This is a genomic window from Ruminococcus sp. AM43-6 (assembly GCF_003461785.1).
GTDB lineage: Bacteria > Bacillota > Clostridia > Oscillospirales > Ruminococcaceae > Hominimerdicola > Hominimerdicola aceti.
This window is the reverse complement of the sequence record NZ_QTXU01000001.1, coordinates 1-57,671: the sequence shown is the minus strand read 5'-3', so window position 1 is coordinate 57,671 and position 57,671 is coordinate 1. Positions and strand designations below refer to the sequence as shown.

Genomic DNA, 57,671 nt, shown 5'->3' with positions numbered 1-57,671 from the left:
TGATCTGCCTCTCCAGAAATTGCCGCCGCCTACAACGATACCTACCTCAACGCCGGCGTCAACACATTTTTTTATGCTCTTGCCGAATGAGGTGATAACGTCATAATCAAGGCCTATCTTCTTATCGCCTGCGAGAGCCTCACCGCTTAATTTGAGCAATATTCTCTTATATTTAGGTTCCATATTTCAAAGCACTCCTTAACACATATTTCGTTGGAATTATCCATATTAATTATACAATATTTTCAGCAGATTGTAAAGAGGAAAAACGCCAAAATCAGCCCTTTATTATCTTCACAAAAAAGTTTCTTGTTCTCGGTCCGTCGAACTCAGCGAAATAGATACCCTGCCAAGTGCCGAGAAGAAGCTCGTTATCGTCGATGATAACAGTTTCCGAAGCACCAACACAGCTTGACTTCATATGAGCGTCAGAGTTTCCTTCAGCGTGACGGAACTGTGGTCTGTTGGGAAATGTTTCCTCCAAAGCGTAAAGAAGATCAGTTTTTACGTCGGGGTCGGCATTCTCATTTATGGTTATCGCCGCCGTGGTGTGGAGACAAAATATAACTGCAATGCCGCTTTGCACTCCTGATTCTGTGACAGCCTGCCTTACATAGCTCGTGATGTTGTAAAGCCCTCTGCGTTCTGTCTTGATAGTGTATCTTTTAAGCATATGTATCCGTCCTTTCAGCGGTCGCTTTCCTAACTCAGAAAAGTTGACTCAGTTTCATTTCTGTTCGGTCTGCCCATAAGATTTTTGATAGCGTTAGCCGCAGGCTCACCCTCAAAAAGCACCTTTGCAAGCTGTTCTGTGATAGGCATTTCAATTCCCATTCTCTTTGAAAGCTCCCATGCGTTTTTGGTGCATACATAGCCCTCAACAGTGCCGACCTGTCTTACAGCCTCCTCAGGGGTAACTCCCTTGCCTATGAGGATACCCGCACGGCGGTTTCTGCTGTGCATTGAACAGCAGGTAACGATAAGGTCGCCTATGCCGCTAAGTCCGCCAAAGGTTTCAAGCTTTGCGCCCATTGCAACTCCAAGACGTGATATCTCTCTGATACCCCTTGTCATAAGTGCAGCCTTTGTGTTGTCACCAAGTCCAAGGCCGTCGCAAACGCCTGCCGCCAAAGCGATGACGTTTTTCAGCGAACCGCCTATCTCGCAGCCCATAACGTCATCATTAACATACACTCTGAACGTATCGTTAGAAAGAGTGTTCTGTATATAATATGAAACCTCCCTGTCGTCAGAAGCAGTAACAACAGTAGTGGGAACTTTTCTTGCCACTTCCTCTGCGTGTGACGGACCGGTAAGCACCGCAACATGATTGTTCGGAAAGCACTCTTTCGCCACACAGCACATAGTTTTAAGGCTTCCGCCCTCAAGACCCTTTGCCGTGTTCACAACTATTGTTCTGCTTTCAAGATAAGGCACAACGCTTTCGCAGACCTCTCTGAGAAAAGGTGAAGGTATGCCAAGTATCACCATGTCTTTATCCTTAACACAGCTTATATCCGTTGTAAGCTCGATAGTCTTGTTCACCTGAACGCCGGGGAGCTTTGCTTTAAGCTCGCCTGTTCTCTTGATAGCATCTATCTCGTCCTGAAACTTTGACCATACTGTTACTTTATGCCCTGCATTGTCGCACATTATTGCCAGTGCAAGACCAAATCCGCCTGAACCGAGTATAGTAATATCTGCCATAATAAAACCTCCCTTACGCCTTTTTCTTGCTTCCGAATTTGTTTTCGGTGCCGTTCATAAGGCGTTTGATATTAGGTCTGTGCATATAAATGATAAGCAGACCGATAGCCGAAGCCATAAGAGTGTTTGCAAGAACGCCGTCGCCCTTGATGATAAAAAGCTGAACGATAGGCGTAAAAACAGGATATGCGATAGCGGCGCATATAGAACCTACAGACACGTATTTTGTTGCCGCAAGCACGATAGCGAAAACAGCCACCGAGAAAGCACAGGTCAGAGGGTCGATAGCGATAAGGGTCGTTGCCGCAATAAGAACGCCCTTTCCACCGTGAAAGCCATAGAATACCGGGAAAATATGTCCAAGCATTACAAAAAAGCCCGCAAGATATCCGATAAACTTATCGTCATGAAAAAATGTCACGCCAAAACCGTTTGTCACCACAAGTCGGCAGATAACTACCGCAAGCACGCCCTTTGCAAGATCGCACAACAGCGTTGCCGCCGCAGGCCCTTTTCCGAATACTCTCAGAACATTGGTCAAACCTGCGTTGTTGCTTCCGTAATCACGGATATCCTTATGCTTTAAAACTCTGCACACGATTATGGCAGAATTAAGACTTCCGAAAAGATAGGAAAAAATTATAGTGAATGCCAGACTTAAAAATATGTCCACAAAATAACCTCCAGAATTTTATTTAACGTCGTCCTTGTCACGCTCTCTTATCTTGAAAACGATAGGCGTGCCTTCAAGTCCGAAGGTCTCTCTTATCTGATTTTCAATATAACGCTGATAGGAAAAATGATACAGATCGGCTCTGTTTACAAAAAACACGAATGTAGGCGGTTTGGTAGAAACCTGCGTCATGTAGTATATCTTCAGCCTTCTGCCCTTGTCAGACGGTGGCTGTACCCTTTGGGTAGCATATGCGAGAACATCGTTAAGTCTGCCTGTTGGTATTCTAATAGAGTTCTGCTCTGCAACGAACTTGATAGTATCAAAAAGCTTGTCCATTCTCAGACCTGTTTTTGCAGAGATGAACACAAAAGGCACATAGCTCATGAAGCTGAAATCGTCCTGAAGCTTTTTCTGGAAGTCGTTCATGGTGTTGGTTTCTTTCTCGATAGCGTCCCACTTGTTCACCGCAACAACGCAAGCCTTGCCCTTTTCATGTGCATAGCCTGCCACCTTTGAATCCTGCTCAGTAAAGCCCACAGTTGCGTCAATAACGATAACCGCAACATCGGCTCTGTCAACAGCCATATAAGCCCTCAGCACAGAGTATTTCTCAATAGTCTCCAGCACCTTTGACTTACGTCTGATGCCAGCCGTATCTATGAAAACGAACTTGCCCTTTTCATTTTCCACAACCGAATCAGTAGCGTCACGGGTAGTGCCTGCGATATTTGATACGATAACACGTTCCTCACCGCATATCTTGTTTATTATAGAGGACTTTCCAACGTTAGGCTTGCCGATAACAGCGACCTTTATCGAATCGTCGTCATCGCCCTCTTCATTTTCCTCCGGAAGATATTTCAGCACCTCGTCAAGGAGATCGCCCGTTCCATGACCATGAACAGAAGAAACAGGAAACGGTTCGCCCAAACCGAGATTATAGAACTCATACAGCTCCATAGGCGGTTCGCCCACATTATCCACCTTGTTCACGCAAAGCACGATAGGCTTGCCCGATTTCAAAAGCATCTGTGCCACCTCATAATCAGTGGCAGTAACGCCGCATTTAAGGTCTGTCACAAGAATGGTGACATCAGCTTTCAGTATAGCAAGCTCCGCCTGTCTGCGCATCTGAGCAAGGATAATATCGTCAGACTCAGGCTCGATTCCGCCAGTGTCAACCAGCATGAACTCGTGTCCGAGCCATTCGCACTTTGCATATATCCTATCTCTTGTGACGCCAGGAGTATCTTCAACTATAGAAAGTCTTTGACCGATAAGCTTATTAAAAAGAGTAGACTTACCAACATTAGGTCTGCCCACTATCGCAACGATCGGCAATGACATATATATCGACCTCATTTCATATAAATTTGCACATTGATACATCGTATAGTATAACACAATTTCTCACGTTTTGTCAACCATACGAGAAATACAGCACCCACATTCCATAGGTTTTTTACTACAAATATGTAGAAGCAAACAGCGTTTGCCCGCCTTTTTCACTGCTACAACAAAAAAGAGCAGAACAGCCTAAGCCATTCTGCTCTATGTGCTTATCAAAAATTATGCTTCCTTCTTGATAACCTCTACGCCCTTATAATAACCGCAATTCTTGCAAACCTTGTGTGGTGAAGTAAGCTCACCGCAGTTAGAACATTTACAAAGTGCAGGTGCGTCAAGCTTCCAAACTGCTGAACGTCTCTTGTCACGTCTAGCCTTGGATACTTTTCTCTTTGGTACTGCCATTCTGGCACCTCCTCGTCAGTAAAATCATTATAGTCTGTTCAACTATTTCCCGTCAAGAGCAGTTACATTTGCCCTCATTCAAATCCTGTCCGCAAACGTAACACAAACCCTTGCAGTCATCCCTGCAAAGAATTTTTGTAGGCAGCTGTAACAACAAATCTGAAATAGCTAATTCGTCCAGATCAAGAGTATTGTTCTCGCAGACCACATAATCGTCCCTGTCGCTTTGAACACTTCTCACCAGAGTGTGTTCAAAGTCATAAACATACTCCCTGCTGAACTCCTTTAGACATCTGTCACAGGTGTGATCCATAGTAAAAACAGTCTTGAACCTGAGCGTTACCACCCCTGCCCTGTTCTCTATCTCACCTGTTACCGCAACGGGCGATGCAAAAGAATATCCGCCATACTCCGACAGCTTGTCTGCTGTTATGGAATAATCGATCGTTTTTCGCTCTCCGATTATATCGAAAAGTTCCTTCAACTGTACATTCATACTTGCACCTCAAACATCACAAACTCCATTATAACCTGAGAAACGTGATTTGTCAATACTTTTTTTCAATTTTTTCGTTTTTGCTATCAAAATACCAATAAACGAAGCGCAAAGCCTTACTTGATGAAAGCCTTTACCTTTGCAGGCAGCTCGTCAACGTCAGCAGATACTGTGAAAGTAACGTTTACGTCCTTTGTGAGAACTGCTACCTTTTCAAGCATATTGCCAAGAGCGTCATAATCTCTGCCGCCGATCTTCAGGATACCGTCAACGAAAACTTCCTGAATGTCATAGTTGCCAGCCATCAGACCTGCAACAAAGCCATAGAAGCTGTCAAAGCTGTTGATACCGTATTCTTCAGCGTCAGCCAATCTTACATTATGAGGAAGGTCATAGGTAAGCTGCATACCTCTTTCGATGCAAACAACGTTGCCTGTAGCATTTTCAGCAGCCTTCTTGATAGAATCAACAAGTATCTTAGTCTTGCCTGTGCCCTTTTTACCTGGAATCAAATTAATCATATAAACTCTCCGTTCCGCTTATTAAAGCATTTATTTTAAGAGCAGACCCCCGAAGGGGAAACGCTCAAAATTTCCTTTTGTTCTGCCTTTAGGATATTAGCCCAGCTTAGCCTCGAGTTCAGCCTTCTGTGACTCATAACCCGGCTTGCCGAGAAGAGCGAACATATTCTTCTTGTAGCTCTCAACGCCCGGCTGATTGAATGGGTTTACGCCAAGCATATAACCTGAGATAGCACAAGCCTTCTCAAAGAAGTAGATCATCTCGCCAAGGTTTTCCTCATCGAGCTTGTCAACATCTATAACGATATTAGGAACGCCGCCCTCAGTGTGAGCAAGGATAGTACCCTGATATGCCTTTTCATTTACAACTGACATATTCTGATTTGTGAGGAAGTTAAGTCCGTCAAGATTATCCTTATCAGGCTCCAAGAACAGGTCGCTCTTTGGTGTCTTGATGTGCATAACTGTCTCAAACATAAGTTTTGAGCCGTCCTGAATGAACTGACCAAGTGAATGCAGGTCTGTAGAGAATGTAGCGGCAGATGGGAATATACCCTTATCGTCCTTGCCCTCGCTCTCGCCGAACAGCTGCTTGAACCACTCGCCCATCATTGTAAATGAAGGGTCATATGAAACGAGCATCTCAACGCTCTTGCCTTTTCTGTAGAGAATGTTTCTGAGTGCTGCATACTTATAGCAATCGTTGTTATCATCAGCAGAATACTTCTTCATACCCTCTCTTGCACCAGCCATGAGCTTGTCGATATCACAGCCTGCTGCTGCGATAGGGAGAAGACCAACTGCTGTAAGAACTGAAAATCTTCCGCCAACGTCATCAGGAACAACGAATGTCTCATAGCCCTCCTCGTCAGAAAGCTGCTTGAGAGTACCCTTAGCCTTGTCTGTTGTGGCAAAAATTCTTGTCTTAGCCTCTTCCTTGCCATACTTATCTTCAAGAAGCTTCTTGAAAATTCTGAAAGCAAGTGCAGGCTCAGTTGTTGTGCCCGACTTTGAAATTACGTTTACGCAGATATCTCTGCCCTCGCAAATTGAAAGCACCTCATTGAGGTAAGCCGAGCTGATATTGTTTCCGACAAAATAGATGTCAGGAGTATCCTTCTTAAGATTGTTGTAGAATGGCGACTTGAGCAGCTCGACAGCAGCTCTTGCACCAAGATAAGAACCGCCGATACCGATAACGATGAGAACATCGCACTTTTCCTTGATCCTTGCGGCAGCAGCCTTGATCCTTGCAAATTCTTCCTTATCATAATCCTCAGGGAGTGTTACCCAGCCGAGAAAATCATTTCCCAGACCGTTTCTGTTCACCAGAGTGTTATGAGCTGCAGTTACCTGCGCAGCCATACCCTCGTATTCATGTTCACTTACAAAACCCTCAAGATACTTTGTGTTAAGCTTTAATGACATTATCCTTCATTTCCTTTCCTTACCTGTCGGAGAGCGTGATACCATAAAACACGTTTCTCCGTTAATACTAGATAAATTATACTATATTTTTGTGAACATTTCAAGAGTTTTATAAAGCGAAATCATCTTTTGTGCATTTTAAACAAATCTCTCATTGCATACTCAGCAGATTGTACACAAGCTTTTTTATGCCGCAGATAAAATTCATTTTCTTCACCTCTTTGCAGGCGACTATCTTTCCCTCTAATATCACCTCGCCGCCCATGGTGTATCTTATTTCTCCCGCAGTTTCGCCATTTTTCACAGGTGCGTCAAGCTTCTCCTCTGCCGTAAAATCGCACTCCACCATACGATATGTTCCCCTCGGTATAACTATAGGATAAAGCCCCTCGGGAGCAAGCTCCACAGAAAGTTCCTCTCCTCCGCACACCACAGTTTCCTTTACCATATCATCAGGAAGTTCAGGGGTGTATATCTCATAAGTATCGAACGCCAAGTTCAGAAGTTTCTTCGCCTCAGCATTCATATTCTCCTGCGAATCGCAGCCGTTAAGCACTACGCATACTGACATATCCCCTTTTTCAGCCGTTGCCGCAATACAGCTCCCAGCCTTTTCACTTCCCCACGCTTTCATGCCTGTTACGCCCTTGTAAGTACGCACAAGCCTATTAAGGTTCACAAGCTCCGCCTTGCCGTCTCTCACAGTGTCAAGCCAGCAGGTAAGATAAGGAGTGAGATTTTTGTATTTTGCAAGTTCCGAACAAAGCAAAGCCGTGTCCTTTGCTGTTGTAACATTGCCCTCTCCCATGCCAGTACAATCAGTGTAAACAGTACCATCCATGCCAAGCATTTTCGCACGGCTGTTCATAAGCTCCACCGCCTTGTCTGCCGAGCCTGCCACCTTTTCCGCAAGCGCTGCACAGCCGTCGTTTGCATTGCCTGCAGACACTGATTTTATAAGCTCCTCCACAGATATCTTCTCTCCCTTGTCAAGCCATATCTGGCTTCCCTGCTGAGAGTTGGCATACTCCGACACCACTGACGTGTCGCTCATGGAAAGCTCACCGCTGTCTATCTTTTCTGCTGTGAGCAAAAGCACCATGAGCTTCGCATAGTGACCGCACTCACACTGCTCCTGCGGCTCTTTCTCAAAAAGCACCCTGCCTGTTGTCATCTCCATCACCACTGCAGACCTAGCCGTAAGCCCCTCTATAATATCGCTCACCGCCACTGTGTCCGCAGGCACAAAGTCCTCCGATGACAGCGCACCTGCTTTTTCTTTTCCCTCCGCCAGCGAACACACCATAAACACTGCCACCGCCGCACATAACACTGCCGAGCATATTTTCCTTAATATTTTCACATTTTCCACCTCTCACATATACTATTTTTATATTTATATTCACCCTGTCCCGAAATTAGCATTATGCCCCAAAATGTTTCCAGAAACTCATTTGTAAATAGTTGCAGGAATTTGTTAAATAACTGTTACAACTCTTGAAATAAATAGGGGAGTGTGCTATAATGTATCCTATAGAAATATGTATTTTATAAGCGAAATATTTATATGAGGTGATTTAACAATGACAGAAATGGAACTTTACAAGCTTTGGTGTGAAAAGGCTGTTGACGATCCTGATCTCCAGACAGAGCTTAAGTCTATCGAGGGCGACGAGGCTGCGATCCAGGACAGATTTTACAGAGATCTTGAATTTGGCACAGGCGGACTCAGAGGAGTTATCGGTGCAGGCGCATACAGACTTAATGTTTACACTATCAGACGTGCAACACAGGGTCTTGCGGACTATGTAAACGGCGCATTTGAAAACGGCAGCGTAGCTATCGCATATGACAGCCGTATCAAGTCTGACAAGTTCGCAAAGGAAGCTGCTGCGGTTCTGGCTGCAAACGGCATAAAGGTATACATCTATTCAGAGCTTATGCCGACTCCAATGCTTTCATGGGCTGTAAGAGAGCTTAAATGTCAGGCAGGTATCGTTATAACTGCATCACACAATCCTGCAAAGTACAATGGTTACAAGGTTTACGGCGAGGACGGCTGTCAGATCACACTCGATGTTGCAAACACAGTTATCGGCAAGATCAACGCAGTTGAGATGTTCGGCGGTGCAAAGGTAATGGACTTTGAGGACGGCATCAAGTCTGGCAAGATCGAATACATCAAGCAGGAAGTTATCGACAAGTATCTTGACAAGGTAGCACAGCAGGGCGTACATACTGACCTCGTAGCAGACAGCGGACTCAAGGTTGTATACACTCCTCTTAATGGTACAGGCAACAAGCCTGTAAGAGCTATCCTTAAGAAGATAGGCATAAAGGAAGTAACAGTAGTACCTGAGCAGGAAAATCCTGACGGAAACTTCCCTACCTGCCCGTTCCCTAACCCTGAGATAAAGGAAGCCCTTGCAAAGGGACTTGAGCTTTGCAAGACAGTAAAGCCTGATCTTCTTCTTGCAACAGACCCAGACTGTGACAGAGTTGGTATCGCAGTACCAGACCCAGATGGAAACTATGTACTGTTCAGCGGAAACGAAGTAGGCGCAATGCTTCTCAAATACATTTGCCAGGAAAGAACAGCCCTCGGCACAATGCCAAAGAACCCTGTAGCTGTTAAGACTATCGTAACAACAGACATATGCAAGAAGATAGCAGCAGAGTACAATGTAGAGCTTAGAGAAGTTCTCACAGGCTTCAAGTTTATCGGCGAGCAGATCGGTTTCCTTGAGAAAGAGGGACAGGACGACAGATATATCTTCGGATTTGAAGAGAGCTATGGTTATCTTGCAGGCTCATATGTAAGAGATAAGGACGCAGTTGTAGGCTCAATGCTCATTTGTGAAATGGCAGCATTCTACAGAACAAAGGGTATCTCACTGCTTCAGGCAAGAGAAGATATGTACAAGAAGTACGGCAACTATCTCCACAGCCAGAAGTCATTCCAGTGCGAGGGTGCAAGCGGAATGGAGAGAATGAAGGAGATCATGACTGATCTGAGAGCTAATCCACCTAAGGCTATTGGCGGACTCAAGGTAGTAGACATAGCAGATTATCTTGCATCTGAGGAAACAAACCTTGAAACAGGCGCAAAGACAGTTCTTACGCTTCCAAAGTCAGATGTTATCGCATTCAAGCTTGAGCAGGGCGCAAGTGTAATAATCAGACCTTCCGGCACAGAGCCAAAGATCAAGGCATACTACACAACTATCGGCGACACAAGAGCTGATGCAGAAGCACAGGAAGAAAAGCTTATTGAAGATTTCAAGGGCATTCTTGGTTTCTAATAATTACTGAATATAGCGAAAGCAGGCGAGTCAGTTTTTTGACTTGCCTGCTTTTTTTGCGATATCCACACAATGCTTTGCGTTTCACAAACCATGTAGGGGAGCAGCGCAATTTCTGCAAGCAGAAATGCGACGTCCCGCTTCTCGTTTGCCTGTCCAATTCTACGTTATCCGCACAACGTTCGGCATATTTTTTTCAAAACACTGTACGGCACAACATTTCCGCACACGGCACGTCTACACAAATTCATGAATAATCAAACCTTACCGCTTCGAGCGGGCTGTCGAGGGCGCCAGCCCATACAGAGTTTCAGGCAAATTCGCTGTGCCGCAAAATCGCTACGCTCTTTGCGGATTTTACGTTGTGCTATGGGATGGAAAAAGCGGTGCAGAGTTTTGTGCTCCGACACCGCTTTGTTTTAATCACTACTTTATATTTCTTCTTTACTTTTTCTGCACCGCTTGATAGGCTTACGCCTATTGAGGCTCTGCCTCAAGCTCCGCAAGGGACTCTGTCCCTTGACCCTGCAAGCCCTCTAACGCCGGGCTTGTGCCTGCGTTTTATCTCTCGCTACGCTCGGTGTTGACTTTTACTTTATGCTTGTGATTTGTTCGGTTGGCTATGCCATTCCTCACTCCTCACTCCTCACTTTAACCGAGAAGTTTATCCGCAATGGAATCCAGCCAGCCGCCCTCGACTTCTTCTATCTCACCGTTATCGCAAGCTTTCGCAAACTTCGGGTCTATAGGCATTTTCGCCACAGCGTCGATACCAAACTTCACTGCCGCTTCGTCCACATGGCTCTCACCATAGATATTATGCTTCTTACCACAATCAGGGCACTCAAAATATGACATATTCTCCACTATTCCAAGCACCGGTACTTTCATCATATCCGCCATATGCACCGCTTTCTCGACTATCATGGAAACCAATTCCTGTGGCGAAGTGACGATAACTATGCCGTCAACCTTAATGGATTGAAAAACTGTCAGTGGCACGTCGCCTGTTCCTGGTGGCATATCTATAAACATCACGTCAACGTCGTTCCATGCCACATCTGTCCAAAACTGCTTCACTGCACCTGCGATAACAGGGCCACGCCATACAACAGGGTCAGTTTCATTTTCAAGAAGCAGATTAAGGCTCATTATCTCGATACCGGTCTTGCTCACCGCAGGGATAATGCCATACATATTGGTATTAGCTCTCTCGTGGATATTAAACGCTGTCGGTATAGACGGGCCTGTTATGTCAGCGTCCAACACAGCGGTCTTAAAACCACGTCTTTGTGCCGTTACTGCAAGCATACTTGTCACCAAAGACTTGCCTACGCCACCCTTTCCGCTCATTACTGCATATACCTTTTTCACAGAGCTCGCAGCATTAAGCTCCTCTTTCAAGCTCTTTTTATCAGAGCATTTTGAAGCACAGTTTTCGCAATCATGTGTGCAGCCTTCGCTCATAGAATCATTCCTTTCAAGGCATTTACGCCTTTATTTACTATGTTAAGTATATCACTTTGACCGTGAAAAGTCAACCAATACTGACTTTTCACCCAAAGCACTGCTGCAGCATAAAATAAAACAGCCCTGCACCTTGTAACAAAATAGATACTTTTGTATAATACCCCGATAATAAGGCAATAATAGGAACAAGCAGGAGCAAAAGCCTGCAAATCAAGGCGAAAGCCCATAGAATAGGAGTGTTTACAAGTGACTGTACACAGGGGCGATATATATTATGCAGATCTCAGCCCAGTGGTAGGCTCAGAGCAAGGCGGTATGCGACCGGTGCTGATAGTACAAAATGACATAGGCAATAAGCATTCACCCACAGTGATAGCAGCGGCAATAACGAGCCGCCTTGATAAAGCGAAACTGCCGACACATATAGAAGTTGGCGGCGGCACCTGCGGACTAGCGAAAGATTCCGTGGTATTGTTGGAACAGATCCGTACATTGGACAAGAAAAGGCTAAAGGAGAAAATGGGAACACTTGACGTAAGCTCCATGTCCGCAGTAAATTCGGCATTATCAATAAGCTTTGGATTAAAGCTCTAGTTTAATGAGGAATGAGGAATGACAACGCCAAACCGAACAAATCACAAGCACTAAATAAATAACAAAACAAAGCGGTGTCGGAGTGAAAACTCTGCACCGCTTTTACTATCTCATTTTACAAACTCCCCCCGCAAAGAGCGCCAGCGATTTTGCAGCAATAGAACTTGCGAACAAAATGTAGGGGACGGCGCCCTCGACGTCCCGTTCGGAGAGTGTCAAGGTTTTGCTTTATCACAATTTTGTGTAGACGTACCGTGTTGCAAATGTTACGCCGTTAAGCATTTTGAAACAATACGTCGAATGTTGTGCGGATAACACAGGATTAAGCAGGCGACCAAATTGGGACATCTAGGACGCCAGCCCCTACAGAATTTCCACACAGAAAAAGGGCGGTCAAAAACCGCCCTTCTAATAGTCATATCAAACCTATCTGAGAATATCAGAGTGCGGCAATAATAATTCCTCACTCCTCACTCCTAGCTCCTCACTAACCATGACCCTGTGAAAAGGCAGATTGTAAGCCGCATAATCAGTTATGCCCTTGCCCTGATTAGGATTAGCCTTTGAGTAAACAGCGTCACAACAGAATAATACAACAAGTATCACACACGCCGCAAACCTTGCCTTGAATGGTATCTTCTTCAAAAGGTCATCAAAAAACGGTGCCATGATGTATATTCCTGCACAGCCTGCAAAGCCAAATATCAACGCTCCCTCAAGGCATATCCTGCCGTTGATGTTGCAGAAATATCCCGTGTAATCCCAATATTTCATGTGCTTGAACGTTTCAAGATACCAGCTCGTTGCGTATTCGACCACCGAGCATAACCCCACAACAAGGAAAAAAGTCGCCACATGGTGGTCTATGAACCGCTTCAGCAGTATGATACCGCACACACCGCCAAAACCATATATAGGAAGCCATGGACCAAACATGGTTCCTCGATTGACGAAAACTCCGTCCTCAACGATGTGTATGCCCACTTCCCATATCCAGCCTATAAATGCGAATATGAAAAACAGCAGTATATACGTCATGAGTGTATAGTTTCTGTGATAGTCACGGTGAACTATAGTCTTGTTGGCAAATCGGCTGAAATGCGCCTTTCTGTCTACCGCAAGACCGGGGTATTGCTCAAATTCCCGCAGATCGTCAAGCGTCAGCGTTCTCTCCATTATTCACCGCCCCCATTCTCATTATTTTCAGGCACTTTTATCGTGCATATCGGTATGCTTCTAACAATGTCCGGATTTTCACCCTTTTGTGCAGCTTCCTCAGCCATAAGCTCTTCCAGAAGGTCAAGGTCAAGCAGCTTATCATTAAGCTCCTCATAGCCTTCTATCTTGTTCTTGATAGCCTCACGCCTTAGCTGTAAATACACCTCTGCGTCTATCGCCGTTGTGTATGGGTTAGACCAGAACACTCCCACTGCACCGAACGATATGCTCGAAAGCAGTGTCCAGCCTATCATAGAAAGATCCACCTTGAAAAGCTGCCACTTGTATCCCCTAGTCATGGCGATAGAAAGCTTTATTGCCTTTCTCGTCTTGATGTTAGGGTTTTCCGCACATATGAACGGCACCATTGAATAGGCATAATGTTTTATAGGATATCCCACGATAGTAAACGCCCATAAGGTCTGATATATGCTGGTTACAAACATAGTCCTTGCGGGGTGAAGCGTTCTCTCACGGAAAAGAAAGCCTAGTCTGCCTATCTTCGTTTTCTTGTATGTGTGATTTTCAAGGAAAAATCTTCTCTCACATACCCAAAGCACATTCACTATGAATATGGTGAACATCAACTGGAAAATAAAATACACGAATGAAACTATAGTATCCCATGTGGATTTTTTTCCTAAAACATTCATTATCGCCGTAAGCAATGAAAACTGATAGGAATTAGAGCTTGTTGCACTGTCAAAATAAACCGAAGCAGAGGCTGTAAAATTATTGAGCCTGTCATTAAGATAGTTCTGTGCCTTTTCCTTTGCATTTCGGCTAAAAGAAAAAGCGTCTGCCAGTGCTTCCAGATTAGAAGTGTCGTTTGATGAACCAAAGAACGTGACTTCCTTTGAATTTAGCCCGTCAACTCCGTATTTTTTATAAGCGTCCAGCCACTTTTTTACAGCATCAGGATTATCTATCTGCCACTTGTCACTGACCTGCTCTGCCGTAAGTTCATTTTTAACCATATCCTCAATGATCTCTTCCTTATCTTCGGCGTCATATTTAAGATCAGCAACGTGAGAATTATCATAGCTTGACACATTCTGCGTGGTCGAGCCATATTCTCCTGCAATAAATACCATTATGAAGCACACTGCTATGCAGGCGATATAATTTCGCTTCACCCTGCCTTTAGCCGACTGCTTTATTTTTTTTCGGTCAAGCTTTATGACCACCGGCTTATCTTCATTTTTCTTCATCTAAAACTATGCCCCCGACGGGACATATCCTCCCTTCACACATACCACTTAACAAAACACTACATAATCAACAATAAATCGACTATTTAATTATATCTTTTTTTTGTGAATATGTCAACGATTTTGAGATCAAAACAAGTTTATTTTAAGATAGTTTTAAGTTTACGTTTAAAACGCCAAACTTTTTTGAATATTTTCATCTGCAATGTAGAAAATAACATCAAATGACGATATTCATTAATAGGAGTGATAAAATGAAAGCCACTAAGCTTATGAAAACCTCACCCTCTGTCATCTCTTTCGCAGCCATAGGCGGCAAGAAAGAAAACGAAGGACCTTTGGGCGACTATTTTGACAAAATAAACGATGATCCCTATTTCTCCACAGACAGCTTTGAAAAGGGCGAAAGTCAGCTTCAAAAGCAGGCAGTGCTTCACGCTTTGGATAAAGCCGCCCTCTCCCCCGAGGATATAGATGTGCTTTTCGGCGGTGACCTGCTAAATCAGTGTGTCGGCACTACCTATGGCGTGAGAGCCTTTGAAATGCCCTTTCTTGGCATTTACGGAGCCTGCTCCACCATGGCGGAGGGACTTCTCCTCGCCTCTCTTTTCGTTGACAACGACCTGGCAAAAAAAGCAATGGCGGTCACATCTTCCCACTTCTGCACCGCTGAAAGACAGTACCGCTTTCCCCTCAACTATGGTGGACAGCGTACTCCCACATCTCAGTGGACAGCCACAGCCTCAGGCTCATTGGTGGTTGCCCCCTCGGACAAGCCTCCCTACATCAGGGGCTGTACTATCGGAAAAATAGTTGACCTGGGCGTGAGCGACGCCAACAACATGGGTGCAGCCATGGCTCCTGCAGCCTTTTCCACAATTAGCACATTTTTCACCGACACAGGCATGACCCCCTCCGACTTCGATTATATCGTCACAGGCGACCTTGGCAAAGTTGGAAGCCGTATTCTCTGTGAGCTTTTCGAGCGTGAAAATATAAATATCCGTGACAATCATAAAGATTGCGGCATGATGCTCTATGACTTTGACGAGCAGGATATCCACGCAGGTGGAAGCGGCTGCGGGTGTGCAGGAAGCGTTCTCTGCGGCTATTTTCTCCCGAAGCTCCGTGCAGGTGAAATAAAAAATATCCTCTTTGCTGCCACGGGTGCGCTAATGTCACCAACAGTAAATCAGCAAGGGGAATCTATTCCATCTATATCACATCTCGTATGGCTGTCAGGGGAAAAAGATACGAAAGGAGCAAACTAATGGACTATCTATGGGCTTTTCTTATAGGAGGTCTTTTTTGTGCCATAGGACAGGTGCTTATGGACTTCACAAAACTGACCCCAGCGCGAATACTGGTGGCATACGTCACAGGCGGCGTGCTTCTGGGTGCGCTGGGACTTTATAAGCCACTTATAGACCTCGCAGACTGTGGCGCAACTGTCCCTCTCACGGGCTTCGGCTATCTTCTTTATAACGGTGTCCGTGAACAGATAGATAAAATAGGCTTCCTAGGCATTTTCACAGGGGGACTTACCGCCTCCGCCGCAGGCATAACTGCAGCCATGACATTCGCCTTTATCTTTTCGCTTTTCTTTAAAAGCTCAGCAAAAGAATAGTTTTATCTTGACAAACCCCAAACCCAGTGGTATTATAAAGATATGTAAATTGGGGGTGCAAAATAATGTACAAACAGATATATCCCGTCATAGGCGACGAAAAAAATCTGCCATTTTATGTGGTAGGCCTGGGACTTGAAAGCTGGCAGTTTCCAATAAAACGTGCAGATGGCTACGAGTACCCACAAATATTTTTGTCACGTTCAGGGGAGGGCGAGGTCATAATAAACGGGGAAACCACAAAAATACCGCCCGATACTGTTTTCTATATTCCCCCATTCTGTCCACATGAGTATCATGCGCTAAGCGATGCGTGGTATCTGGATTGGATAGCCTTTTCAGGCTCACAGGTCATTCCCCTCTTGGAGCAGTGGAAGCTAAATAAGTTCACCGCCATTCAGGGAGTGGATATGGACAGATTGCGCCGTATCATAACACGCATCTATTATACTTTGAAAAGTGATAAGCTTTATGGCAATCATTACGCTTCAGCACAGCTTTACGACTTTCTTATAGAATATCGTAAAATAGCTGATAACAGGCTCTCGTCATTTTATACCGCACAATCTGTTGCCTTGGCAGACGTATTGCAATATATTGAAGAGCATTATCCGGAGCAAATAAAGCTTAACGAGCTTGCAAAAATCGCAGGAGTATCCGAGCAGCACTTATGCAGACTTTTTAAGAAAAATTTTCAGCTCAGACCTATGGAGTATCTTGCGCAAGTAAGGGTACAGCACGCAAAGGATCTGCTTGTGTATTCCAACAAGACCATAGGCGAGATATCAGATGAAACTGGCTTTCAGGACGGATCTTATTTCTCCGTGGTATTCAAACGGTATGAAAATATGACTCCGGGAGAGTATCGAAGAATAAAGGTGTAGGCTAAGTGAGGAGTGAGGATTGGCATAGCCAAACCTAGCAAAGAGCCACTACCAAGTAGAAGAAACACAAACTAAAGCAAATAACAAAGCGGTGTCGGAGTAAAAAATCTGCACCGCTTTTACTATCTCATTTTACAACCCCACCACGCAAAGAGCGAAGCGATTTTACGACGGTAGAATTTGCGAACAAAAAAAAGAGCGGTCAAAACCGCCCTTTTAAAATCATATAAAACCTATCCGAGAATATCAGAGTAAAAGCAAGAATAATTCCTCACTCCTCACTCCTAACTCCTCACTACTTAGTCAGCAGCTTCTTTATTCTCTCCATAGCCTCAACAGTTCTGTCCTTATCACCAAAAGCAGTAAGTCTGAACCAGCCTTCGCCATTCTTGCCAAAACCTGCGCCAGGTGTGCCAACAACATTTGCATTCTCAAGAAGATAATCAAAGAACTCCCATGAACCCATGTTGTTAGGGCACTTGAGCCAAATGTATGGCGAGTTCTTGCCGCCTGTGTACTTGATACCAAGCTCGTCAAGTGTGGAAGCCATTACCTTTGCGTTGTTCTGATAGTATTCAATGTTTGCTCTTGTCTGTTTCTGACCCTCCTCAGTGAATACAGCCGCAGCAGCACACTGAACAGGATATGATACACCATTGAACTTTGAGCCTTCACGTCTGCCCCAAAGCTGAGCGATAGAAACTTCACTGCCGTCAGATGCCTTAACAACAAGCTCGTGTGGGATAACTGTATATCCGCATCTCATACCTGTGAAGCCTGCTGTCTTTGAAAGTGAGCACATCTCGATAGCACATTCCTTTGCACCCTCAACAGCAAAAATACTTCTTGGAACGTCCTTTTCTGTAATGAATGCCTCGTATGCAGAATCGTAAATGATGATAGCGTTGTTCTTCTTTGCATAGTCTATCCAAACTTTAAGCTGCTCCTTAGTGTAAACAGAACCCGTTGGATTGTTAGGTGAGCAAAGATAAATAATGTCGCACTTTACGCTCTCGTCAGGCATAGCCGCAAAGTTGTTCTCCTCGTTTGAATCAGCATAAATTACCTTTCTGCCGTTCATAAGGTTCGTGTCAACATAAACAGGATATGCAGGGTCTGTGATAAGCACTACATTGTCGTCACCGAAAATGTCAACAATGTTTCCGCAGTCAGACTTTGCACCGTCGTTTATCCTGATGTCGTCAGCAGGAATGTCAACACCGAAGCTCTTGTAGTAGCCTGCAACAGCCTCTTTCAGGAAGTCATATCCTGCACCGCTGTCCTCATAGCCCTTGAATGTTTCCTTGACGCCCATTTCGTCAGCACCCTTTTTCATTGCATCAACAACGCACTTTGCGATAGGCTGAGTAACGTCGCCGATACCCATTCTGATGATGTCAGCCTCAGGGTGTGCCTCAGTGAAAGCCTTTACCTTCTTGGCAATGTTTATAAAAAGATAATTCTTTTCCAGCTTGAGAAAATTTTCGTTTATACTTGGCATAATTCCAACTCCTTTTCATTTTTGCGACCCGAAGTTTCACGGGTCAAACTTATAAAACGCACACAGCCGCAAAGCACATTCAAAACGCTCTGCGGCTGCCGCTTTTTTAACGCAGTGTCCGCTGCGAAATTTACATTACGATGTGACCTGAGAATACTGTTACAGCGTCGCCTGTAAGATATACAGCCTCGTCTGTGTATCTTATCTTAAGAGTGCCTCCCTTAAGTATAACAGATATTTCCTCGTCCTTTTTGCAGAATCCGTTAAGAACAGCCGCAACTGCTGCCGCACAAGCACCGGTGCCGCAAGCCCAAGTCTCGCCGGAGCCTCTCTCCCATACTCTCATCTTGAGTGTGTGGTCATCGATCACCTTGATGAACTCAGCGTTCACTCTCTCAGGGAATATCTTGTCATGCTCGAACTCAGGACCTACCTTGTCAATGTCAAGGCTGTCAACATTGTTCATGAATACAACGGCGTGTGGGTTGCCCATTGAAACGCAGGTGATGTTGTAGTCATTTCCTGCAATGTTCACCTTTCTGTCAACTACCCTGCCGTTCTCGTCAGGCTCAAGTTCAACAGGAACAAGGTGAGGAGCAAGAATAGCCTTGCCCATGTTTACAGTAGCACCGCTTACCTCACCGTAGTGACGGATAAGTGAAACTGTCATGATACCCGAAAGTGTTTCGATAGTCATTTCGTCCTTGTCAACAATACCGTTATCTCTCATGAACTTAGCAACGCATCTGATACCGTTTCCGCACATCTTGCCCTCAGAACCGTCAAGATTGAACATTCTCATCTTAGCGTCTGCGACCTTTGAACGGCAGATAAGGATAACGCCGTCGCCGCCGATACCGAAGTGTCTGTCAGACAGATTAAGTGCCAGACCCTCAGGATTGTCTATTCTCTGGTCAAAGCAGTTGAAGTAGATGTAGTCATTGCCGCAGCCCTGCATCTTTGTGAACTCAAATGTCTGCTTTTCAGTTCTCATGTTGTTGATATCAACTATCTCAGTAGTTGACTCAGTGTATTTACTTCTGATAGATGCCGCAATAGCGTTTGCAGTGTCGATAGAAGTCAGACAAGGAATGTTCCACTCAACTGTCTTTCTTCTTATCTTAACAGAATCTCTTGTAGGTATTCTGCCCTTTGAAGAAGTGGAGATAACATAAGCTATCTTACCGCTCTCGATAAGTGTAAGAGTGTTGTTGTCCTCGTTCTCGTGTATCTTAGCCACTACCTCAGCGTCAATGCCGTGCTCGTGAAGCACCTTAGCAGTGCCGTTTGTAGCGTATATCTTAAATCCAAGGTCAGCGAACATCTTAGCCGTCTGTGGTATCTCGCCCTTGTCAGAATCTCTGACAGTGATGAATACTCCGCCTTTCTTGCCAAGCTTGTAGCCAGCAGCAGTAAGGCCCTTATACAGTGACTCTTCAAGAGAATTAGAAACTGCAAGCACCTCACCTGTTGACTTCATCTCAGGTCCAAGGTGGTTGTCAACGCCGATAAGCTTCTCGAATGAGAATACAGGAACTTTAACGGCAACATATGGTGAATTTCTGTAAAGGCCAGTGCCGTAGCCCATATCCTTGAGCTTCTCGCCAAGCATACACTTAGTAGCAAGGTCTACCATAGGAACGCCCGTTACCTTAGAGATATAAGGGATAGTTCTTGAAGAACGTGGGTTTACCTCGATAACATATATCTCGTCATGGTATGCAATATACTGAATGTTTACAAGACCCTTTGTGTTAAGTGCGATAGCAAGCTTCTTTGAGCACTCGATAATTCTGTTTATCAGGCTGTCAGAAACGTTCCATGCAGGATAAACCGCAATAGAGTCGCCTGAGTGGATACCTGTTCTCTCGATATGCTCCATGATACCAGGGATAAGAATATCCTCGCCGTCACAGATAGCGTCTATCTCAAGCTCAGTACCCATAAGATACTTGTCTATAAGTACAGGGTTCTCGATTCCCTGGTCGAGAATGATAGCCATGTATTCCTTGATATCGTCATCGTTGAATGCGATTATCATGTTCTGTCCGCCGAGAACGTAAGAAGGTCTCATAAGAACAGGATAGTGTATCTTGTTTGCAACTTCAAGAGCCTCGTCACAAGTCATAACAGTGAAGCCCTGCGGTCTTTTTATCTTAAGCTGTTCAAGCAGCTCGTCAAATCTCTCTCTGTCCTCAGCAGCGTCGATAGCGTCAGGAGGAGTACCAAGAATGTTTACACCATGCTCAGCCATATGCTTTGTAAGCTTGATAGCAGTCTGTCCGCCGAATGCCACAACAACTCCAACAGGCTTCTCAACTCTGATAATGTTCATAACGTCCTCGTCAGTAAGAGGCTCGAAATAAAGTCTGTCAGCAGTGTCAAAGTCAGTTGAAACTGTTTCAGGGTTGTTGTTTACGATAACAACGTCATAGCCCTTTTCTTTCAAAGCCCATACGCAGTGAACTGACGCATAGTCGAACTCGATACCCTGACCTATTCTGATAGGACCTGAACCGAATACTATAACAGTCTTTCTGTCATGACCCCTGTTTGCAATGAACTCGCTTGCCTCGTCCTCATTGTCATATGTTGAGTAGAAGTAAGGTGTCATAGCCGCAAACTCAGCCGCACAGGTATCTACCATTTTAAATACAGCATGAACAGGCTTTTCTATCTTCTTGCCTGTTATCTTCTCGATGACCTTATCAGTATAGCCTATCTTCTTAGCTTCAAGATAAGTGTCCTCGTTGAAGTTATTCTTGAGTGTCTTTTCCATGTCAATAAGCTTGCAAAGCTTATTGAGGAACCACTCGTCTATCTTAGTGATGCTGTGTATCTCATCAACAGAAACTCCACGTCTGAGAGCCTCGTATACAACGAAAAGTCTTTCGTCTGTGCAGTCAGAAAGTCTGTCATGGATAGTCTTGTCATCAAGGTCAAGCATCTTAGGTGAGATAAGGCAGTCATGACCTATCTCAGCACCTCTTACAGCCTTCATTATAGCCTGCTCAAAAGTTGAGCCAATTGCCATAACTTCACCTGTAGCCTTCATCTGTGTACCAAGCTCACGCTTAGCATAAACGAACTTGTCGAAAGGCCACTTAGGGAGCTTAACAACAACATAGTCAAGGGCAGGCTCAAAGCAAGCATAAGTCTTGCCTGTTACAGCATTCTTTATCTCGTCAAGAGTATATCCGATAGCTATCTGAGCTGCGACCTTAGCGATAGGATAACCTGTCGCCTTAGAAGCAAGTGCGGAAGAACGTGAAACTCTAGGGTTTACCTCGATAACAGCATACTCGAAGCTATCAGGGTTAAGAGCGAACTGACAGTTACAGCCACCCTCTACTTTAAGAGTATCGATTATCTTCAAAGCCGCAGAACGGAGCATCTGATATTCCTTATCAGCCAGCGTAACAGCAGGAGCGATAACGATAGAGTCGCCTGTGTGGACACCAACAGGGTCAAAGTTCTCCATTGAGCAAACAGTGATAACGTTGCCCTTAGCGTCTCTCATTACCTCGAACTCTATCTCTTTCCAGCCTGCGATACATTTCTCAACAAGCACCTGAGTGATAGGTGAAAGATAAAGACCATTTCTTGTGATCTCTTTCAGTTCTTCTTCATCATTAACTATACCGCCGCCTGTACCGCCAAGTGTAAAGGCTGGTCTGATAATAAGAGGATAACCGATACCGGGCTGATTAGCGAAGTCTACAGCGTCCTCAACAGTATTAACGACCTTTGAAGGGATACATGGCTGACCGATAGACTCCATAGTGTCCTTGAACATCTGTCTGTCCTCAGCCTTGTCGATAGTTTCAGGGTTAGCACCAAGAAGCTTAACATTATACTTGTCAAGGAATCCCTCCTTAGCAAGCTGCATAGAAAGCGTAAGACCCGTCTGACCGCCAAGGGTAGAAAGCAGGCTGTCAGGGCGTTCTTTTTTGATAACTCTCTTAACAGTTTCAAGAGTAAGCGGCTCAATGTATATCTTGTCAGCCATAGCATTGTCCGTCATGATAGTAGCAGGGTTAGAGTTTATAAGAATAACCTCCAGACCCTCCTGCTTGAGCGCACGGCAAGCCTGTGTACCTGCATAGTCAAACTCAGCAGCCTGACCTATAACGATAGGACCCGAGCCGATAACGAGAACTCGCTTTATATCTTTATTTAAAGGCACTTAAATTCAATCCTTTCTGAAAAGTTTAGGGAAACGCTGAAAGTGAGGAGTGAGGAGTGAGGAGTTATCCCTTCTCACACTCTCGAAAACCGCACCCAGCAACCCTCTGTGTTAAAGCTTAACGACCTCAGTAAAACATAATGTAGGGGCGAACAGCGTTCGCCCGTTCACTATCACGACCGCCCCATATAAAAGCCGCTCGAATAATGAACACTACAATAGTCATATCAAACACATTCCGTCAGCCACGGGCGAACACTGTTCGCCCCTACTGTTGCAGAAACTGAGATCAATAATTTCTATACTTCAAAAAATCAGAGCTTATTTCTTGTTAGTGTCAATGAGCTCAATAAACTCATCAAACAAGAAGTCAGTATCATGCGGACCACCACAAGCCTCCGGGTGGAACTGTACAGAAAATGCAGGCTCGTTGAGATATCTGATACCCTCACAAGTGCCGTCATTGGCATTTACATAAAGCACCTTTGCTTCACCCTCAGGGAGCGAATCGTTCTCTACTGCATATCCATGGTTCTGTGATGTTATGTAAACTCTGCCTGTTTCAGTGTTCTCAGCAGGCTGGTTTGCACCTCTGTGACCATACTTCAGCTTGTGTGTCATCGCACCATGTGCAAGCGCCAAAAGCTGATGGCCCAAACAAATTCCGAATGTAGGTATCTTCATCTCAGAAAGCTTTTTAAGCTCCTCGATTATCTCCACATTCTCCGCAGGATCTCCAGGGCCGTTTGAAAGCATTATGCCGTCAGGTGCAAGCTCCTTTATCCTCTCTGCCTTTGTGTATGCAGGAACAACAGTTACCTCGCAGCCTCTCTTAACAAGCTCTCTTCCAATGTTGTGCTTTGCACCGAAATCGTAAAGCACTACCTTTCTCTTGACCTCGCCCTCAGGCTCGAATGTTTTCTCCTCCGAGCAGGTCGTGTTCTTTACAGCCTCAACTATCGTGTAGTTCTTCAGATCTGTCAGTCCGAAACTTGATCCCTCAGGAACGATCTTTCCGTTCATAACACCCGACTCACGAACTATTTTTGTGAGCTGACGAGTGTCGATACCGTAAAGACCTACGATGTTATGCTGCTTTAAAAAAGTGTCAAGATCACCCTCACAACGGAAGTTGCTAGGCTCTTGACACCAATCTCTAACAATATAAGCTTTAACATGAGGACATTCACTTTCAAAATCCTCAGGAATAACGCCATAGTTACCAATTAACGGAAATGTCTGAACAACTATCTGTCCGTAGTAACTAGGGTCAGTAAGTGTTTCGAGATAGCCTGTCATAGCCGTAGTAAAAACAATTTCGCCAATAGCTTCGCCAGCTGCGCCGAAACTTTTACCCTCGAAAATAGTACCGTTCTCCAAAATCAGATACGCCTTCTGCACTATAAGCTCCTCCTTTTTCACGCAAATTTTTACGATTACTATTATAACACAACCGCCTGCCTTTGTAAAGGCTTTTAACACTTTTTTTAGTTTTTATTTTTCAGTGTAAAATAAAAAACGAGCAGACTGAAGTCCACTCGTAAAAACCTTATTCCGCAGCCGCAGAAACAGCCCCGCTTTTCTGTTCACGTTCTCTGAAAATAAGTCCGAAAACAAACCTCACCATAGGACCTGCAAAGAAAAGCTGCCAGCAAAGAGCCATAGGAAAGTTCATAGCCGTTGTTTCTAACCATACCGCAATAACTTCCTTGCCTGCGTCCTTAAAAAGCAGCGTAGCCGCAAGGCTCATGAGTGGGCACATAAAAATAACAGAGATAGCAGATATGGCAAGCACAAGATGAAAAGGATTATCCTTTCTCACATCAACAATGCTGAAAGCCTTTTTCTTTGCTATCTTTCCCACAGCAAAAAAGTCAAGAACAAAAGCTATCGGAGCCATTATCACAAGCTCATGAAAAGCCTTGAGAAATACGGCATTTGACATTCCGCCCATGTTGAGTGCAATGTTGTAGCATATCATGGCGTACACCATCACAAACACCATCAGCACCGTAAAAACTATCTCCTGAAACAAATTCTTTGGCATAAAAAAATCCTCCTTATGATATCAAACCTACAGCCCTTTCGCAGACGCTGTGTTGTTCGTTATCATTCAGAGAATGTGCGTTTCCAATATAAACCTGTCTTAACAATATTCTATTGCTGTATTCCTTACTCGTTCATTTTACCATATTTTAAGCCTGCCGTCAATTATCCAAATATGCAGAATATTTTCAAAAACTTGTCGAGAAAAATATATACTTTTACACAAAAAAACGAGCAGACCGAAGCCCACTCGTCTAAAATACTATTTTCTCTTTTTCAACGCCGCTTTAAGCCCTCTCATGATAACATCTCTCGCCTTAACAGCGTCCTCCTTGTCAAGAGGCGGCGTGTCACCAAGAGGATAATCTATACCGAGCTGCTCATACTTTACCTTGCCCATGGTGTGATAAGGCAAAACGTCAAGCGCTTTCAAAGTCTTGAGCTGTGAGATAAACTCACCCAGCCTGAAAAGATATTCTTCCTTGTCCGTGATACCCGGCACAACAACATGACGTATCCATATAGGCACACCATGCTCCGACAAAAACTTCGCAAACGCAAGAATGTTGTCATTGTAGTGTCCCGTAAGCTTTTTGTGCTCCTCACGGTCAATGTGCTTGATGTCCAGCATAACAAGGTCAGTGCATTTGCAAAGTCTTTCAAACTTTTCCGTGCTGTCAGGCGTAAAAGTGATGCCCGAGCTGTCAAGACAAGTGTGTATCCCCTTTTCCTTAGCCTTTTCAAAAAGTTCCGTCACAAAGTCTATCTGTACTAAAGGCTCACCGCCCGTGCAGGTAATTCCGCCGTTTTTCATGAACTCTTTTACCGAGTCATATTCCGCCAGCAGACTTTCAACCGTCCTCTTTGTACCCGTGCCTATCTTCCAAGTATCAGGATTGTGGCAGTAAAGACACCGCATAGGACAGCCCTGAAAGAAAATAACAAACCTTATCCCCGGTCCATCCACCGTACCAAAGCTTTCCGTAGAATGTATAAATCCCTCCATGGGATATCCCTCCTTTTTTATTTCGCATGAACGCACGCCCGTTCAGCCTGCACAAACCATTCTGTGGGGGACGGCGCCCTCGACGTCCCGTTTCTGCTCGCTCACAAATTTATATCACCGCACACCTATCCGCAAAAAGCAACAAACGAGCGGCAGCTCTCATCCACATAAAACAAGATGTTCCATGTAAGACGACGCCGACCGCCCGTGTGCATATTATCCGCAAAGAAACTCATTCTATGCGACAAAGCTCAAATTAAAGGCTCTTGTGGAACGTTCTTGAAATAACGTCGTCCTGCTGCTCCTTAGTAAGTTTTACGAAGTTTACAGCGTAGCCTGAAACTCTGATAGTGAGCTGTGGATACTTCTCAGGGTGAGCCTGAGCGTCCAGAAGAGTTTCTCTGTTAAGTACATTTACATTAAGGTGATGACCGCCTTTTTCAGCATATCCGTCAAGAAGTCCGATAAGGTTGTCTACCTGTGCCTCTGTTGGTTCAAAGTTTGCCATAGTATTACATTCCTTTCTTAGTATTTATGGAAAACAAGCGGAGAACGAATCTCCACCGTTTTCTAAAATAGGGAGTTAATCTTCATCTCTGTCAACAGCGTCCTCTTCTGTAGGCTGACAGCAAGCCGTCTTGCCGTCACCGCCACAATCGGAAGTGCTGTAAGTTTTAACGTTCAGACCTTCTTCAGTTTCGTCAACGTCTATCGTAAGATGACCTTGACCGCCCATCATAAGTCTGTCAATGACGTCAACAAGCTCGTTTACCTGAGCCTCGTCCTCGTCCTTTTTAACATTAAACCCCATCTTCGTTAAGCTCCTTAGCTATGCTTTCGATATCAAGGTCGCCCATGAATACCTTGTCGTCCTTGCCAAGAGCGTCAGGAATGATAGAGAATGTGTTTGAGATACCGTCCTGAGCGTGTCTGAATGGCAGCTTAGCAACTGAAGAAAGTGAAGCAGATGCGCCGTGAGTATCTCTGCCGTGCATTGGGTTAGCACCAGGAGCAAGAGGCACACCGATCTTTCTTCCGTCAGGTGTAGAACCGGTCTTCTTACCATAAACAACATTAGATGTGATAGTAAGGATAGACATTGTAGGAACACCATCTCTGTATGTGTGGTGCTTTCTGATCTTGTCCATGAATGTTCTAACGAGGTCAACTGCGATCTTGTCAACTCTCTCGTCGTTGTTACCATACTTAGGGAAATCGCCCTCAACTTCGTAATCTGTAACGATTCCGTCCTCATCTCTGATGCACTTTACCTTAGCGTATTTGATAGCAGAAAGTGAGTCAGCAACAACTGACAGACCTGCGATACCTGTAGCGAAGTATCTCTTAACATCTCTGTCATGAAGAGCCATCTGAACTCTCTCATAAGAATACTTATCGTGCATATAGTGGATAACGTTCAGTGTATTTACATACAGACCAGCCAGCCACTCCATCATATCGTCATACTTAGCCATTACATCATCATAATCGAGGTAATCGCCTGTAACCGGACGATACTTAGGACCTACCTGTATCTTAAGTCTTTCGTCAACACCGCCGTTGATAGCATAAAGCAAGCACTTAGCAAGGTTAGCTCTTGCACCGAAGAACTGCATTTCCTTACCGATCCTCATTGAAGATACACAGCAAGCGATAGCGTAGTCGTCGCCGTGTGTAACTCTCATAAGGTCGTCGTTCTCGTACTGGATAGCAGAAGTCTTGATAGAAGTCTTAGCGCAGAACTTCTTGAAGTTTGAAGGAAGCTTTGTGCTCCACAGAACTGTCATGTTTGGCTCTGGTGCAGGACCAAGGTTCTCAAGTGTGTGGAGATATCTGAATGAAGTCTTTGTTACCATTGGAACGCCGTCGATAGAAACGCCGCCGATAGACTCTGTTACCCAAGTTGGGTCGCCTGAGAACAGTGAGTTGTACTCAGGTGTTCTAGCGAACTTAACAAGTCTGAGCTTCATGATGAAGTGGTCAACAAGCTCCTGAGCCTCCTGCTCTGTGAGGATACCTCTGTCCATATCTCTCTTGATGTAGATATCGATAAATGTAGAAGTTCTGCCAAGTGACATTGCAGCACCGTTCTGCTCCTTAACGGCAGCAAGGTAGCCGAAGTACAGCCACTGGATAGCTTCCTTGGCGTTCTTAGCAGGACGTGAGATATCGTAGCCATAGATCTCGCCAAGCTTCTTGAGTTCGCCAAGGGCTCTGATCTGCTCAGAAAGCTCTTCTCTGAGTCTGATGTTCTTAGAAGTCATTCTTACCAGTGAAGTAGCAAGCTGATCCTTCTTGTCCTCAACAAGATAGTCTATACCGTAAAGAGCAACTCTTCTGTAGTCGCCTATGATCCTTCCTCTGCCGTAAGCGTCTGGAAGACCTGTGATGATAGCAGCGTGTCTGGCAAGCTTCATCTCAGGTGTGTAAGCGTCAAAAACACCCTGATTGTGAGTTTTTCTATATTCAGTAAAGATCTTTACAACTTCAGGATCAACTGTGTAGCCGTTCTGCTCGCAAGCATTCATAGCCATTCTGATACCGCCGAAAGGCTGAAGAGAACGCTTGAAAGGCTTGTCAGTCTGGAAACCAACGATCTTTTCAAGATCCTTGTTAAGGTAACCAGGGCCGTGTGAGGTGATAGTAGAAACGATCTTAGTGTCCATATCGAGAACACCGCCGGCTTCTCTCTCCTTCTTTGAAAGCTCCATTACCTGTTCCCAGAGCTTAGTAGTTGCTTCTGTAGGGCCTGTAAGGAAGCTGTCGTCACCGTCATATGGTGTGAAGTTCTTCTGGATAAAATCACGAAGATTGATAGAAGTGTTTGACCATCTGCCGGGCTTAAAGCCTTCCCATTCGTCATAAAACTGTCTTTCCATTTTATACTCTCCTGACATAAGATTTCGGGCAGCACATATTACCTCAATATTCAGTATTGCATACCTATTAATAATACTACCGCTCGTATGTTAAAATAATAACATACTTCAAAATCAAAGTCAAGTCACATTCAGAAATATTACTCTTACGCCATACTTCTTTCATATGTTAGAATCGGTTACCCAATTCACGGAAAATTATTTGAATAAAAAAAGTGATCGCCTCCAAAAAAGTCCAAACATTTTTTACAACAAAAGCGGTGCAGAGCATTCCGCTCTGACACCGCTTTGTAATTGATTTTTTTGCAATTATTCTATTGCTTTTCTGCACCGCTTAGTAGGCTTGCACCTATAGAGGCTCTGCCTCAAGCTCCGACAGGGCTTTGCCCTGTACCTTTTACTCGCTTCGCTCGTGTGTGCTTTTACTTTGTGTTGGTGATTTGCTCGGTATGGCGCTGCCATTCCTCACTCCTCACTTAAAAACTACGCTCTCTCGACTTTGAGCAGATTTGTCGTTCCGCTCATTCCAAGCGGTACTCCTGCTGTAATAACAACAAGGTCGCCCTTCTTCAGATAGCCAAGCTCCACAGAACGCTCCAGAGCGTGTCTGATGAGTTCGTCAGTGTTTGTTTTCTCTTCGATAACGCCTGCTCTGATACCCCATGAAAGGCTGAGCTGATGATATGTTGTATCGTCAGTTGTAAGTGCGATTATAGGACAGTTCGGACGGAATTTTGAAAGCGTTCTTGCTGTTGTTCCGCCCTTTGTTACTGTCAGGATCGCTACAGCATTAAGGTCATGGGCAGTTGTAACAGTAGCGTGTGAGATAGCGTCAGTGATAGATGAATTTCTCTCGTCTGCTCTTTTCTTGAAACGTGAGATATAGTCGATATCCTTTTCGGTCGTTTCTGCAATAAGGCTCATGGTCTTGACAGCCTCAACAGGATATTTACCTGCGGCAGTTTCCCCTGAAAGCATTATAGCAGACGAGCCGTCATAAATAGCGTTTGCAACGTCGGTTATCTCGGCTCTTGTAGGACGTGCGTTTGTTATCATAGACTCCAGCATCTGAGTTGCTGTGATAACGTTCTTGCCTGCGTTGTAGGCTTTTCTGATAAGCTCTTTCTGGATAGCAGGTATCTGCTCGAAAGGTATCTCAACGCCCATATCTCCTCTTGCTACCATTATTCCGTCAGCAGCGTCAAGGATCTCGTCAATATTAGCAACACCCTGAGCGTTTTCTATCTTAGCGATGATTCTAGGATTGAACCAGCCAAGGCTCTGGGTAAATTTTCTAAGATAAATAACGTCAGCGCCTGTTCTTACGAATGAAGCAGCGATATAGTCAAATCCCATTTTTGCGCCAAATTCAAGGTCAGCCATATCAGCGTCAGAAATGTAAGGCATAGAAAGGTTCACATCAGGAACGTTGATACCCTTGTGGTCGGAAACAACTCCGCCGTGGATAACTTCGCAGACGATGTCAGTGCTGTCAACTCTGGTAGCTTTCAGCTCGATATTTCCGTCATTGATAAGTATTCTAGTGCCTACAGAAACGTCCTTTGGAAGCTGTGGGAATGTGACAGAGCAGATAGTTTCGTCGCCCTCCACTTCTCTTGTGGTAAGTGTGAATGTATCGCCGTCCTTGATAGTAACAGGCTTGTGATCCTTAAAGTTTTTAAGTCTTACCTCAGGTCCTTTTGTATCAAGAAGAGTTGCAATATTAACGCCAAGTTCTTCCCTTAGCTTGCATACAGTTTCAAAACGAGCCTTATGAACACTGTGGTCAGAGTGTGAGAAATTGAATCTCGCAACGTCCATGCCGTTTTTCATAAGCTCACGCATAATGTTTTCGTCATCTGTGGAAGGTCCGATAGTGCATACGATCTTAGTTTTTTTCATTTTTACTCTCCTAACATACATTACTATTTCAACGCATTAGCGTTTTAATCCAAAAAACAAAGCTTTTTCATTTATTATAACCGATTTTAACTTAATCGTCAATAGCGCAATGTATAATTTGTGTAAAATCGAAAGACAAAATCATACATTTTTTTAAAACAAAAAACGGACGGTCTAAATAACCGCCCGTTCAACATCTTATCTTCCGAAGCAATCCTCGCAAAGCTCACGAAGATCCTTTGCCGCCTTTTCAATATCAGGCTGAGATACCACCGCAGAAACTACCGCAGCGCCGTCAATACCCATACCCTTAAAGTTCGGCACAGTTTTTTGATTAACTCCGCCTATTATCACGATAGGGATATCCACAGCGGCTCTTATTTCTACAAGTTGTTCCTTTGTGACAGCTCTTGCGTCTGTCTTTGTGTTGGTGGCATACATTGCACCAACGCCAAGGTAATCTGCACCGTCTGCCTGTGCTTTTTTAGCTTCTTCAAGAGTTGCCGCAGAAATACCTATTATCTTGTCCTCACCGAGGATTTTTCTTGCAACTGCACATGGCATATCGCTCTGTCCCAGATGAACGCCCGCACAGTCAACAGCCTGTGCAATATCAAGTCTGTCGTTGATGATAAGCGGCACATTGTATTTGTCCGTTATCTTTTTTACTCTGACTGCAAGCTCATAGAACTCTCTTGAAGTGCAGTCCTTTTCTCTTAGCTGGATAACTGTACAGCCGCCTTTTACGCCCTCCTCTACCGACTGCTCGATAGTTTCGCAGGACATAAGTCCACGGTCAGTGCAGAGATAAAGCGTGTAGTCAATTTTCGATTTGTCCATTTTTTTACCCTCTTATCTTTTATCATAAAATAACTTCCATACCTGTCTTGTATGGCTTCAACCCTGCTTTTTCGTAAAATTTTCTTGCCGATGGATTACACTCCCACACGTTGAGAGTAACATTATAACAGCCCTGCTCCTTAGCGAATTTCTTCACCGCCTCGTAAAGCACCGAGCCGATATGCAGACCTCTGCAATTTTCATCAACGCACAGATCGTCGATATACAAAGTCTTTATATCCGTGAGAACATTGTCGCCCTTATGCTCCTGAAACACACAAAAAGCGTAGCCCTTCATCACATCATTTTCATCAACTGCGGCAAATATAGGCTTAGTTTTATCCTTGAGCATATCTTTAAGCTCGTTATCAGTATACTTTTTCGCACCCTCTTTAAAAAGGTCAGGTCTGCCCTGCTGATGAACTCTCTCTACCTGATAGAGCAAGCTGTTCATTTGCGGTATATCCTTTTCACAAGCAAATCTTACGGTCATTTTTCATTCTCCTTTGTATGAAAAGTATAATATGCAGTGCAAACGGACGAACACTGTTCGCCCCCGCAAGCAACATAACCACATAAAATTTAGTGGCATCACATTGATATGATACCACTAGATCTGAAATATTGCAATACTAAACTTCTTCTATCTTAGCCTTAGCCGCAAACACCTGACTATTCATTTTGCTGATTGCGTCAATGATAGAAATATGGAAACTTCCTGAGCCTATCTCTCCAGCATTTTCATATGCGAATTCGCCTGCTACGCCCATGCTTGCAATGCCTGTTACAGCGGCGGTATACATATCGTCGCAAGCACCTGCGAATGAGCCTACAAGTCCTGTTGTCATACAGCCTGTGCCTGTTACCTTTGAAAGATATGGGTGACCGTTAGAGATCCTTGCTACTCTTTTTCCGTCTGTTATTGTATCCACCGCACCTGTGATAGCTGCAACGCAGTTATACTTTGCGGCTGTTTTTTTCGCAACGGAAACAGGGTCGTTTTTCTCGTCAGCTTCCGAGGTGTCAACACCCTTTGTGGAAACTTCTAGTCCTGCAAGATATGACATTTCAGAAAGATTTCCTCTGAGTATGCTTACCTTCACATTTTCAAGTATACGCTTTGCAGTTTCATTTCTGAAATTTGATGCGCCAGCTCCAACCGGGTCAAAAACCACAGGAACGCCAAGCTCGTTGGCTTTCTTTCCAGCAGCTACCATTGACTCGACCGTTCTTGCATTGAGAGTACCCATGTTTATAACGAGAGCCTTTGAGATAGAAGTTATATCTGCGGCTTCTGCGATATCGTCTGCCATGATAGGTGAAGCGCCAATGGCGAGAATGCAGTTTGCAACGTCATTTACAGTAACATAATTTGTGATACAGTGCACCAAAGGGCATATATCTCTTACCTTGTCTGCTGCTTTCGCACAGCTTTCAATTATAGTGCCCATTATGCTCTTGCCTCCTTTGAGAAGCCAAGGAAATTATCAAATACTTTTGCCTTTTTAAGAGCTGTAACGATAACGATAGCAAGAACTGTACCGCCTGCACAGCTTACAAAGAAAGGCAGGATATAAACTGTTATTGCTGCGGCTGGTGCGCCAACGAGAAATCTTGCAACAGGGTATGCAAGAAGTCCACCGAGGACTGATGTGCCGAAAAGTTCGCCGACATAAGCGGCAGGGAGCTTCTTTATGTACTTATAGAGCATACCTGCAACGAATGCGCCAACCATTGAGCCCGGGAACGCAAGGAGAGAGCCAAGTTCCAGAAGATTTCTGAGAAGTGCGGCTGTGAAGCCAACGCCCACTGCCCATGCAGGTCCAAGGAAAACTGCACCGATTATGTTTACAAGGTGCTGAACAGGTGCGCACTTTGAAGCGCCGATAGGGAACGAGATGAGCGAGCCTACCACTGCAAGGGCTACCAATACTGCTGCGAATACCAATTTGTGAATGTTTGTCTTTTTCATTTTTATTCCTCCATATCGTATCGCACCGCCGAACGAAAAAGAGCAAGTTATCCAGCGGCGCACAGACCGTGGCTATGCTATCCGCTCACGATCTGACGTAAATTATTTTCGGTCGGTGCTCCATTGCACCCTCTCACCCCGAAACACGGGTTCCCTCGCTGAATACTTTTTATGAAAAAGTTCGCAAGACGCTCCTCTTGCACATTACATTCTTTTTATATCTGCTCTCATGTAATTGTCCGATTTTTCGTACAATTGTCGAGCTGACATTCAATTTTTATATCATGCGGGCGAACGCTGTTCGCCCCTGCATCCAGTTTTCTACTTCTCTGAGCAGAATTTCACCTCTTTGCCCTCGAGTATCATGTTTGTTGTTCTAACGGCACACATCTTGCCGCACATTGAGCAGGTGTGTCTGTCAGCAGGTGGGGTCTGCTCAAAGAATCTTCTTGCCTTTTCACCGTCAAGTGCTATCTCGAACATTTCGTCCCAATCCATTTTGTGACGTGCCGCTGCCATTTTATCGTCCATATCTCTTGCACCCTTTACGCCCTTTGCGATATCTGCGGCATGGGCTGCTATCTTGCTGGCGATAATGCCCTCCTTAACGTCGTCAACGTCAGGAAGTCTGAGATGCTCGGCAGGGGTAACATAGCAGAGGAAGTCTGCACCGCTTGCTGCGGCTATTGCTCCGCCGATGGCTGATGTGATATGGTCATAACCCGGTGCGATATCTGTTACCAGAGGTCCAAGTACATAGAAAGGCGCGCCGTGGCATATCTTCTTTTCCATTATCATATTTGCGGCGATCTCGTTCATTGCCATATGACCCGGACCCTCTACCATTACCTGAACGTCCTTTTCCCACGCTCTCTTTGTGAGGTTGCCAAGCTCGATAAGCTCGGAGATCTGAGCGGCGTCGGAAGCGTCTGCAAGACATCCCGGACGGAGTGCGTCGCCAAGTGAGATAGTAACGTCATACTCTCTGAGTATTTCAAGCACCTCGTCATAATACTCAAAAAATGGGTTTTCATTGCCTGTCATCATCATCCATGCGAAGAGCAGTGAACCGCCACGGGAAACGATATTCATTTTTCTTCCCTCACGTCTGAAAGCTTCGATTGCACGTCTGTTGATACCTGCGTGGATAGTCATAAAGTCAACGCCCTCTTCTGCATGGGCTTTTACTACCTTAAGAAAGTCCTGAGCGGATATCTCAAGGAGGTCTTTATCGAGGTAGCCGATAGCGTCATACATAGGAACAGTGCCTATCATGGCAGGCGACTTTGCTACTAGCTCTTTTCTGAAAGTATTGGTCTTGCCGTAGTTTGACAGATCCATGATAGCTTCAGCGCCGAACTTGATAGCCATATCCACTTTCTGCATCTCAATGTCATAATTCTTAGCGTCCCCTGAGATACCGAGATTTACGTTTATCTTAGTTTTAAGACCTTTACCGATACCCTCGGCAGAGAGAGCAGTATGGTTCACGTTGGCAGGGATCGCCACCTGACCTGCTGCAACAAGAGCCATAAGCTCGTTTACGTCCATATTTTCTTTCTTAGCCACTGTTTCCATTTCAGGGGTAACGATACCCTTTTTAGCGGCTTCCATTTGAGTTTTATAATTTCTCATAGAACAGTTCCTTTCAAATCGTAATAGTCATAAAAGTGATTAACGGGGCTATGTCCTTTGCCCACTGTGAATGATTTTTCTATTGCCGCGGTGATATAGTTTTTCGCCTTTGTTACAGCGGAGAGCATATCCATACCGTGGGCAAGGTTTGCAGTTATGGCAGATGACAGAGTACAGCCTGTGCCATGGGTATTAGGCGAATCAACACGCTTGCAGGCAAGCTTATGAACGCCCTCTGGGGTACAGAGATAATCCACAGCGTCGCCGGTGAGATGACCGCCTTTGACGAGGACGTTTTTTACGCCCATATCCATTATTATCCTTGCGGCTTTTTCCATATGGTTTTCATTCTTTATCTCCAAGCCTGAGATAGCTTCGGCTTCGGGGATATTCGGTGTAAGGAGCGTAACTATAGGAAAGAGCTTTTCCCTCATGGCGGAAACAGTTCCGCCCTCAGAGAGAGCGTCGCCGCTTGTAGCGACCATGACGGGATCGCAGACGATAATACTTGGTCTATACTCATTAAGCTTATCTGCAACCGCTGAAATAATTTCGGCAGTTGGGAGCATACCGAGTTTTACGGCATCGACGTGGATATCCTCAAACACAGCGTCTATCTGTTTTTGTATCTCCTCAACGGGTACGTTGAAAACAGACAGCACACGGGTAGTATTTTCAGCGACGACAGAGGTAATAACGCTCATGCCGAAAGTTTCATTAGCGCTGAAAGCTTTAAGGTCGGCTTGTATACCTGCGCCACCGGAGCAATCCGAGCCTGCCACTGACAAACATTTTAACATACTTTATTCCTTTCTTATGGAAAAGGGGAAACAAAAAAACCTCCTGACCATGCAGGAGGTAAATTTACACAAAACTTGCTTCCTACACTGGTCTTGACCAACAGGTTCAAAGGGTCAGGTTTTACCTTCTCAACCCAGCGTTTTCGCTTGGGTCCCCCTGCAAACTTTATTCGATTTTTCGCAGTTTTTCTGCTTTTTTATTATAACACTGGTCAGCGAGATTGTCAAGGAAAAATTGTGCAGATATCGCAAGTATTATCGAGCAAACAAAATCGGGCTGTCGAGGGCGCCAGCCCCTACAGTTATTCGACAGTTTGTTATGCCGCAAGATTGCTCTGCATTACAGTATTCTCCTGATAGTGTTTATCTTTCCGCAATACTTGATATTTGCAAGTGGCTGTATTCTGATCCCATAATATGTACTCATGGCATGGACTATTTTCCCACCGCCTATATACATTGCTACATGGCCATAGTTATTACAGATTATCAGGTCGCCTGCTTCTATATTCTTCAAAGACACTGCTTTTCCCATTTTCGCCTGCGAATATACGCTGTTATACATATTCACACCGGCTTTTCTATAGGCTTGCATTGTCAATCCACAGCAGTCCGTTGCCTTATACTTTGTTCCGCCCCAGACATATCTTCCGCCGTTCATGCTTGCGGCATAATCAACGGCTGTTTTTATTCTTGCTTTTCTCTCAGGTGTACGCCTCACACCTTTTCCTACCTTGACGTACTTACCCTTATGATCGCCTTCATTGATAAGGACATAATTTGCTCCGCCGATATTCTTGTTCTTACCTGCCACACGCTTATTTTTATCGGTAGTGAGAATACCCGACACAGCCACAGAGGCTTTTGTTTTTGAGGATTTCTTGAACTTACCGTTTTTAAAGCTATAAAGCTGAACGTTTTTATCTATATGATAGTATGTTTTTGCTGCTGTCTTTACGTTGAGGACCGATGACTCTGACTTGGCACTGCCGTTTACCGCTTTGACAGTGACTTTATATTTTGTGGAAGCTTTAAGATAAAGCTTGCCGTCATCGGTTATATTTATATAGTTATCCTTTTTAAGTGCCTGCCATGTATATTTTCTTACATAGCGTCCGTTTACATAGACCTCAAATGTAGTCTTTGATGAAAAGCTGGTGAGATTTTTTACTCCTGCTTCTATTTTGTTTGAATACGCTTGTCTTTTTATCAAAACAGGTTTTGTCATCGAGTCAGCAGCAGAAGCTGTTATAACATTCACATAAGTCTTAGCGGATCCCTGCGGTGCAAATGCCACAAAGCTTATCATTATAACTGATGAAATTATTACTGCTGTTATTTTTCTTATTATGTTGATAACGGATCAGTCCTTTCCAGTTTTTGTATTCATGTACTTATACGATTTTATTTATACTATTATACACCGTAAATTATTACAATCTGTAATAATTAAGTTTCTATTTTGTAAACCTTTATGATAGTATTATACATTTTTGTTTATTGCTAGTATATTAATCTCCTATTTTAATGCAGTTGTTGGTGTTTTCTTTCATTATCATGAACGACATATCATTCTTTATTAATATTATATAAATATAATTTATGATAATCTTACAAACACATGAAAAACATCGTCTTATGATTTGGTCGATTTAATCAAGCAAATTCTATAAATTGGTATTAGTCTTTTGCATCACTTGCGAAAACGTTTGCTGCTATAAAATTACAGCATTCTCAAAGATTGAGAACGATATGTGAAAACTAAAATTATTTTGCGTAAATTAATTGTGAAAAGTGACAAAAAAGCCGTTCACAATCAGTGAAAAAGTTCTGAAAATTAATTTTTTATAAATAAAATATTGCGAATACCATTGACAAACATAGTTTACTGTAGTATAATTTCATTAGAAAATACAGAAAACGTTTAAGTTCAGTTACGAGATATATATTTATAGTGGGTATAATGGAGGTCACGCTGATGAAAAGCATTAATTTTATGGGCGACAATGGTTTCAAAAAAGCACTTGAGAGCGTTGGTGTAACTGCAAGCAGCAGTATCAGCAGCGAGAAGATCTCGGGCTGTTTTAAATATGTTACGGCTGACGATATGTGTATTATCACTGGATACTGCGGTGACAGCCATATCGAAGTGCTGGAGCTTCCTTTTGAGCTTCGTGGCAAAAAGGTCATAGCTGTTGCAGGCGGTGCTTTCGCACATCTTTACGACCTTAAATGTGCTGTTATCTCAAAGGACGTTGTTATCATCGGAAGAAAAGCATTTTACAAATGCTGTTCACTGGTGAATGTGACTATACCTGAGAGCGTAAGGTTTATTGGTGAGATGGCATTCTGCGGTTGTGAATCTCTGAGATTTGCGACTATACCTGATGGTGTGGAAAGGATACTGCCATTCACATTCTACAATTGCGACAGTTTGGAGAGAGCTGACCTACCCGAGAGCGTAAGAGAGATCGGTGAGTCTGCATTTGGTTTCTGCTCTTCAATGAAAGAAATTTGTCTTAATGAAAATATAGTTTCCATAGGAAACGGAGCTTTCCAGAACTGCATTTCTCTGAGAGAGCTTGAGATACCGTCAGCTATGATCGAGATCGCAGAGAATGCTTTCACATTCTGCTCAGGTCTGGAAGCGATCTCTATACCATTTGGAATCGAGGCTGTTGGCGACTACGCATTCTTCGGCTGCTCTGCTCTGAAAAAGGTTGAGTTCGCAGGATCTGTAAGAAAGATAGGCGAGTGTGCATTTGCACTTTGTGAGAAGCTCGAGAGCGTTTATCTTCCTGATTCCGTTAGCAGGATAGGCAAGAGAGCGTTTGCTCAGAATACTGTAGTTAAGACGGTGAGGATATCAGGCAAGATCGCTTATGTTGGAAGCGAGGCTTTCCGTGGCTGTAAGACTTTGAGAGAAGTTGTTATCCCATCATCCGTGAAGAAGCTTGGTGCAAAGGCTTTCGTGGATTGCTCTGAGTTAAGAAGCGTTGTTATTCAGCATGGTGCCGATGGCATTGCGGAGGACGCTTTTGAGAGAGGTGCCGCCTTGATCACTGCTGACGCTGTTCCTGCACTTGATGACGAAACATTCAGGATAGCCGAGGCTGTTTACAACAAAAATTTCGCTTTATAAAATATATAACCTCTGGATCGGGGCGGCAGCTTTTAAGTTGCCGCCCTTTTTCTGTCTATTTGCAGGCGGGATATAATGATCCAAGTCGGTAGGATATAGGTCATTGTCAGTGGTACATAAAAAACGAGCGACCAAAGGTCGCCCTGCGATATGTAAACAAAAAAATACGCTCTGCTTAACACAGAACGTATTCAGTGGGGTGGGTAGTGAGATTCGAACTCACGGTCTTCAGTGCCACAAACTGACGCGTTAGGCCAGCTACGCTATACCCACCATACATATTAGAAGAAAATACTCGCAGCAGATTTTCATCTGGAACGAGTTTAATGGTACGCCATACTGGATTCGAACCAGTGACCTACCGCTTAGAAGGCGGTTGCTCTATCCAACTGAGCTAATGACGCATACTGTACTCATTAATATCTCAAACTCGGATAAAAGTTTAAGATATATTGGAGCGGGTGATGGGAATCGAACCCACATGACCAGCTTGGAAGGCTGGAGTTCTACCACTGAACTACACCCGCATACTGCCTGACCAGGCGTTTTGGTGGTCTTTCAAGCTTACCGCTCAATCAACGATATTTATTATACCACTACAAGAGCCTTTTGTCAAGCACTTTTTTATATTTTTTTCATCTAATTTCAACTTTGTGCAACTTTACTTATTTGTTCTTCTTATGTTGTTTCATTTTATTCACTATAACATCTTTAAACAAAAAGCCAACGATACCTGCTACTAGAGCTACTCCAAGCACCACAAGAGCAACCGTGAAGTTACCGCTTTTTACATTGCTCCCCAAAATCGTGGAGAGCATTATTGCTGGAAGTCTGCAAGGCATGACATAATAGAAAAAATCCTTCTTGCTTATGGGAGTCAGGGGGACGATATATGAGATAACGTCCTTGGGTATTCCCGGTATGAGATAGAGGATTATAAGGATAACGGTTAGCTTTTTCTCATTTTGCAGGAATTTGAATTTTTTTAGCTGTTTCTCGTCAACAAAGGCTTCCACTATCGGTCTGCCAAATTTTTTCACAAGCACGAATATTGCCATTGTGCCAAGGAGCGTACCTAAGAATGATAGCAAACCGCCCCAGAACCAGCCGAACAGCACTCCACCAACCACTTGTATAGGCGGTATGACCGCTATGACCACTTGAAGAGCTTGTATGAAAGTAAAGATAAGCACTCCCACAATGCCACTGTAGTTATCTAGTTTACGCTCCAAGGCCGCAATACCTGCCTCGCTGTGAAGTGCTTTTATAAGAGGTATACACGCCACTGTAGCCATTACTATGACCGCTATTATTGCAACAAGGCTTATTATCTGTATTTTTTTCTTGTGCCTTGCAGTTTGTATTTTCGCCTCGTTTAATATTTCTTTCTCTTGTTCTTCGTTCATAAAAACGTCACCGTCATTTTCTTCTGAGTATTTTTTTCCTAAACCAATTTATGTACATATCTGTCAGCTGTGTGAGGGCATAGTCATAAATAAAGAAAAACAGGTTTGCCGCCGCCCACAGAACAAGCACGGCATACTTGCCAAACATCTCCATGCCCTCGAGCATATCCACCGAAGTAAAGATATACTGAAAAGCCAAAAAGAATATGACTATCGCCACATTGAACACTGCAAGCTTTATTGCCCACACCAACAGGCGGTTTTTCTTTTGGTCGAGATAATATTTAAGTATTGGATAATACCCCATGAACAATATGAAAAGCAGGGTTGCTTCGTAATTTGGAGTCACGAAAATGCTCAGCAGGCTCACTGCGCAATAGGTGGCTATCGCCCAGTTTTTATCCACCTCCACTATCATCACAACCATCATGAAGCCTGCGAAGGTAGGGATAGTATAATCGAGCATGGGCAAAAAGCTGCTTGAAAACATCAAAAGCAGGCAGACAGCAGAGCATATGCCGCCAAGCGCCACTCGAAAAGCTATTTTATTTCTCATGGGTCTTTAGCAGCACGGTATAAGGTCGCCGCCCATCATTTCACAGCAGCAGTCTGCACAGCAAAGTGAGGAACAGCAGTCAGGGCCGCTCATGCCGCCTGCTCGGTAGCCCTGAGTTGGGTTGCCGCTCATATAGCCGCTTCGCTGTCTGTTCATCTGGGCTAACACGCTTTGATACTCCATGTTATTTGGGTCGAGCTGGACGGCTCTTGTGAAGTTGTTATAAGCCTCATTGAGCCAGCCTCTGCGGTGGCAGATAGTGCCTTTGAGGAAATACCACTCGGCATTTCTTTCCGAGGAGGACACGTTATCAAGTATCTGGTCTGCCTGTGTGTAGCTTCCGCTTTGGATAAGGCTTCTGATATAGCCTGAGTCAAAGCCCTGCGAAGAGGCATAGCCGTCATAGCCGCTTTCTGCGGACTGGTATCCTCCCCCACGTCTTGAGGTCATGATCTGATCGTAGGCGGCGTTTATCTCGGACATTTTCTCCTCAGCTACGTCAGCTAGGGGGTTATCCTGATACTGGTCGGGGTGATATTTTTTCACAAGCTCTTTATAAGCTGATTTTATTTCAGCGTCTGAAGCTGTTGGGGATACGCCTAAAATTTTGTAAGGGTCTTTGGAGATCATTGATCGTTATTTCCTTTCCTGTTATTGCGGAATTTTCCGCTTCTTATTTGAGTATAGACATTTTTAAGTCCAAGATACACGATATTATCAAGTATATCACGATATCGCTCAAGGTCGAGCTTCACATAGATATCTGCCATTTCCCCCAGTGTGAAGTTTATGCTGTCATCACAAAAGGCGTGAACTTTTTTGAGATAGTCCGCATTTATGCCCTCGGTGGTTGGAAATTTTGCAAGGAGCGGATTGTAGCTTTCACTCTCGTGGTCGTCGGGCAGGTCGTCAAGAGCGTCGCAGATATAGATAAATCTGCCGAGGAGGTAGCCGAATCGTTCAAGGAGCGGTCGGCGTTGGTCATGCTTGCTTGTAAGTCCGCCTGCAACGGCTTGCATCATAAGTGCGGTAGGCTCGCAGGCAAGGTCGATGCCTGCTGTTTTTTCACGCTCTATTTTATTTTGCAATTCCATTGCGTTTTCAACGGCAGGGGCAAGATCCGGATAAAGGCGAGCCGCCTTCTTATAGGGCTTTTTGAAAAAAGGCAGAAGTGCAAATGCGGCAAGCTTGCCTTTTAGCCCTTTATCGGCTATATCGTCACGGAGCTTATGATATGTGAGTATCACGGCGGCTGAGGACGTATATTTAAGATTACAGGTACACTTTGCGCACATGGTCTTTTTAAGAGGGTGTGCGATACAGCGTTGCTTTTCTGCGTCAAGCTTCACTCCCCTCACAGAGAGATCCATAAGGGAGAGAAATGCGAAATCGTAGCTAAGGGTAAAGCGTGTCACAAAGCCATAGCGCCTGCCCATATCCTTACAGAGTCCGCAATAGACAGCTTTATAGATATCATATTCAAACATTCGCATATAGGGTTTGAAAGGGCGGACATATCCGAACATAGGCACTCCTTAGGTTTTCGTTACTATACATTATAAAACACGATTGTGTATATCCCGTGAAATATATAACATTATACAACAATTTTAAGATAAAAGTCAATAATTTTTATGATAAAAATAAGGGTGGGGTAATGGAGAAATCAAAAAAACGGACGGGATAAAAAAATAGGGCAAAATACAAAAGGGCGACCAAAGGCCGCCCCTACATCAGGTTTTTATAAACAAACGCTGGGATCAGGTCACAGCAAACTGTGAGTTATAGAGATCGGCATAGAAGCCGTTCTTTGCCATAAGCTCATCATGACTTCCCTGCTCTACTATGTGTCCCGAATCCATTACTATGATAGTATCTGCGTTCTTGATAGTAGAAAGTCTATGGGCGATTATAAAGCTCGTTCTGCCCTGCATCATTTTCTCAAAGGCACGCTGTACCAATATCTCCGTACGGGTATCTATAGACGATGTAGCTTCGTCCAGAATGAGCATTGGCGGCAGGGAGAGCATTACTCGTGCGATACAGAGAAGCTGTTTCTGTCCTGCGGAGATAGTGCTGTAGCTGTCTGAAATAACGGTATCATAGCCCTTTGGCAGACGCTTTATAAAGCCGTGACAATGGGCTGACTTGGCGGCGGCTATCATTTCTTCCTCGGTGGCGTCAGGCTTGCCGTAGCAGAGGTTCTCTCTTATGGTGCCCGTTTTCAGCCACGTTTCCTGCAAGACCATGCCGTACATACTTCTCATGGAATCACGGGTACAATCCTTTATAGGCTCGCCGCTTATGCGTATCTCGCCGCTGTCGGTGTCATAGAACCTCATAAGGAGGTTTATCATGGTGGTCTTGCCGCAGCCTGTTGGTCCTACGATAGCTGTACGCTGACCGCTCTTTACATGGAGGTTAAAATTTTCGATAAGCTTCACATCAGGCACATAGCTGAAGGACACGTTGTCAACGTCTAATGTGCCGTCAACGGAGGTAAGAACAGTAGCGTTAGGGCTGTCAGATATCTCCTCTGTTTCGTCTATGACCTCAAAGACACGCTTTGCAGAAGCGAATGCACTTTGAAGCTCGGTGATAACGCCTGATATTTCATTGAAAGGCTTTGTATACTGATTTGCATAGGTGAGGAAACAGCTAAGGTTACCAACTGTGAAGCCCACGCCTTTTATTACAGAGAGTGCTCCAACGATACCGACAGCCATGTAGACGAGGTTGTTTACAAAACGTGTGCATGGGTTGGTGAGTGAGGAGAAGAATGTGGCGTTAAGTCCCACCTTTTGAAGCTTGAGGTTTACTTCTTCAAACTGCTCCTCAGCTTCTTCCTGATAGCCGAATGCTGTTACTACCTTCTGATTGCCTGTCATTTCCTCAACAAGGCTGGTCATGTCGCCTCTTGCAACTGATTGCTGGTGGAAAAGCTTGAATGTGTTCTTGGCGATAAATCTTGCGACAAATAGGGAAAGCGGAGTTAGGATAACCACGATAAGGGTTATTTTCACGTTTATGGAGAGCATGAAGCCAAGTGTACCAAAAATTGTACATACGCCTGTAAAGAGCTGTGAAAAGCCCATGAGTAGTCCGTCTGACACCTGCTCCAAGTCGGAAATTATACGGCTGATTATATCACCGTGAGGGTGGGAGTCGATATAAGAAAGGGGTAGCTTTTGCAGTTTTGCAAAGGCGTCATTTCGTATATCTCTTACCACGCAATAGGTTATCTTATTTGTACAAAGTGACATGAGCCACTGGGCAATGCCTGTTACGGCGACTGTTACGCCAAGCTTTATTATTATATTAATGATGCCGTCAAAATCAACAAAGCCCATTTCTACGATAAGGTCAACGGCATTTCCCACGAGTATAGGTGCATAAAGTGTGGTGGCAACGGTTATGACCGCAAAGACCATGGACAGTATGAACAGCCACATATGCGGTTTTGCGTATTTGAGAAGCGGTCTGAGAGCTGAGGTATCAAGCTTGTTTTTTGTGCTTTGCTTAGCCATTTGCCTGCGCCTCCTTTTCTGAAAGCTGTGAAAGGCATATTTCTTTATATACCTCGCAGCCGTTATAAAGCTCTGAATGAGTGCCGATACCTGCTATTTTGCCATCGTCAAGGACGATTATCTTATCGGCGCTTTTTATAGATGAGATCCTCTGTGAAACTATGAAAACGGTCATGCCGCTTGTTTTTTCGTGGATAGCTTTTCTTAGTCTTGCATCTGTGGCAAGGTCAAGGGCGGAGGCTGAGTCGTCAAGAATGAGTATCTCAGGATCACCAACCAATGCTCTTGCAATGGTAAGTCTTTGACGCTGACCGCCTGAGAGGTTTTTGCCCTCCTGCAAGATCATTTCGTCAAGCTTATCAGGCTTTTTCTCAACAAAATCTTTCGCCTGAGCGATATCAAGAGCGTTCCAGATATCCTTGTCCGTGGCGTTTTTATCACGCCACTGCATATTGTGTCTTATAGTACCCTTAAAGAGGACGGCTTTCTGAGGAACAACGCCTATCATACCTCTGAGCTGTGAGAATGGGTACTCTTTTACGTCAACGCCGTCAACGAGGACTTCACCCTGACGGACGTCATAAAATCTTGGTATAAGGTTTATAAGAGAGGTCTTGCCTGAACCTGTACCGCCGATTATGCCGACAGTTTCGCCTTTCATGGCTTTGAAGCTTATATCCGAAAGGGAGTCGGCTTCGGCTGATGCGTACGAGAAGAAACAGTTCCTAAACTCTACGCATGGGGCATTACCGTCAGTTGCGACAGGCTTATTATCCTTATCGGATACACTTGGCTCCACAGCGAAAACGTCATTTATTCTGATAGCGGAAGCCTGCATTTTGGTGATATTTGTAACGAGTATCGCCATAGCAAGGAGTGCCAAAAGTATCTGGTTCATATAGTTTACAAGGGCTATCACTTCGCCCTGTGAGATAAAGCCTGTATAAACCGTTTTGCCGCCGAACCAAATGATAGCGATGATAGCGAAGTTTACGATAACATAGGTGGCAGGGTTCATAAGGGCGGAAATTCTTCCTGCAATTATCTGCTGACGTCTAAGCTCCTCGGTATTATCAGCAAACTCTTTCTCCTCGTCTTTCTGACGGGAAAATGCTCTGATAACTCTTGCGCCTGTGAGAGTTTCGCTTGTCATAAGGTTAGTTTTATCAAGCTTTTTCTGGATATTCTTATACTGCGGGATAGTGATGTGCATTATAAGATAGATAACATAGGCAAGGCAAGGTGCGATTATCAGGAAAATAAGGGTAAGCTTCACTGAGATAGAGAATGCCATTATGATTGAGCCTAAAACGATAAAAGGTGAACGAAGAAACAGACGAAGGAGGATATTCACGCCCTGCTGAGCGGTATTGATATCCGCTGTCATTCTTGTGACGAGGGTATGGCTTCCAACGCTGTCTATTTCCGCATAGGACAGTGAATTGATATGCTTGAAAAGGTCACGTCGGAGGGCTGTTCCAAAGCCCAGTGACGCTTTTGCGGCAAAATACTGTGCGGTCAGTGAACAAGCCAGACCACAGAAGGCAAGTAGAACAAGCACACCGCCCATTTTATAGATATAGGGTTTATCAGCATTTTTTATACCCACGTCAATGATATTAGCCATAACGAGTGGCACTGCAAGCTCGAAGCAGGCTTCGATAAGCTTAAACAGCGGACCGATTATGCTTTCTTTTTTATAGTTTTTCAGATACCTAAAAAGCTTCAGCATTTTTCTATCTCCCAACTAAATAAAATCATATAAATTTTATTATATCATATGTTTTTGTACATTTGTAGACGAATAAGTTAATTCTTTAAAAAAGTGGGGGATAATGCAGTGGCAAAAAGGTCGCCCGTCTTTATACGCCGGCATAGTTTGTGAAAATTCAAGCCTCGCACCTCCGAGCGGGACGCCGAAGGCGTCGTCCCCTACAATAATCATCGCCGCAGGCGATACCTTCATTCCTCATTCCTCACTCCTCACTCCTCACTTCCTAACAAAGGCTATTTCCACTTCCGTGTTGATAAATGTAAACTTTTTTAGAAAATATGATATAATATAGTATAGAATTAAATAAAAAATAGGGTGTAAAACTTGATCGATCTTGATGATTTTTGGTATATAGTCAGGTCGCAACATTATACCAAAAGAGAAATGGAAATAATATATGGCAATTTGGAATACGTTCCGCTAAAGCAAATAGATAAACTTTGGAATAAGGCTGTAGACAAATGGGACGATTGGCAAGCTGCACAGCATATAGCTAAGAAATATGATGATGACGGATATCTTCGCAAGAAGGAATAGCATAAACAAGAATAAGCTGCTACAGAAAAATCTGTGGCAGCTTATTCTATTTAGAATAGTCCTAATTTTAACCTATCAATATCGGCTCCTGATATCTGTTTGTGCGAATCCATAAGATTTTGAATCATATTTAATGACGAGCGGGTCGAAGGACCAGTTGCATAGTGTATTGTCGGCGAAAATTTATTATACGAAAAAATGGCTTTGGTTTTATAGGCTTGACCATAAAGAACCTTTCCTCTTAGAATTTCAAATGAATAACCTTTCCCGGCTCTTGCAATATGCTTAAATGGTTTTGTTAATGATAATTGCTGGATCTTACATCTAAGTCTGTTTGTCATTTTTGAGCAAAGATCTAGCGTATTGAATCTGTCAACAAAAATACTTCCACAGTCTTTACACAAATGTTTGTGGCCTCTTATCTTAAGAGCTGTATAATGTTCATTATTTAGTGCATATCTTTGTTTCAATTTTAGGCGAAACAACAAAAAGATAATCACACTCATCTGCATTTTCACGCAGTTCAAGTATATCAAATTCATCAAGACAAAGCATATTTTGGTTGTGGTTTATTAGCATATTATATCCTTTCATTACAAATTTTTTCGCAGAGGACAAAGCCTAATTGCTGAATTTAAAATGCAACACTCGTTCAGAGTTGACATCATTATCTGAATTATCTCCTCACTCAAACACTCCCCCGTCAAGCTGTCCGCAGAAATAAAGATCATTCATAGTCGGCTCGCTCATAACAGCGTTAGGGGTGGGCTTTGTCTTTGAGATAGTCTTCGACTTTGTATCCTCATAATAAATGTTCTCGATAGGCAGCAGACCAATGTCCGCTTTCGGAATATCCCAAACCATACCCCTTATGTGCTCAAAAAGCACATCGGGGCTGTCATTTGCAATAACTGAGCCTTTATTCAAGATGATAAGATCGTCTGTTATAGTGTCGATGTCGGAAACGATGTGTGTTGAGATTATTATAATGCTGTCCTTTTTAAGTCGCACCATTATCCGCTTGAACTGCTCACGCTCAAATGGGTCAAGACCTGCGGAGGGCTCGTCAAAAATCAGTATCTCGGGGGAGTTAAGGATAGTCTGTGCAATGGCAAGGCGCTGTTTCATTCCGCCAGAAAATGACTTTATCTTGTCATCAAGATTTTCAGACAGATTCACAAGCCCCAGCACACGTCTTATCTCGTCCTCAATAAGCGGCTCAGGCATTCCTTTTAACAGAGCCGAAAATCTGAGAAATTCATGGGCGGTGTAGCTTGGATAAAATGGCTGATATTGAAACTGAAAGCTCAGCTTTTCACGATATTTCTCGCCCATTTCAAAAACGTCCTGCCCGTCAAGGGTCACGCTGCCGCCCGACTTTTTTATCACGCCCGATATGCAGTTCATTATGGTGGTCTTGCCTGCGCCATTCGGTCCAAGCAAAGCGTTTATTCCCGTGCGAAATTCGCAGGTTATACCCTTTAGCGCTTGCTTTTTGCCGTATCTTTTGGATAAGTTTTCTACTCTTAAAACACTCATATCAGCAACGCTCCTTAGAATTTCCTTCATAATATCCGCTGTATCTCCAAGCCGATAGCCCGCCCAAAATCGTCGCAAGGTATATTAATACAGCTACCGCTTCCGAACAATCAAAAGTTCTAATATAGTCAAGGCTTTGCAACCTTCCATTTACGCTTGTGACAGCCGCAAACATATAAGGCGAAAGTGCTCCCACATAATGTGCGGCGGCGGACATGACCGCTATCAGCCCAGAGGTCAGCATAACATATTTTTTCACCGAGCACACTTGCTTTGCCACAAGCACGAAAATGCCGTAGGTTATAAAAAGCGACATAAGCCTTGTGACATATAGCCATATTATTGTGCCTCTAACAGTTAGCATTAAAGGCGCAAGGTCAAATTGCCACACGCTTTGTAAAGATGAGGTGCTGTACTTGCTCTGATGTAATGTTCCGCTTATAATAAGGTCTGCAAAAAAGCTCAGTGTGAACATTATAAATATCGCCACTGATAAAATTATCTCCCGTGACTTGAAAAACGCCGCCGAATTTTTTGATATCTTTATCTGCCGATCCATTCTCTTTTCATAACTATCTGCAACAAAAACACCCACAAGCAACAGCACAAATATCGGCATAATATCTACCGCCCGCAATTCGAGAAATTTCAAAAACGGCTCGTCATTTATCACCTGTGGAGTTGGAAATGCAGCGTAAAGTCGGCTGTTTTTCACAAGGTCGGTAGGTATATTAGCGTCTGTAAGACCCCTGCCTGTGCGAGCATAGCTTCTGATGCTTTCGACCATAAAACAACTGCGAAGCTCTGTTTTATATTTGTTCACGGCGGCTGTAATGTTATTATTATAACCGCTTGCGTAACTTCTCATCTCATATTCCGTTATGTATTCGTCACACTGTTCAAGGGTCTTATCTGCGGAATTTTCTATAAGTTCATTGTATATCTCCGCCGTTTCTTTGTTCATATAGGTAAGATTATTTGAAGAATCAAAGCTCCGATACACTGTGAATTTTGCGGAAGCTGAAAAAATTATCACTATGACAAAAAGCATCCAAAATTTCTTTAAAAGCCGTGAAGTCTGATAACTATACATACTTTTCATTATCCCACCTGCCTTTCAGCAAGGAGATATGTCCCTGCGACAAAAAATGCGGTCATGATGAATATGATAGCAAAATAAACAACGTATTCTCGTGCAGGTATTCCCCAGAAATTCATATAACCTGTGTCATTGAGCATATTGGTGTAATTGCCTGTTAAAATGTCAACGGCAGGGTTGGAAAAGCTTGTGGTTTTCAGATATAATGGTACAAATATTGGCACAAGACAGACAGCTCCTGCAAGTATGGTCTTTCTGCAAAGCATTGAAAGAAACATAACAATACTTGCGGTGAAAAGCGCATAAACAAGTTTTGCGGCAAATACTGCAACTAGATATCCGCCAAAGCTCATATTCGCCGAACTTAGTTCAAAACCGCTCAGATATTGCAATGGCATATCAAGTTTAAAGCCGTTTGTATCGTAAATAAAAAGAGTTATAATATCCACAGTGTAAATTATCAAAACAAGAATTATTACAGCAACAAAGCCGGTACAAAGCTTGAAAAGTGAGAATTTCCTCACGCCCGTTTTGGTTATTCCAAAGCTTTTTATCCTGCTGCTTTGTATCTCTGATGAAAATATGCTGAAAAGGAGCAGATAAACACCGAATGGTATCAAAATTTCAGATGACATATAGTTTTCAAAGCCGTCAGCGGCTCTGGTGTCAATGATCTTATCAGATTTTTCAAGCGCTGTTATAACGGAATCATAGTCTTCTATAAGTTTGTTTGACAGCTTTAAAGAATACTCATCAGTAACGCCACGCCTTGCATTTCGGCTGTAACCTCTCACACGCTCGGATATGAGCTTCAAAGAGTTTTGCTGAGCGTAAAGCTGCCCCTCAATAAGAGAAAACATACTGTCAAGACCCACACCAGCTTGAGAATTTTTCTGAGAAAAATCTATTATCTTTTCCTCAAGCTCCACAGGCAATTCAGCCTGTTTTACACCGCCCGTGTTGTGGTTATTTTGATAGTCGTTTATCTCGTTGTTAAGAGCGTTTTGCTCATCAGCAAGCTTTTGAGCGTCTTGGCTTACAGTTTCCGAGCCGCTTTTAAGATAGGTCATGTATTTTTCGCCATAAGCATAAGAGGGTCTTAGTACAGATATCAAAAAGGCACAGGAAAGCAAAGCCAGCAATAAGCTTATCAAAGCTGACTTCGCCATATCTTTTCTTATCATAAATCTGAGAAGTTTCATATCGTCACACCTCAAATATCAAGTTCCTACATTCCTGCCTGTATCTCCGCATATGTATCATAATCCCATTCGCCGTTTGAAATAAACTTGTGCAGTTTAAAATCTTTATCCACAAGATAAGCGGCTGTATCAGCGTCGGGATTATAGGTCGAAAGAAGGAAATAATCCTCACAGTTATTGAATATCGTCATATAGTCGATATACTCATAGCCGTAAAAATACTTTTCATTGAGCTTAGCATCATCAATTATCTTCTGCGGTTTATTATTGTTATCAAGATAATAAAGCACATACTGATACATTTTGCCATTATCATTTGGCTCACGAACAAGCACTATCATAGTGTTATTGAAATACTGAAAATATCTTACAAAAGATTTGTCTTTAAAAGTGCAAACTGTGTCACTTTTTTCATTATCCTCATTATACCTATACAGCTTGTTTTTGCCATTAGAGTAATACACATCTCCGTCGGCCGGATAATACATATACGGCGTATTTTCGCTTATCTGAGAGCCAACATCAATGCCTGTATCCTTGACGTTCTGAGGGTCTGAAAGTGGAGCTATAAATAGGCGGACTGTATCCGTTTTTGGACAAAGCCTTGTAAAATAAAGCTTGCCGTCGCTTATGTAATAGGTATTGGCTTTTGTTATCTCGCTTTTGTCAGAGTTTTTGAGAGCGTATTTATATAGCGAATAGCCTGTGCTGAATCCGTTATCGTCGGTCTCACCCTTTGTGTATTTGCCCTCAACAAAATAGATATCTCCGTCTTTGTCCATAGACATACAGCCTATTACACTGCCTTTGGGTGCGGAATACACTTCTGTAACATCGCCGCTGTTGTAATCCACTGTGACAATGCTGTAATCTTCTTTTTGCGTAGCAGAATTATACACTGACCTTACAGCGTATATAACGCCGTCATATATGGTATAGCAGGACAAGTTTGAATACTCTTGAAGCTTGACCTTTATCATTGCAAGGCTGTCGGATTCGATATCATATTCTGCAATGCCGTCATAGGTTTTGTAATACACAAAATTGTTTGCAAATGCAGTAGAAGAAGCTTCAGGACACAAAAGGTTTGTGGGAGAAGCAGAAAGTTCTTGTTGACCCTTTTCAGAAGAAACCGCCTTATCGGATTTTGTGCCAAGAGAAATGAAAAGTGTAACTGCAACTGCGGCAATTATAACTGCAGCTGTTGCGATAATAATTTTAGTTTTCATAATTCACACTCAAGTTCTATTATTGACTATCAACGGAAAGCGTTGTGCTGTAATTGCCATGTACCTTATCATTATAAATATGTACAGTTTTTACTAACTTTGAAGATGTACAACCTTTTAACCCAAACGAATGCTCAATTTTACCTGTGTCAGAGTGAGATGATCCACAACCAGTACCACCAACAGAGGCACTTGCATAAACATAACCGCTGTATTTACAATTTGGATTGTAAACATTGTTATTGTTACTTGATGTCCTAGTCCAAGCTTGACCAGCTACAGTTAAATTTGTTCTTATTCCTGTTACAAAACATGAAATATAAGCATTTGAGCCAGAACCACCAACTGCTCTGCCGTATTTTATGGCTTCATACGCACTAGCCCCAATAGCCATAGAACTCATCATCATAACAGCAGCACCCATAGCTGCGATCCTCTTAACGATCTTTTTCATATTAAACGTCCTTTCTCAATGTAAGTGTAATTTTCTTTAAGTTTTGTTGCAGAGTAATTTAACTTTATCATATCACACAATTATTACAACGGATAATTGTGCATAATAAATATTTATATCTTCATTGGACTCAGCAGCTTTCAATTATATAAACTGAAAAAGCAGTGAAAATGGCTGATTGAAATACATAAGTTTGTATGTTTTCACAATTGCACGTACTTGTTTTTATTATTATTGCATAAAAATAGTGTACAGAATCACACCATGCACTATTAATTCTTATTCTACAGAATAGTAGATATCCATTATTTCTGATTCAGATATTTCACCACTTAAACTAAATATATATTCGCCATTATCCCACAAAATATTAATGAAATCATCATTTGTGTATATCATAAACTCATTTCCGAATTTATCTGATGAAGTTTTGAAATGACCACGTTCATTATCATAATATGAAGAATAAGAATCCGCTGTATATTGGTCGAAATATATACTTTCAGATTTGTTTTCTGAATAATATCGCAAACCAATATTGCTGCTTGTTGAAACACTTTCGCTTTCATCTAAAACAAAGCCTTCTGGAACAGTAATACTATATTGCTTTTCTATCTTGCTTTTGTGATCGCCTATATCTTTGCTATCATGTTGAACAGATACAACGGTGTGATCATTGAAAATTCGCAGGAAGAAATTCCTTACTGCATTTCTTGCAGGTGCATAGGCGGCAACAGTCGTTGTACCCATAATAGCTGCCGCAATTATGGCAGAAGCGATCCTTCGTCCTGTGGTTTTGATAAGCGGATAATAGATGCGGCTTTGGTTCTTTATGAGCTTTTCTTTTTTGTTCAGATAGTCCTTAGAAAACTCATAATTTTCGTACAATGACAGATCTAGGCTATTTAGTTCGTCGCAATACAAAGGTACAAGCTTTTTTAATTCTGATCGTGTATCACTCATCGTCGTTTATATCCTTTCTGAGTATTTTTCGGGCTTTTTCAAGTCTTGATTTTACTCCGCCAACAGATAGGTGTAGTTGCTTTGATATTTCCTTGACCTTAAAGCCATAGAAATATTTCATCATAATAACGTCACGGTAAATATCAGGCAACTTTTCGACCATATCAGCAACAATAAGCTTTTCAATGTGGTCATAGTCTTCAGATATCTCTTTAATTTTATCATCTATCTGGACATTGATACTGTGTTTATTTTCTTTTTCAAGAATATCGATACACACGTTTCTATTAATAATAACTGTATAAGCGACTATTTCGGCTGGTTCTAAACTATGAATTTTTTTGAAATTTTCTGCTAACGCCAAAAAAGTTTCAGAAACAGCTTCCTCCGCCAAGGCATTATTATGTAACTTTGACATTGAGAATACGAACAATTTTCTTTCAAGAGAGTCGTATATTTTTCTGAACTCTGATTTATCATCATCGTCGATCAGCGTCATACAAACAGCGAGCACTTGATCACCTCTGTCTAATTTTGTAATAAACTTAGTATAGCATTATTTATATGTAATTTCAAGAGGGATTGTCTGTTGAATTAAAATCTTGTTGATTGTGAAATGTTTGTTAACATCAACACGGAAGTTGAAATAGCCTTAACAAAAATGGGGTTGACAAAAGGGTGAAAGTGTGCTATAGTCATATCAATAGGTTTAAATGCTATGACGGAAATAAGTAGCCTTTTGCGAAATTTCAGAGAGCTTTCGGTCGGTGCGAGAAAGCATTTCTACAAAGTGTGAATACATTCCTGAGCTGTTCGCTGAGAAAGCTTTTGCGTAAGGCGAAACGGTTTGCACACGTTACAGTGCTATGGCTTCGCTTTCTGCTGAGCCTGTAAGGTCGGGAGTTTCCCGATAAACTGAGGTGGTACCACGATAATTCGTCCTCTGACAGATTTTCTGTCAGGGGATTTTTTATTTATGTACCGCAAAAAAATAATACGGAGGTATGAAAAATGACAGTATTTGAAGAACTGAAAAGAAGAGGTCTTCTCGCTCAGCTCACTGACGAGGAGGAAATAAAGGAGCTTATCAACGCTGGTAAGGCTACTTTCTACATTGGTTTTGACCCAACTGCTGATTCTCTACACGTTGGTCACTTTATGGCACTTTGCCTTATGAAACGTTTGCAAATGGCAGGCAACAAGCCTATCGCTCTGCTGGGCGGCGGAACAGGCATGATAGGCGACCCTTCGGGCAAGTCTGACATGAGAAAGATGCTCACAAAGGAAACTATCGAGCACAACGTTGCTTGCTTTAAAAAGCAGATGAGCCGTTTCATTGATTTCTCTGACGGCAAGGCTCTTGTGGTAAACAACGCTGACTGGCTCATGGACCTTAACTACATCGACGTGCTTCGTGACGTTGGCGCTTGCTTCTCTGTAAACAAGATGCTTACATTCGAGTGCTACAAGCAGAGAATGGAAAGAGGTCTTACTTTCCTTGAGTTCAACTACATGATAATGCAGTCATACGATTTCTACAGACTTTTCCAGGATTACGGCTGTAATATGCAGTTCGGCGGTGACGATCAGTGGGCTAATATGCTGGGCGGCACTGAGCTTATCAGAAAGAAGCTTGGCAAGGACGCTTATGCAATGACTATCACTCTCCTGCTCAACTCCGAGGGCAAGAAAATGGGCAAGACAGAAAAGGGCGCTGTATGGCTCGACCCTGAAAAAACTTCTCCATACGAGTTCTATCAGTACTGGAGAAACGTTGGCGACGCTGATGTTATCAAGTGCCTGAAGATGCTCACATTCGTTCCTATCGAGGAGATAGAGGAAATGGAGAAACACATGGAGGGTGCTGAATACAACAAGGCTAAGGAGCTTTTGGCTTACGAGCTGACAAAGCTTGTTCACGGCAAAGAAGAGGCTGACAAGGCTGACGCTGCGGCAAAGGCTATTTTTGCAGGCGGTGGAAACAGTGACGATATGCCTAGCACGACTATTGCGGCGGCTGATCTTACTGACGGCAAGATAGGTATTCTTACGCTTCTCGTTAAGTGCGGTCTTTGCCCTTCAAATGGCGAGGCAAGACGTCTTGTTACTCAGAACGGTATTGCAGTGAATGGCGAGAAATTCACTGACCCTAAGGGTCTTGTTGATCTCTCTGAGCCTGTTGTTATCAAAAAGGGTAAGAAGATCTTCCACAAGGCTATTGCGGAATAATATAGTGCAAAATAATTTCCACGGGTGGACAGAAGTTCACCCGTTTTTTGTATACAAATATATGGTATTTTGCAATATTCATAAACATTCACACAAAATACATATAAGGTTTAGCTATATTTAAAGTTATTCATATATACTTTTAATCAAAGGAAAGTTTACACGAAGCATACGAAAAAATCACGAAAAGAGGCGTGGATATGAATGGCAATCAGGAAGTGTTCAGACGGATAGAGAAAAAATATATCGTTGATGAACCGACTTATGAAAAGCTTATAAAAAAGCTCGATGGGCATTTTGTCAAAGACAGATATTACAAAAGTACTATCTGCAACATATATTATGACACACCAAGTCATCAGCTTGTGAGAAACTCCATTGAAAAGCCTGTTTACAAGGAAAAGCTGAGAGTGAGGAGCTACGGCGTACCTAATGATGAAGACATGGTTTTTGTGGAGCTTAAAAAGAAATACAAGGGTGTGGTCTACAAGAGGCGTATTGAAATGACCCTTGCACAGACCCGTGATTTCTTTGCAGGCAAAGATGTACCTCATGATAATCCGCAGATAGAGAACGAGCTGAAATATTTTCTCAAATTCTATAAGGGCATTGCTCCTGCAATGTATCTTAGCTATGACAGACTTGCTTACTGCGGTGCAGAAGACCCTTCCCTCAGGCTGACCTTTGACACGCACATTCTTTACCGTGAGGAGCAAAAAGAGCTTGACAAGGGCATTTGGGGAAAAGAGCTTCTGCCTGCTGGCGTGAGGGTAATGGAAATAAAGATACCGAACGCTATGCCTCTTTGGTTATCGGCTATACTTGATGAACTGGAGATATATCCTGCGTCATTCTCAAAATACGGAACTGCGTATCTTAATGAATTTTCTGAAAAAATACATAAAGGTAAGGTGATAAGCTGTGCTTAATTCAACTACTCTTGCGGCTACTACTGTGACCACCACTGAAACGACCGTGGCGGCGATAACTACAAACGAATTTGTTTTCTGCACTGCGGCTTCGTTGGTGCTTGGTCTTATAATAGCGTTTGCATTCAACTTCAAGCAGAAAAAGACAAAGAGCTTTATGATGACGCTTGCTTTGCTGCCTGTGATAGTACAGGTAGTGATAATGCTTGTAAACGGAAACATCGGTACTGGCGTGGCTGTTATGGGTGCATTCAGCTTGGTAAGATTCCGTTCTGTACCGGGAAGTGCAATGGACATTTGTGCTATCTTCCTTTCAATGGCTGTCGGTCTTGCGACGGGCACGAACCACCTTGCGTTGGCTCTTATGCTTTCTGTGTGCGTGAGCCTGCTGAACATTATTTACACGCTTCTGCCTATTGGCAAAAAGAAGTCGGGTCACAAGGATCTTAGTATCACTATCCCTGAAAGCCTTGATTACACTGAGGTATTTGACGATATATTTGAAAAGTATCTTTCAGAATGTGAACTTGTTTCGGTAAAGACCACAAATATGGGAAGCCTTTTCAAGCTGAAATACCGCATAGAGCTAAAGGGTGATGCAAACGAAAAGAAGCTTATTGACGAACTTAGATGCAGAAATGGCAACCTTGAGATAATGTGTGCAGTGGCAGCAGACATTGAGGAACAATCATTCTGACAAAATAACAAAAGTATCCATAAGCAAAACCGCACAAGGCTAAAGCGGTCTTGTGCGGCTTTTTTCAACCTTTTTTACAATGCAGGAGGTTATTTTCATGAAAATTTCGGACACAAAGAAGCTTGCGGCTATCACGGCGGCGTTTTTTATCACGGTAACTGCTTTTTCAGGCTGTTCAGAGAGTGCAAATTCTTCACAGACCACAAGCAGTGTTTCTCAGGCGGCAAAGTCTGACATTGACGCAAGCATTGCGGCAGAGGACACTGACGTTGGATATGACGAGGAAAGCTCAGTAGGGATTACATTTGCTGATGGCAGTGCGGCTATAGACGGTGAGGGTGCGACCGCCGAGGGGGAAACTGTAACCATTTCGCAGGCAGGCACTTACATTCTTTCAGGCACAGCGACCAATGGCAGGATAATCGTTTCAGCGGACAAGACGGCTGAAATAAAGCTTATTTTCAATGGAGTCGACATAACTTGTGCTGACAACACTCCCCTGCTTGTGAGCAAAGCTAAAAAAGTTTATATCGTGCTGGAGGACGGCACAGAGAACGTTTTGACGGACAGTGCAAGCTACTCTTTAGGAGAAGATGACAGCAACACGGACGGAGCTATTTTCTCCAAAGCCGACCTTACTATAAACGGCAGCGGTACACTTACTGTGAATGCAAACTATAATCCTGTATAATAAAACTTGACACATACAAAACAATCAAAGTATAATAAAAACAA

General features: G+C 43.4%; 54 protein-coding genes, 3 tRNA genes, 1 riboswitch and 1 other annotated feature (1 of these 59 running past the window's edge). Of the genes, 11 read left to right on the top strand and 46 right to left on the bottom strand.

Annotated features, from left to right (window positions below; translation table 11 throughout):
• The 10 genes from pyrH to DW938_RS00245 form a co-directional block, all read right to left on the bottom strand.
• Positions 1–183, bottom strand: the beginning of a protein-coding gene (gene pyrH, locus DW938_RS00290) for a UMP kinase (RefSeq protein ID WP_022287393.1). 522 nt of this gene lie to the left of the window's left edge; only the first 183 of its 705 coding nucleotides appear in the window; the start codon lies at positions 181–183; its stop codon lies off the left edge, out of view.
• 94 nt (positions 184–277) lie between these two features.
• A complete protein-coding gene (locus DW938_RS00285; RefSeq protein WP_118123542.1) occupies positions 278–673 on the bottom strand; it encodes a secondary thiamine-phosphate synthase enzyme YjbQ in 396 nt (131 codons plus the stop codon).
• A 29-nt stretch (positions 674–702) separates the two neighbouring features.
• Complete coding sequence (locus DW938_RS00280; protein ID WP_117876413.1) at positions 703–1,707, bottom strand: NAD(P)H-dependent glycerol-3-phosphate dehydrogenase; 1,005 nt, start codon at positions 1,705–1,707, stop codon at positions 703–705.
• Between the two features lie 13 nt (positions 1,708–1,720).
• Positions 1,721–2,380, bottom strand: coding sequence for a glycerol-3-phosphate 1-O-acyltransferase PlsY (gene plsY, locus DW938_RS00275; protein WP_118123541.1), 660 nt, complete (start codon positions 2,378–2,380; stop codon positions 1,721–1,723).
• A gap of 18 nt (positions 2,381–2,398) precedes the next feature.
• Positions 2,399–3,730, bottom strand: a complete 1,332-nt coding sequence (der, locus tag DW938_RS00270) for a ribosome biogenesis GTPase Der (RefSeq protein WP_118123540.1) — start codon at positions 3,728–3,730, stop codon at positions 2,399–2,401.
• 222 nt (positions 3,731–3,952) lie between these two features.
• Positions 3,953–4,135, bottom strand: coding sequence for a 50S ribosomal protein L32 (rpmF, locus tag DW938_RS00265; RefSeq protein ID WP_022287398.1), 183 nt, complete (start codon positions 4,133–4,135; stop codon positions 3,953–3,955).
• A 52-nt stretch (positions 4,136–4,187) separates the two neighbouring features.
• Positions 4,188–4,631, bottom strand: coding sequence for a DUF177 domain-containing protein (locus DW938_RS00260; protein ID WP_022287399.1), 444 nt, complete (start codon positions 4,629–4,631; stop codon positions 4,188–4,190).
• 116 nt (positions 4,632–4,747) lie between these two features.
• Complete coding sequence (locus DW938_RS00255) at positions 4,748–5,152, bottom strand: hypothetical protein (RefSeq protein ID WP_022287400.1); 405 nt, start codon at positions 5,150–5,152, stop codon at positions 4,748–4,750.
• A gap of 96 nt (positions 5,153–5,248) precedes the next feature.
• A complete protein-coding gene (locus DW938_RS00250) occupies positions 5,249–6,580 on the bottom strand; it encodes a glucose-6-phosphate isomerase (protein ID WP_117939589.1) in 1,332 nt (443 codons plus the stop codon).
• Between the two features lie 151 nt (positions 6,581–6,731).
• The gene (locus DW938_RS00245; RefSeq protein WP_147342346.1) at positions 6,732–7,943 is read right to left on the bottom strand and encodes a D-alanyl-D-alanine carboxypeptidase family protein; all 1,212 of its coding nucleotides are present in this window, start codon (positions 7,941–7,943) and stop codon (positions 6,732–6,734) included.
• A 220-nt stretch (positions 7,944–8,163) separates the two neighbouring features.
• Between DW938_RS00245 and DW938_RS00240 the strand changes: the two genes are divergently transcribed.
• The gene (locus tag DW938_RS00240; RefSeq protein WP_117878033.1) at positions 8,164–9,882 is read left to right on the top strand and encodes a phospho-sugar mutase; all 1,719 of its coding nucleotides are present in this window, start codon (positions 8,164–8,166) and stop codon (positions 9,880–9,882) included.
• A gap of 651 nt (positions 9,883–10,533) precedes the next feature.
• Here DW938_RS00240 and DW938_RS00235 read toward each other — a convergent pair.
• The gene (locus DW938_RS00235) at positions 10,534–11,349 is read right to left on the bottom strand and encodes an Mrp/NBP35 family ATP-binding protein (RefSeq protein WP_041337156.1); all 816 of its coding nucleotides are present in this window, start codon (positions 11,347–11,349) and stop codon (positions 10,534–10,536) included.
• Between the two features lie 249 nt (positions 11,350–11,598).
• Here DW938_RS00235 and DW938_RS00230 point away from each other — a divergent pair, with 249 nt between their 5' ends.
• A complete protein-coding gene (locus DW938_RS00230) occupies positions 11,599–11,946 on the top strand; it encodes a type II toxin-antitoxin system PemK/MazF family toxin (RefSeq protein ID WP_022287405.1) in 348 nt (115 codons plus the stop codon).
• A 426-nt stretch (positions 11,947–12,372) separates the two neighbouring features.
• Here the strand turns inward: DW938_RS00230 and DW938_RS00225 are convergent, their stop codons facing one another.
• Positions 12,373–13,122, bottom strand: coding sequence for a putative ABC transporter permease (locus DW938_RS00225; RefSeq protein ID WP_118123538.1), 750 nt, complete (start codon positions 13,120–13,122; stop codon positions 12,373–12,375).
• Positions 13,122–14,375, bottom strand: a complete 1,254-nt coding sequence (locus tag DW938_RS00220) for a DUF975 family protein (protein WP_118123537.1) — start codon at positions 14,373–14,375, stop codon at positions 13,122–13,124. The genes DW938_RS00225 and DW938_RS00220 overlap by 1 nt, the downstream gene beginning before the upstream one ends.
• A 254-nt stretch (positions 14,376–14,629) precedes the next feature.
• On the opposite strand from DW938_RS00220, the gene DW938_RS00215 reads away from it, so the two are divergent.
• From DW938_RS00215 to DW938_RS00205, 3 genes are all read left to right on the top strand, one after another.
• Positions 14,630–15,646 carry a stage V sporulation protein AD gene (locus DW938_RS00215; RefSeq protein ID WP_118123536.1) on the top strand — a complete coding sequence of 339 codons (1,017 nt, stop codon included), beginning with the start codon at positions 14,630–14,632 and terminating at the stop codon, positions 15,644–15,646.
• Positions 15,646–16,002 (top strand): stage V sporulation protein AE, encoded by a 357-nt coding sequence (gene spoVAE / locus DW938_RS00210; RefSeq protein WP_118123535.1) that lies wholly within the window; start codon positions 15,646–15,648, stop codon positions 16,000–16,002. Before DW938_RS00215 ends, spoVAE begins: the two co-directional genes overlap by 1 nt.
• Before the next feature lie 65 nt (positions 16,003–16,067).
• Positions 16,068–16,886, top strand: coding sequence for an AraC family transcriptional regulator (locus DW938_RS00205; RefSeq protein WP_051706839.1), 819 nt, complete (start codon positions 16,068–16,070; stop codon positions 16,884–16,886).
• 295 nt (positions 16,887–17,181) lie between these two features.
• On the opposite strand, the gene DW938_RS00200 is transcribed toward DW938_RS00205, so the two are convergent.
• The 16 genes from DW938_RS00200 to DW938_RS00125 form a co-directional block, all read right to left on the bottom strand.
• On the bottom strand, positions 17,182–18,387 hold the full coding sequence (locus DW938_RS00200) for an LL-diaminopimelate aminotransferase (protein ID WP_118123534.1): 1,206 nt from the start codon (positions 18,385–18,387) through the stop codon (positions 17,182–17,184).
• Between the two features lie 130 nt (positions 18,388–18,517).
• A complete protein-coding gene (gene carB / locus DW938_RS00195) occupies positions 18,518–22,573 on the bottom strand; it encodes a carbamoyl-phosphate synthase large subunit (protein ID WP_118123533.1) in 4,056 nt (1,351 codons plus the stop codon).
• 321 nt (positions 22,574–22,894) lie between these two features.
• Entirely contained in the window at positions 22,895–23,977 is a 1,083-nt protein-coding gene (locus DW938_RS00190) for a carbamoyl phosphate synthase small subunit (protein ID WP_041337647.1), read from the bottom strand.
• A 145-nt stretch (positions 23,978–24,122) separates the two neighbouring features.
• The gene (locus tag DW938_RS00185) at positions 24,123–24,620 is read right to left on the bottom strand and encodes a DUF2798 domain-containing protein (protein WP_118123532.1); all 498 of its coding nucleotides are present in this window, start codon (positions 24,618–24,620) and stop codon (positions 24,123–24,125) included.
• Positions 24,621–24,881: 261 nt separating this feature from the next.
• Positions 24,882–25,625, bottom strand: a complete 744-nt coding sequence (pflA, locus tag DW938_RS00180) for a pyruvate formate-lyase-activating protein (protein WP_117878014.1) — start codon at positions 25,623–25,625, stop codon at positions 24,882–24,884.
• A gap of 256 nt (positions 25,626–25,881) precedes the next feature.
• On the bottom strand, positions 25,882–26,133 hold the full coding sequence (gene grcA3, locus DW938_RS00175) for an autonomous glycyl radical cofactor GrcA3 (RefSeq protein ID WP_022287416.1): 252 nt from the start codon (positions 26,131–26,133) through the stop codon (positions 25,882–25,884).
• Positions 26,134–26,208: 75 nt separating this feature from the next.
• A complete protein-coding gene (locus DW938_RS00170) occupies positions 26,209–26,436 on the bottom strand; it encodes a hypothetical protein (RefSeq protein WP_117896696.1) in 228 nt (75 codons plus the stop codon).
• Positions 26,426–28,504: a formate C-acetyltransferase gene (pflB, locus tag DW938_RS00165; RefSeq protein ID WP_117863209.1), complete on the bottom strand. Its 2,079-nt coding sequence runs from the start codon at positions 28,502–28,504 to the stop codon at positions 26,426–26,428. Before pflB ends, DW938_RS00170 begins: the two co-directional genes overlap by 11 nt.
• Before the next feature lie 483 nt (positions 28,505–28,987).
• Entirely contained in the window at positions 28,988–30,406 is a 1,419-nt protein-coding gene (gene pyk, locus DW938_RS00160; protein ID WP_118123531.1) for a pyruvate kinase, read from the bottom strand.
• A gap of 198 nt (positions 30,407–30,604) precedes the next feature.
• Positions 30,605–31,246: a thiamine phosphate synthase gene (gene thiE, locus DW938_RS00155; protein WP_117856612.1), complete on the bottom strand. Its 642-nt coding sequence runs from the start codon at positions 31,244–31,246 to the stop codon at positions 30,605–30,607.
• Between the two features lie 22 nt (positions 31,247–31,268).
• Positions 31,269–31,739, bottom strand: coding sequence for a GNAT family N-acetyltransferase (locus DW938_RS00150; protein WP_118123530.1), 471 nt, complete (start codon positions 31,737–31,739; stop codon positions 31,269–31,271).
• A 139-nt stretch (positions 31,740–31,878) separates the two neighbouring features.
• Complete coding sequence (gene thiM / locus DW938_RS00145) at positions 31,879–32,697, bottom strand: hydroxyethylthiazole kinase (RefSeq protein ID WP_118123529.1); 819 nt, start codon at positions 32,695–32,697, stop codon at positions 31,879–31,881.
• A complete protein-coding gene (gene thiW / locus DW938_RS00140; RefSeq protein WP_118123528.1) occupies positions 32,697–33,218 on the bottom strand; it encodes an energy coupling factor transporter S component ThiW in 522 nt (173 codons plus the stop codon). Before thiW ends, thiM begins: the two co-directional genes overlap by 1 nt.
• Before the next feature lie 321 nt (positions 33,219–33,539).
• A complete protein-coding gene (gene thiC / locus DW938_RS00135; RefSeq protein WP_118123527.1) occupies positions 33,540–34,853 on the bottom strand; it encodes a phosphomethylpyrimidine synthase ThiC in 1,314 nt (437 codons plus the stop codon).
• Positions 34,850–35,653 carry a bifunctional hydroxymethylpyrimidine kinase/phosphomethylpyrimidine kinase gene (thiD, locus tag DW938_RS00130; protein WP_117878006.1) on the bottom strand — a complete coding sequence of 268 codons (804 nt, stop codon included), beginning with the start codon at positions 35,651–35,653 and terminating at the stop codon, positions 34,850–34,852. Before thiD ends, thiC begins: the two co-directional genes overlap by 4 nt.
• 62 nt (positions 35,654–35,715) lie before the next feature.
• A riboswitch (TPP riboswitch) is annotated at positions 35,716–35,822 on the bottom strand.
• Between the two features lie 171 nt (positions 35,823–35,993).
• Positions 35,994–36,962, bottom strand: coding sequence for a C40 family peptidase (locus tag DW938_RS00125; RefSeq protein WP_117926962.1), 969 nt, complete (start codon positions 36,960–36,962; stop codon positions 35,994–35,996).
• Positions 36,963–37,631: 669 nt separating this feature from the next.
• On the opposite strand from DW938_RS00125, the gene DW938_RS00120 reads away from it, so the two are divergent.
• Positions 37,632–38,795, top strand: a complete 1,164-nt coding sequence (locus DW938_RS00120; RefSeq protein WP_181984332.1) for a leucine-rich repeat domain-containing protein — start codon at positions 37,632–37,634, stop codon at positions 38,793–38,795.
• A 195-nt stretch (positions 38,796–38,990) separates the two neighbouring features.
• Here DW938_RS00120 and DW938_RS00115 read toward each other — a convergent pair.
• The 9 genes from DW938_RS00115 to DW938_RS00075 form a co-directional block, all read right to left on the bottom strand.
• Positions 38,991–39,068: transfer RNA gene (locus DW938_RS00115), tRNA-His, on the bottom strand.
• A 54-nt stretch (positions 39,069–39,122) separates the two neighbouring features.
• A tRNA-Arg gene (locus tag DW938_RS00110) sits at positions 39,123–39,199 on the bottom strand.
• Between the two features lie 49 nt (positions 39,200–39,248).
• Positions 39,249–39,322: transfer RNA gene (locus DW938_RS00105), tRNA-Gly, on the bottom strand.
• Positions 39,323–39,460: 138 nt separating this feature from the next.
• Positions 39,461–40,201, bottom strand: coding sequence for a VTT domain-containing protein (locus DW938_RS00100; protein ID WP_117878000.1), 741 nt, complete (start codon positions 40,199–40,201; stop codon positions 39,461–39,463).
• 13 nt (positions 40,202–40,214) lie between these two features.
• Positions 40,215–40,757: a hypothetical protein gene (locus tag DW938_RS00095; protein ID WP_046439958.1), complete on the bottom strand. Its 543-nt coding sequence runs from the start codon at positions 40,755–40,757 to the stop codon at positions 40,215–40,217.
• A gap of 6 nt (positions 40,758–40,763) precedes the next feature.
• Positions 40,764–41,387 (bottom strand): DnaJ domain-containing protein, encoded by a 624-nt coding sequence (locus tag DW938_RS00090; RefSeq protein WP_117877998.1) that lies wholly within the window; start codon positions 41,385–41,387, stop codon positions 40,764–40,766.
• Positions 41,384–42,283 carry a DUF5685 family protein gene (locus DW938_RS00085; RefSeq protein ID WP_118123525.1) on the bottom strand — a complete coding sequence of 300 codons (900 nt, stop codon included), beginning with the start codon at positions 42,281–42,283 and terminating at the stop codon, positions 41,384–41,386. The genes DW938_RS00090 and DW938_RS00085 overlap by 4 nt, the downstream gene beginning before the upstream one ends.
• A gap of 234 nt (positions 42,284–42,517) precedes the next feature.
• A complete protein-coding gene (locus DW938_RS00080; protein WP_118123524.1) occupies positions 42,518–44,284 on the bottom strand; it encodes an ABC transporter ATP-binding protein in 1,767 nt (588 codons plus the stop codon).
• Positions 44,277–46,016 carry an ABC transporter ATP-binding protein gene (locus DW938_RS00075; RefSeq protein WP_118123523.1) on the bottom strand — a complete coding sequence of 580 codons (1,740 nt, stop codon included), beginning with the start codon at positions 46,014–46,016 and terminating at the stop codon, positions 44,277–44,279. The genes DW938_RS00080 and DW938_RS00075 overlap by 8 nt, the downstream gene beginning before the upstream one ends.
• Before the next feature lie 426 nt (positions 46,017–46,442).
• Here DW938_RS00075 and DW938_RS14700 point away from each other — a divergent pair, with 426 nt between their 5' ends.
• Complete coding sequence (locus tag DW938_RS14700) at positions 46,443–46,595, top strand: hypothetical protein (RefSeq protein ID WP_181982465.1); 153 nt, start codon at positions 46,443–46,445, stop codon at positions 46,593–46,595.
• Positions 46,596–47,039: 444 nt separating this feature from the next.
• Here the strand turns inward: DW938_RS14700 and DW938_RS15230 are convergent, their stop codons facing one another.
• The 8 genes from DW938_RS15230 to DW938_RS00025 form a co-directional block, all read right to left on the bottom strand.
• Complete coding sequence (locus tag DW938_RS15230) at positions 47,040–47,174, bottom strand: hypothetical protein (RefSeq protein ID WP_022287684.1); 135 nt, start codon at positions 47,172–47,174, stop codon at positions 47,040–47,042.
• A gap of 105 nt (positions 47,175–47,279) precedes the next feature.
• Positions 47,280–48,134, bottom strand: coding sequence for an ATP-binding cassette domain-containing protein (locus DW938_RS00055; RefSeq protein ID WP_181984331.1), 855 nt, complete (start codon positions 48,132–48,134; stop codon positions 47,280–47,282).
• Between the two features lies 1 nt (position 48,135).
• Entirely contained in the window at positions 48,136–49,236 is a 1,101-nt protein-coding gene (locus DW938_RS00050) for a hypothetical protein (RefSeq protein ID WP_118123519.1), read from the bottom strand.
• Positions 49,236–50,435 (bottom strand): hypothetical protein, encoded by a 1,200-nt coding sequence (locus tag DW938_RS00045; protein WP_118123518.1) that lies wholly within the window; start codon positions 50,433–50,435, stop codon positions 49,236–49,238. Before DW938_RS00045 ends, DW938_RS00050 begins: the two co-directional genes overlap by 1 nt.
• A gap of 26 nt (positions 50,436–50,461) precedes the next feature.
• A complete protein-coding gene (locus DW938_RS00040) occupies positions 50,462–51,664 on the bottom strand; it encodes a hypothetical protein (protein WP_118123517.1) in 1,203 nt (400 codons plus the stop codon).
• Between the two features lie 19 nt (positions 51,665–51,683).
• On the bottom strand, positions 51,684–52,118 hold the full coding sequence (locus DW938_RS00035; protein ID WP_118123516.1) for a hypothetical protein: 435 nt from the start codon (positions 52,116–52,118) through the stop codon (positions 51,684–51,686).
• Between the two features lie 279 nt (positions 52,119–52,397).
• Positions 52,398–53,081, bottom strand: coding sequence for a DUF4367 domain-containing protein (locus DW938_RS00030; RefSeq protein ID WP_118123515.1), 684 nt, complete (start codon positions 53,079–53,081; stop codon positions 52,398–52,400).
• On the bottom strand, positions 53,074–53,595 hold the full coding sequence (locus DW938_RS00025) for an RNA polymerase sigma factor (protein WP_118123514.1): 522 nt from the start codon (positions 53,593–53,595) through the stop codon (positions 53,074–53,076). The genes DW938_RS00030 and DW938_RS00025 overlap by 8 nt, the downstream gene beginning before the upstream one ends.
• Positions 53,596–53,790: 195 nt before the next feature.
• Positions 53,791–54,028, top strand: a binding site (T-box leader).
• Between the two features lie 64 nt (positions 54,029–54,092).
• On the opposite strand from DW938_RS00025, the gene tyrS reads away from it, so the two are divergent.
• From tyrS to DW938_RS00005, 4 genes are all read left to right on the top strand, one after another.
• On the top strand, positions 54,093–55,310 hold the full coding sequence (tyrS, locus tag DW938_RS00020; RefSeq protein ID WP_117878221.1) for a tyrosine--tRNA ligase: 1,218 nt from the start codon (positions 54,093–54,095) through the stop codon (positions 55,308–55,310).
• A gap of 200 nt (positions 55,311–55,510) precedes the next feature.
• Positions 55,511–56,239 (top strand): polyphosphate polymerase domain-containing protein, encoded by a 729-nt coding sequence (locus DW938_RS00015; protein ID WP_118123513.1) that lies wholly within the window; start codon positions 55,511–55,513, stop codon positions 56,237–56,239.
• A complete protein-coding gene (locus DW938_RS00010; RefSeq protein ID WP_242992317.1) occupies positions 56,232–56,936 on the top strand; it encodes a DUF4956 domain-containing protein in 705 nt (234 codons plus the stop codon). The genes DW938_RS00015 and DW938_RS00010 overlap by 8 nt, the downstream gene beginning before the upstream one ends.
• Positions 56,937–57,033: 97 nt before the next feature.
• A complete protein-coding gene (locus DW938_RS00005; protein ID WP_181984330.1) occupies positions 57,034–57,627 on the top strand; it encodes a carbohydrate-binding domain-containing protein in 594 nt (197 codons plus the stop codon).
• The last annotated feature ends 44 nt before the right edge of the window (positions 57,628–57,671 follow it).

What these genes read in the sequence shown, in the direction of transcription:
- DW938_RS00285 (WP_118123542.1), bottom strand. Translation starts at nt 673, where the DNA reads ATGCTTAAAAGATACACTATCAAGACAGAACGCAGAGGGCTTTACAAC.
- DW938_RS00280 (WP_117876413.1), bottom strand. Translation starts at nt 1,707, where the DNA reads ATGGCAGATATTACTATACTCGGTTCAGGCGGATTTGGTCTTGCACTG.
- der (WP_118123540.1), bottom strand. Translation starts at nt 3,730, where the DNA reads ATGTCATTGCCGATCGTTGCGATAGTGGGCAGACCTAATGTTGGTAAG.
- rpmF (WP_022287398.1), bottom strand. Translation starts at nt 4,135, where the DNA reads ATGGCAGTACCAAAGAGAAAAGTATCCAAGGCTAGACGTGACAAGAGA.
- DW938_RS00260 (WP_022287399.1), bottom strand. Translation starts at nt 4,631, where the DNA reads ATGAATGTACAGTTGAAGGAACTTTTCGATATAATCGGAGAGCGAAAA.
- DW938_RS00255 (WP_022287400.1), bottom strand. Translation starts at nt 5,152, where the DNA reads ATGATTAATTTGATTCCAGGTAAAAAGGGCACAGGCAAGACTAAGATA.
- DW938_RS00250 (WP_117939589.1), bottom strand. Translation starts at nt 6,580, where the DNA reads ATGTCATTAAAGCTTAACACAAAGTATCTTGAGGGTTTTGTAAGTGAA.
- DW938_RS00240 (WP_117878033.1), top strand. Translation starts at nt 8,164, where the DNA reads ATGACAGAAATGGAACTTTACAAGCTTTGGTGTGAAAAGGCTGTTGAC.
- DW938_RS00235 (WP_041337156.1), bottom strand. Translation starts at nt 11,349, where the DNA reads ATGAGCGAAGGCTGCACACATGATTGCGAAAACTGTGCTTCAAAATGC.
- DW938_RS00225 (WP_118123538.1), bottom strand. Translation starts at nt 13,122, where the DNA reads ATGGAGAGAACGCTGACGCTTGACGATCTGCGGGAATTTGAGCAATAC.
- DW938_RS00220 (WP_118123537.1), bottom strand. Translation starts at nt 14,375, where the DNA reads ATGAAGAAAAATGAAGATAAGCCGGTGGTCATAAAGCTTGACCGAAAA.
- DW938_RS00215 (WP_118123536.1), top strand. Translation starts at nt 14,630, where the DNA reads ATGAAAGCCACTAAGCTTATGAAAACCTCACCCTCTGTCATCTCTTTC.
- spoVAE (WP_118123535.1), top strand. Translation starts at nt 15,646, where the DNA reads ATGGACTATCTATGGGCTTTTCTTATAGGAGGTCTTTTTTGTGCCATA.
- DW938_RS00205 (WP_051706839.1), top strand. Translation starts at nt 16,068, where the DNA reads ATGTACAAACAGATATATCCCGTCATAGGCGACGAAAAAAATCTGCCA.
- DW938_RS00200 (WP_118123534.1), bottom strand. Translation starts at nt 18,387, where the DNA reads ATGCCAAGTATAAACGAAAATTTTCTCAAGCTGGAAAAGAATTATCTT.
- DW938_RS00185 (WP_118123532.1), bottom strand. Translation starts at nt 24,620, where the DNA reads ATGCCAAAGAATTTGTTTCAGGAGATAGTTTTTACGGTGCTGATGGTG.
- pflA (WP_117878014.1), bottom strand. Translation starts at nt 25,625, where the DNA reads ATGGAGGGATTTATACATTCTACGGAAAGCTTTGGTACGGTGGATGGA.
- grcA3 (WP_022287416.1), bottom strand. Translation starts at nt 26,133, where the DNA reads ATGGCAAACTTTGAACCAACAGAGGCACAGGTAGACAACCTTATCGGA.
- DW938_RS00170 (WP_117896696.1), bottom strand. Translation starts at nt 26,436, where the DNA reads ATGGGGTTTAATGTTAAAAAGGACGAGGACGAGGCTCAGGTAAACGAG.
- pflB (WP_117863209.1), bottom strand. Translation starts at nt 28,504, where the DNA reads ATGGAAAGACAGTTTTATGACGAATGGGAAGGCTTTAAGCCCGGCAGA.
- pyk (WP_118123531.1), bottom strand. Translation starts at nt 30,406, where the DNA reads ATGAAAAAAACTAAGATCGTATGCACTATCGGACCTTCCACAGATGAC.
- thiE (WP_117856612.1), bottom strand. Translation starts at nt 31,246, where the DNA reads ATGGACAAATCGAAAATTGACTACACGCTTTATCTCTGCACTGACCGT.
- DW938_RS00150 (WP_118123530.1), bottom strand. Translation starts at nt 31,739, where the DNA reads ATGACCGTAAGATTTGCTTGTGAAAAGGATATACCGCAAATGAACAGC.
- thiM (WP_118123529.1), bottom strand. Translation starts at nt 32,697, where the DNA reads ATGGGCACTATAATTGAAAGCTGTGCGAAAGCAGCAGACAAGGTAAGA.
- thiW (WP_118123528.1), bottom strand. Translation starts at nt 33,218, where the DNA reads ATGAAAAAGACAAACATTCACAAATTGGTATTCGCAGCAGTATTGGTA.
- thiC (WP_118123527.1), bottom strand. Translation starts at nt 34,853, where the DNA reads ATGAGAAATTATAAAACTCAAATGGAAGCCGCTAAAAAGGGTATCGTT.
- thiD (WP_117878006.1), bottom strand. Translation starts at nt 35,653, where the DNA reads ATGTTAAAATGTTTGTCAGTGGCAGGCTCGGATTGCTCCGGTGGCGCA.
- DW938_RS00125 (WP_117926962.1), bottom strand. Translation starts at nt 36,962, where the DNA reads ATGATAAGCTTTGTGGCATTTGCACCGCAGGGATCCGCTAAGACTTAT.
- DW938_RS00120 (WP_181984332.1), top strand. Translation starts at nt 37,632, where the DNA reads ATGAAAAGCATTAATTTTATGGGCGACAATGGTTTCAAAAAAGCACTT.
- DW938_RS00100 (WP_117878000.1), bottom strand. Translation starts at nt 40,201, where the DNA reads ATGAACGAAGAACAAGAGAAAGAAATATTAAACGAGGCGAAAATACAA.
- DW938_RS00095 (WP_046439958.1), bottom strand. Translation starts at nt 40,757, where the DNA reads ATGAGAAATAAAATAGCTTTTCGAGTGGCGCTTGGCGGCATATGCTCT.
- DW938_RS00090 (WP_117877998.1), bottom strand. Translation starts at nt 41,387, where the DNA reads ATGATCTCCAAAGACCCTTACAAAATTTTAGGCGTATCCCCAACAGCT.
- DW938_RS00085 (WP_118123525.1), bottom strand. Translation starts at nt 42,283, where the DNA reads ATGTTCGGATATGTCCGCCCTTTCAAACCCTATATGCGAATGTTTGAA.
- DW938_RS00080 (WP_118123524.1), bottom strand. Translation starts at nt 44,284, where the DNA reads ATGGCTAAGCAAAGCACAAAAAACAAGCTTGATACCTCAGCTCTCAGA.
- DW938_RS00075 (WP_118123523.1), bottom strand. Translation starts at nt 46,016, where the DNA reads ATGCTGAAGCTTTTTAGGTATCTGAAAAACTATAAAAAAGAAAGCATA.
- DW938_RS14700 (WP_181982465.1), top strand. Translation starts at nt 46,443, where the DNA reads ATGGAAATAATATATGGCAATTTGGAATACGTTCCGCTAAAGCAAATA.
- DW938_RS15230 (WP_022287684.1), bottom strand. Translation starts at nt 47,174, where the DNA reads ATGCTAATAAACCACAACCAAAATATGCTTTGTCTTGATGAATTTGAT.
- DW938_RS00055 (WP_181984331.1), bottom strand. Translation starts at nt 48,134, where the DNA reads ATGAGTGTTTTAAGAGTAGAAAACTTATCCAAAAGATACGGCAAAAAG.
- DW938_RS00050 (WP_118123519.1), bottom strand. Translation starts at nt 49,236, where the DNA reads ATGAAAAGTATGTATAGTTATCAGACTTCACGGCTTTTAAAGAAATTT.
- DW938_RS00045 (WP_118123518.1), bottom strand. Translation starts at nt 50,435, where the DNA reads ATGAAACTTCTCAGATTTATGATAAGAAAAGATATGGCGAAGTCAGCT.
- DW938_RS00040 (WP_118123517.1), bottom strand. Translation starts at nt 51,664, where the DNA reads ATGAAAACTAAAATTATTATCGCAACAGCTGCAGTTATAATTGCCGCA.
- DW938_RS00035 (WP_118123516.1), bottom strand. Translation starts at nt 52,118, where the DNA reads ATGAAAAAGATCGTTAAGAGGATCGCAGCTATGGGTGCTGCTGTTATG.
- DW938_RS00030 (WP_118123515.1), bottom strand. Translation starts at nt 53,081, where the DNA reads ATGAGTGATACACGATCAGAATTAAAAAAGCTTGTACCTTTGTATTGC.
- tyrS (WP_117878221.1), top strand. Translation starts at nt 54,093, where the DNA reads ATGACAGTATTTGAAGAACTGAAAAGAAGAGGTCTTCTCGCTCAGCTC.
- DW938_RS00015 (WP_118123513.1), top strand. Translation starts at nt 55,511, where the DNA reads ATGAATGGCAATCAGGAAGTGTTCAGACGGATAGAGAAAAAATATATC.
- DW938_RS00005 (WP_181984330.1), top strand. Translation starts at nt 57,034, where the DNA reads ATGAAAATTTCGGACACAAAGAAGCTTGCGGCTATCACGGCGGCGTTT.